The sequence below is a fragment of the Altererythrobacter ishigakiensis genome, from assembly GCF_001663155.1.
Classification (GTDB): domain Bacteria; phylum Pseudomonadota; class Alphaproteobacteria; order Sphingomonadales; family Sphingomonadaceae; genus Erythrobacter; species Erythrobacter ishigakiensis.
Genome location: NZ_CP015963.1, coordinates 1367595 through 1422991 on the forward strand (window position 1 = coordinate 1367595; position 55397 = coordinate 1422991).

Below are 55397 nucleotides of genomic sequence, written 5' to 3' on the forward strand. Positions count from 1 at the left end.
TGCTGGTGGAATCGGTCGCGGGTATGGAAACGCTCAAATCCATGACCGGCGAGCGGGCGATGATGGGGCGCTGGTACAATCTGGCGGACATCGGCAGCCATTCACAGCAACGGTTAAAGAAGATCAATTCGGTTGCGGTCGGCCTTGCCCAGACATTTCAGCAGGTCAGTTCAATCTCCTTGATCGTAGGCGGATACTACCTGTTTGACGCCGGCATCATCACCATGGGTGCGATCATCGCGATCGTGATGCTTTCCTCGCGCTCACTGGCACCAGCGGGCCAGATTGCCTTTCTGCTAACCCGAGCCCGTCAGGCGCGTGAGACACTGGAGTCGCTCGATAACCTGTTCGAGGTGCCCGATGAGCGTAAGCAAGGCGCATCGATGCAGCCTGCCACAGTGCGAAATGCCACTCTCAAGCTGGAAGATGTGCGATTCGCCTATCCGGAAGCGCCGGTTGCCGCGCTTGACGGGATTAACCTTACAATCAATCCCGGTGAAAGGATTTGCCTTATCGGGCGTGTCGCATCGGGAAAGTCGACTCTCGGAAGGTTAATTTGCGGACTTTATCAGCCAACTGAAGGCGCTTTCTTGGTAAATGGCGTCGACTCGCGCCAGTTCCGCCCGCAAGATCTGCGTTCTCAATTCCGCTTTGTTGGGCAGGACGCGACTTTGTTTACCGGTTCGATCAAGGACAATCTCGCTCTCGGCGCGCCCGAGGTGGATGACGAACGCCTGTTCGAAGCCATGCGGATGAGCGGCGCAGATGAATTCCTGGCCCGTGACGACAGCGGATATGACCGTGCCGTTGGCGAACAGGGGCGCCGTCTTTCCGGTGGTCAACGCAGTTTTCTGGCACTGGCGCGTGCCTTTGTAACGCCCAGCGAGCTGCTGTTCTTTGACGAGCCGACAGGTGCCATGGATTCGCAGACTGAGCGACAGTTTGTCGACCGGGTGAAAAAATCACTTAAACCGGGCCAGACACTGCTGATTTCCACGCATCGCCCTGCATTGTTCGAATTGTGCGAGCGGATCATTGTTCTCGACAAGGGCCGCGTCGTTGCTGATGGCAGCAAGGAAGAGATCCTCAAACGCGCTGCAGGGCAGGGCGGCATGGGTCAATCCACATGAGCAATAGACTTGCCTCTTGGGCCATGGCCTGGCGTGATAGCGGCGGCGCAACACCTAGCAGGATCGCCATTGCGGGCGGATTTGCGGCCGTAGTTGGCGTGGGGCTGGCGTTTGTCATTGGCAATCCCAATCCGGATCGCGCAGAGGCTGCCGTTACGATCCGCGCCAGCGAAGTCGCGGCGCTTCAAAAAATCGACAAGGGAGAGCAGGCAGAGCTTTTGCTTGAAGGCGACACGGCGCAGGCCCGCAATGCCCTGATCCCTGAGAGCGCGCTTCCGCTGGCTCGCGCCGCTAGCTTTAGCGAGATCGCAAAAGGCAGCCCGCAATATGCCAGCGCGCTTAAATGCATGACACAGGCGGTGTATTATGAAGCCGCCAATGAACCGGTGCAGGGCAAACGCGCCGTTGCTCAGGTCGTGATCAACCGGATGAAGCATCCGGCCTATCCCGGATCGGTCTGTGGCGTGGTATACGAAGGTGTTTACCAGCCCGTTTGCCAATTCAGTTTTACTTGCGACGGTGCACTGACCCGTCAGCCGCTTTCGCGCCAATGGCGGGAAAGCGAAGCAGTGGCGAAGGCAATGCTGGCTGGCGAGACTGAACCTTCGGTCGGCACAGCCACGCATTACCACGCGGACTATGTAGTCCCGCGCTGGGCATATACGCTGGCGAAGATTGAGCAGATCGGCACGCATATTTTCTATCGTTTCCCTGGCAGCGCAGGAAGCTCCGGTGCGTTCACCCGTAGGTGGGCTGGCCGCGAAAGTGTGCCCGCAATCGATTGGGACCGTATGCGCGGGTTATTGGCGGCAGATGTCGAGCCGGAACCTGAATTCGTCCCGGGACTCACCGTGACGCCGCATGTGACAGATCGCCATGCTCCCAATGATGTAGGCGGACGTATTGACACCACGAAGGCGTGGCGTCCCTCGATCCCCGATCCGGTCAATATCGGGGGCTCTTACGAAGATGCTGTTGTTCAGCAGGGCGAAACCACCGTTCCGGCAGAGATTGCTGTGGTTAGCAATGAAGAGGCAAGCCGTTGAAAAAATGGTTTGAAATCGTTTCCGAATGGGATCCCAATCGTAAGCTGATTGCAGCTTGCGCATTGACGCTGTTCGTCCTGATCGGCTGGTCGGCTGTCGCGCAAACCGAAGAGGTTACGCGCGGGTTGGGCAAAGTCATTCCGTCATCCAAGGCTCAATTGGTGCAACCGGCAGAACCTGCCGTGGTCGAGGAAATTCTGGTTCGGGCAGGGCAGAGCGTGAAGCAGGGCCAGCTGTTGGTGCGGCTTGATGATGACATTGCAGATTCCGAGCTCAGCCGGTTGCAGACGGAAAATGAGCGTCTGGCCGCCCGCGCGAACCGCCTTGAGGGCGAAGCGACAGGGTCCGAAATTGGCTGCGAAGAAGGTTCGTTGTGCGCGCAGGAACGGCGTTTGCAGGAAGTTCGCTTGGCAACGGCGCGCAGCCGCGAACAGTCGCTGGCTTCAGCAGTCGAGCAGCGTCGACGCGATCTGGCGGAAGCACAATCAACCGTTTCTACTCTCGAAAGCAGCGTTCGGCTGGCACAGGATCAGGTTGATATGCTGCGCCCGCTGGCAGCACAGGGGATCGTGCCGCGCACCGAATTGCTGACGGCAGAACGCGATCTGGTCGACACGCAGGGCCGCTTGTCGGCCGCACGTCAGTCTGCCGGCCGTGCGCGCGCTGCGATCAGCCAAGCGCAGGCAGATCTAAGTGCCGCGCGCAATGAATTCCGTCAGCAAGCGCTTAACGAACAATCGGAAATCAATACGCGCATTGCTGTGAATGAAGAGACTATTCGCGGGGCCGAAGCGCGTCGTAATCGCAATGAGCTGCGCTCTCCGGCAGACGGTATCGTCAACAATGTGCAGATCACCACGGTCGGCGGCTTTGTCGGTGCAGGCGAAGAGATAATGCAGATCGTGCCGGTAGGTGAAAAACTGCTGGTCGAAGCGCGTATCGACCCGAAGGACATCGCCTTTATTGCGGTCGGCGACCCGGCCAATGTGAAGATCACCGCGTATGACTTTGCGACTTATGGCGGGTTGGCCGGTGAGGTGCTGCAGGTGAGCGCGGACAGTGTCTATGATGAAGTCGAGCGCGAAACCTATTACACCGTATTGATTGAAACCAATCGCTCATACCTGGAGCGCGGCGGGCAGCGTCTGCCAATCGTTCCGGGCATGATCGGCGATGTTGAGATCATCACAGGGTCTAAGAGCGTGCTGAGCTATCTGATGAAGCCAGTCACCCGCGCGCTGAACGAAGCGATGACCGAGAGATAGTTCCGCGCAGGCGCGGCGGCGCCCAGGAAACTCAATTCATTACGAAACGAACAACCGGGCGCTGCTCAACCGCGGCTCCGTGCAGGAAACGCTCATTCGCGGCAAAGCTCATGACCGGGCGATAACCATAGCTGAGGCCGGCAGGCGCGATCCGATCGCTGGCCATGTCCAGCATGACCCATTCTGCCCCCGACTTCACCAAAAGTACCGCATGATCGGTGCGTGCAATGGTATCCCGCGCCAGCGTCAGCATCATGTCCTCACGGTCGATCCCGGCCGCGGCCAGCATCTGCATCTTGAGGATCGCATAGTCCTCGCAATCGCCAGCACGGCTGCGCAGCGTAGCGCGCGCATCGGCCCAATAGTCGCTTGAGCCAAATTGCGCGCGGTCATCACGATAGGTGATGTTGCGATTGACCCAGCTGTTCACTTCGGACAGCAGCTGAGCGTGTCCATCCGGAGTACGGCCAATCGCGCGGCGCAGATCGCGGCGCGAAAGCTTACGGTCAGAAACCCGGTCCCACGATGCGTCAAAGCGGGTGCGCCCGATGCGAACACGCTCTGTACCCAGGAACCGGCCAGTCGTGCGGACAACCTGCGGCATCACCGCAAAGCTTCCCGATTGACGCGCCCCAATCGCTTCACACGCACGCGCATTGGCGGGCGTGATCGCCTGCGCAGGCTGCGCGGCGGTAACAGCTGTAACAGTGGCGGCCGGCACGCTTTCACCGCGTTGCGCCATCTTCATACGTTCCAGCGCGCTCATCTGCCCGCCCAGAATCGCGGCAGACTTGGTCGCCTGCGCGGTCAGCGGCGCGCGATAGGCTGGCGCTGAAACCGGCGCGCACGCGGTTTGGGAAATGCCCACCGCTGCCAGCGGCATTGCGCTGGGCACAGTAACAGACAGCGGCGCAGACGCAGCGGCCGGCAAAGCGGCAACCCCGGCCAGCAACCCGCCTGTCAGCTTGGCGGCGCAAAGAGCATTCCTGTACATGAGGCCCGTTTTGACGCGGACCTCTGACCATTAGGTTCCAAGACAAGGTTACCAAAGCGTTTGTAAAGTTTGCCGCGCGGTAAACGCGCCGCTGCCCTGTCCCGCCAATCCCGCGGCCCCTGTGGGTTAACGCCGATGTGGCGAGGCGCGCCAATTGTGGTGAAAATGTAGTCAGCGGTGGCCGGATACCTATCCGTGGAAAGCGTCCGCGCCCTCATGCTGGCCCGCATCCATTTCGATCAGCCAGCGCGGCTCTGGCGGGCGACCTTCGCTAAGCGCGCTTTGCCAGCAACGCATACCCTTGACCATCATCTCCTCCCCCGCTAAAGGCGCGCAGTCTCTCGGCGGGTCTGACTCGTCGGCACACGAATTATTGAGCTGAACATTGGCGGGCTCGCTGCTCATCATTGAGTGACAACCGGCAAAGTAATCCGGCGGCTTTGGCCAAAGGGTGGAGCGTTTTCAGTCTCGTGGCATTTCTCGCGGCTCGCTAAAACAGCGGCGTACGCACTCAGCCACGGCACTGCATTCCCTTCATTCCGCAGGTTGGAAACGCCACACGAATGGCAAAGGGAATTTTATGCCAACGATCAACCAGCTGGTCCGCAAGGGCCGCACTCCGCAGAAGGCCAAGTCAAAGGTCCCTGCGATGGAGCAGAACCCGCAGAAGCGCGGTGTTTGCACGCGCGTCTACACTACGACGCCGAAAAAGCCGAACTCGGCACTGCGCAAGGTTGCCAAGGTGCGCCTTACCAACCAGCGTGAAGTCATCAGCTACATCCCGGGCGAAGGTCACAACCTGCAAGAGCACAGTGTTGTCCTGATCCGTGGTGGCCGTGTGCGCGACCTTCCCGGTGTGCGTTACCACGTGCTGCGCGGCGTGCTCGACACGCAGGGTGTGAAGGACCGCAAGCAGAGCCGTTCGAAGTACGGCGCTAAGCGTCCGAAGTAAGGATTAGGCGCGGCGACGGTCTTCTCCTCCGCCCTTCTGCCCATACGGATATAATTCCGGGTGGAAGGGCGGGGGAGAGGGCCGGTGCCGCAAGGGGCGGGCGGATGCCTGACCCGCACTCCAAAGGAGTTAAACGAAAATGTCACGTCGTCGTAGACCCGAAAAGCGGGTTATCCTGCCCGATCCCAAGTTTGGTGATCAGGTTCTGTCGAAGTTCATGAACAACCTGATGCTGGACGGTAAGAAGTCCACGGCTGAGCGGATTGTTTATGGTGCGCTGGACACAGTCGAAGCTAAGGCTAAGGCTGATCCGGTTCAGCTGTTCCACGAAGCTTTGAACAACGTAAAGCCGCAGGTTGAAGTGCGCAGCCGCCGTGTTGGTGGTGCGACTTATCAGGTGCCGGTTGAAGTTCGTCCCGAGCGTGCTCAGGCACTCGCGATCCGCTGGCTGATCGGTGCGGCTCGCGGCCGTCCGGAAACCACCATGGCGGCCCGCCTGTCGGGTGAGCTGATGGATGCTGCGAATAACCGCGGCAATGCTGTCAAGAAACGTGAAGATACGCACCGTATGGCTGACGCCAACCGCGCGTTCTCGCATTACCGCTGGTAACCTTAACTGGAGGGGCTGAGCCTCTCATGGAGATTTGAAAATGGCACGCGAGTATCCGCTAGAGCGTTACCGCAATATCGGCATCATGGCTCACATCGATGCTGGTAAAACCACGACTACCGAGCGTATCCTTTACTACACCGGCAAGTCCTACAAGATCGGCGAAGTGCACGATGGTGCAGCGACGATGGACTGGATGGAGCAGGAGCAGGAGCGCGGCATCACGATTACGTCTGCTGCGACGACCACTTTCTGGACCGCGGAAGATCCTACAATGGATCCGCGTTCGGCCCCGGAAGATTTGCGCGCAAATATGCCAAAGCATCGCATCAACATCATCGACACTCCCGGCCACGTTGACTTCACAATTGAAGTTGAACGTTCGCTCCGCGTCCTCGATGGTGCAGTCGCTGTGTTTGACGGTGTTGCAGGTGTTGAGCCGCAATCCGAGACCGTTTGGCGCCAGGCCGACAAGTACGGCGTACCCAGAATGTGCTTCATTAATAAGTTGGATCGCACCGGTGCGGACTTCTATTATTGTGTGCAGTCGATCGTTGATCGCCTTGGTGCGACGCCACTGGTGCTTTACCTCCCGATCGGTGCGGAAAGCGACCTGCAGGGCGTAGTCGACCTGGTGAACATGCGCGGCATCGTGTGGCAGAACGAAGATCTGGGCGCGAAGTATGAGTTCGTCGAGATTCCTGCTGATCTGGCTGATAAGGCAGCAGAGTACCGCGAAAAGCTCGTTGAAACTGCTGTTGAGCAAGACGACGATGTGATGGAAGCATACCTTGAAGGCAATGAGCCTGACGCGGCAACGCTGAAGCGCCTTATCCGCAAAGGCACGATGGAGCGTGCATTCGTTCCAGTTCTGTGTGGATCTGCGTTTAAGAACAAAGGCGTTCAGCCGCTGCTCGACGCGGTTGTTGACTACATGCCGTCGCCGCTCGACGTTCCAGCGATTAAGGGCGTTCTGCCTGATAGCGAAACCGAAGAGACACGTCCGTCATCAGACGACGAGCCGTTCTCTGCGCTTGCCTTCAAGATCATGAACGACCCGTTCGTGGGTTCGCTTACCTTTACCCGCATCTATTCGGGTCAGCTTCGCAAGGGTTCTGTCCTGAACTCCGTGAAGGACAAGAAGGAAAAAATCGGTCGTATGCTGCTGATGCACTCCAATAATCGTGAGGACATCGAAGAAGCATTCGCGGGCGACATCGTGGCTATCGCAGGCCTGAAGGAAACCACGACTGGTGATACGCTGTGCGATCCATCGAAGCCGATCATTCTCGAGCGGATGGAATTCCCAGACCCGGTTATCGAGCTTTCAGTCGAGCCGAAGACGAAGGCTGACCAGGAGAAGATGGGCGTTGCGCTCAATCGTCTGGCGGCTGAAGATCCATCATTCCGCGTATCGACTGATCACGAAAGCGGTCAGACGATCATCAAGGGAATGGGCGAGCTTCACCTCGACATCCTCGTTGACCGCATGAAGCGCGAATTCAAGGTGGAGGCTAACGTGGGTGCGCCGCAGGTGGCCTATCGTGAATCGCTCGCTCGCGAAGTCGAAGTGACTTACACCCACAAGAAACAGTCGGGTGGTTCAGGTCAGTTCGGTGAAGCCAAGGTTGTCGTCACTCCGGGTGAGCGCGGCCAGGGCATCATCTTCGAGGACGAGATCAAGGGCGGTAACATTCCGCGTGAATACATCCCGTCTGTTGAGAAGGGTATGCGCGAACAGGCTGAAAGTGGTTACCTGGTCGGCTTCCCGATCATCGACTTCACCATCCGCCTGATCGACGGCAAATACCACGACGTTGACTCAAGCACTGTGGCGTTTGAGATCACTGGCCGTGGCGCAATGCGCGAAGCGGCTGAACGTGGCGGCATCAAGCTGCTTGAGCCGATCATGAAGGTTGAAGTGGTAACGCCGGAAGATTACCTCGGTGACGTAATCGGCGACTTGAATAGCCGCCGTGGGCAGATCCAGGGCACAGACAGCCGCGGCAATGCCCAGGCAGTCGAAGCTTTCGTACCGCTTGCCAACATGTTCGGTTACGTCAACGAGTTGCGTTCGTTCACTCAGGGCCGTGCCCAGTACACGATGCAGTTCAGCCACTATGACGAAGTGCCGGCAAACGTTGCACAGGAAGTCAAGGAGAAGCTTGCGTAAGCGAGCGACACAGTCTAGGGGCGGCGCCTGATTCAGCGGGTGCCGTCCTCTCCCGCAGAGATTCAATTCAAACAGAGGTTTTTTGACAAATGGCTAAAGAAAAGTTTGAGCGTAATAAGCCGCACGTCAACGTTGGCACTATCGGTCACGTTGACCACGGCAAGACCACGCTGACTGCAGCGATCACCAAGGTTCTGGGTTCTGCTGTCGATTTCGCAAACATCGACAAGGCTCCTGAAGAGCGTGAGCGCGGCATCACCATCTCGACCGCACACGTTGAGTATGAAACCGACAACCGTCACTATGCACACGTCGACTGCCCGGGCCACGCTGACTATGTTAAGAACATGATCACCGGCGCGGCGCAGATGGACGGCGCGATCCTGGTCGTGAACGCAGCTGACGGCCCGATGCCACAGACTCGTGAGCACATCCTGCTTGCTCGTCAGGTCGGCGTTCCTGCCCTGGTTGTATACATGAACAAGGTTGACCAGGTTGACGATGAGGAAATCCTCGAGCTCGTTGAACTGGAAGTACGCGAACTGCTGAGCGAGTACGGCTTTGACGGTGACGAAATCCCCATCGTCAAGGGTTCGGCTCTGGCTGCTCTTGAAGGCCGCGATCCTGAAATCGGTGAAAACTCGATTAAGGAACTGATGGACGCTGTCGACAGCTACATCCCTCAGCCTGACCGCCCGGTCGACAAAGACTTCCTCATGCCGATCGAAGACGTGTTCTCGATTTCGGGTCGTGGTACGGTTGTTACCGGCCGTGTTGAAACCGGCGTTGTAAACGTTGGTGACGAAGTTGAAATCGTTGGCATCAAGGACACCGCCAAGACTACCGTTACCGGTGTTGAAATGTTCCGCAAGCTGCTTGATCGCGGTGAAGCTGGTGACAACATTGGCGCGCTGATCCGCGGTGTTGGCCGTGATGAAGTTGAGCGTGGCCAGGTTCTGGCAAAGCCGGGTTCTGTAACCCCGCACACCGAGTTCTCTGCAGAAGTTTACGTTCTGTCGAAGGACGAAGGTGGCCGTCACACGCCATTCTTCGCAAACTACCGTCCGCAGTTCTACTTCCGTACGACTGACGTGACTGGCGAAGTGATCCTGCCTGAAGGTACCGAAATGGTAATGCCGGGCGACAACGTAACTATCGACGTCAAGCTGATCGCTCCGATCGCTATGGACGAAGGTCTGCGTTTCGCGATCCGCGAAGGCGGCCGTACAGTTGGTTCGGGCGTTGTAGCCAAGATCACAAAGTAAGACCTACAGGTCACTAATTCGGGGCCCGGATCGCAATCGCGAGCCGGGCCCCAATTTATGGAAGACTTGTTTTACCGCCAATGGGGGTTAAGAGGTCTTACTGGCGAACGTATTTTTCAGGCTTTCGGGGTTGCCAGACTCCTACGCTCTCGATATACGCGCGCCAACTTCAACGGAGATTCGTTTCCGTTGTAACGAAATTCATGAGGTCGCCTGCGGAAGGGAACAGAAGCAGGGCTGGCCTTTTTTGTTTTGAGAGGCGGAAACGTCTCTTTGGCTCTTTCGCATTGGTATAGGTAATGGAAGCACAGAATATCCGTATTCGCCTTAAGGCGTTCGACCACCGCGTTCTTGACCAGGCAACTGGCGAGATCGCAGAAACAGCACGTCGTACGGGTGCACTTATCCGTGGTCCCATTCCCATGCCGACGCGTATCGAGAAGTTCACCGTGAACCGCGGCCCGCACATCGATAAGAAGTCGCGCGAGCAGTTCGAGGTGCGCACCTACAAGCGGTTGCTCGACATCGTGCAGCCTAACGCCCAGACTGTTGACGCGCTGATGAAGCTCGATCTGGCTGCTGGCGTAAACGTCGAAATCAAACTGGCCTAAAGCCTGTTTTGATCGGTCCGTCTGGTAGGACCTTAAGTGACCAGAGGATTTCGGGGCTCCAACGGCCCCGCTGATTGGCAACAATCGGCAAGACATTGGGATACCGCCGAGCATGCTCGGGTCTGCGTCCCCCGTCTAGCTTCCCAAGCCTACGCGGCGCGGGTGGCACTCAGCCCGGACGGGGCGACGCATCACAATTTGGGCTGGCAAGCACCTCGGGATGGGCCCGTTGTGCCTCTGTGTAGGAGTTTTGACGATGCGCACTGGCGTGATCGCAAAGAAAGTCGGGATGACCCGCCTGTTTCAGGAGGATGGACGTCACGTGCCTGTGACCGTTCTGTCGCTGGAAGATTGTCAGGTCGTCTCACACCGCACTGCTGAAACGGATGGCTATTTTGCTGTTCAGTTGGGTGCAGGTGAAGCGAAACAGAAAAACGTAGCAAAGCCGCAGCGCGAGCATTTCGCAAAGGCCGAAGTTGGTCTCAAGAAGCGCGTGGCTGAATTCCGTGTTGAGGGCGAAGACGGTCTTGTGCCGGTTGGTGCCACTATCAGCGCAGATCACTTTGTTGCCGGCCAGAAGGTCGACATCACCGGACACACGCAAGGTAAAGGTTTTGCTGGTGCGATGAAGCGTTGGGGCTTCGGTGGTCTTCGCGCGACACACGGTGTCTCGATCTCGCACCGCTCGCACGGTTCGACGGGTAACCGTCAGGATCCAGGCCGCGTGTTCAAGGGCAAGAAGATGGCTGGTCACATGGGCGACCGTCAGCGTACGCAGCAGAACCTCGAAGTAGTTCGCACCGACGCTGATCGCGGCCTGATCTTCGTCAAGGGTTCGGTCCCTGGTTCGAAGAACGGATGGCTTCTCGTGCGCGACGCGGTGAAGCTGGCCATGCCGGAAGATCTTCCGTTCCCGGGTGCAGTTGTCGACACCAATGCACCGGCTCCCGAAGCGGACGCTCCGGCAGCTGAAGAGCAGCAGGTCGACGCAGTAGCAGCAGAGGAAGCGTCGGTTCCGGCTGAAGCGCCTGCTGAAACCCCGGCAGCTGAAGGCGATGCGCCTTCCGCAGACGAAAATAAGGAGGGCTAAGCCATGAAGGTGAAGGTCCAGAAGATCGACGGCAAGGCGTCGGGTGACATCGAGTTGAGCAAGGACGTGTTCGGCGTAGAGCCGCGCGCAGACATCCTGCACCGCGTTGTTACCTGGCAGCTTGAGAACCGTCGTGCCACAGCACGTCCGACGCGTGAGCGTTCTGACGTTGCGCGCACCGGCAAGAAGTTCGGCCGTCAAAAGGGTTCGGGTGGCGCACGTCACGGTGACCGCGGCGCTCCGATCTTTATCGGCGGTGGTAAGGCTCACGGCGCCCGCAAGCGTGACTTCGAGCAGTCGCTCAACAAGAAGATGCGCGCGCTTGGCCTCAAAATGGCTCTCTCGAGCAAGGCGAAAGACGGCCTCGTGGTTGTCGACAGCCTCGCGCTCAAGGACGCCAAGACCAAGGTGCTCAAGGGTCACTTCGACAAAGCCGGTTTCACTGGCAAGGTCCTGGTGATTGACGGCGAAAGCGTAGACGAGGGCTTCAAGAAAGCTGCTGGCAATCTGCCGGGCGTCAACGTTCTCCCGGCGATGGGTGCCAATGTCTATGACATTCTCAACCACGACACGCTCGTCCTGACCAAGGACGCTGTCGCAAAGCTGGAGGCGCGCTTCAATGGCTAAGAAGCAAGAAATCGATGCGCGTCACTATGACGTGATCCTGGCTCCGCACATCACCGAGAAGTCAACGATGGCTTCTGAGAACAACGCTGTTGTTTTCAAGGTAGCTGGTGATGCGACGAAGCCGCAGATCAAGGAAGCGGTGGAAGCGATCTACGACAAGAAAGTTGTGAACGTGAATACCATCAACGTCAAAGGCAAGACCAAGCGCTGGCGGGGCAAGCCCTACAAGCGCAATGACGTGAAGAAAGCGGTCGTCACCCTCGCTGAGGGCGAAATGATCGACATCACTAGCGGTATCTGAGGGCAGGAACGATGGCACTCAAGAACTATAATCCGACGAGCCCCGCACGCCGCGGCCTCATTCTTGTCGACAAGTCTGGCCTGTACAAAGGCAAGCCGGTCAAGTCGCTCACGGAAGGCAAGCGCAAGACCGGTGGCCGGAACAACAAAGGCCATGTCACTTCGCGTGGCATCGGCGGTGGTCACAAGCAGAAGTACCGCTTCATCGACTTCAAGCGTCGTAAGTGGGACGTTGCTGCGACTGTCGAGCGGATCGAGTATGACCCGAACCGCACCGCATTCATCGCACTTCTGAAATATGAAGACGGTGAGCAGGCATATATCATCTGTCCGCAGCGTGTTGCCGTTGGTGACACCGTTGTAGCGGGTGAAAAGGTCGACACGAAGCCGGGTAACGCGATGCTTCTGGGCCAGATGCCGGTTGGCACAATCTGCCACAATGTGGAGATGAAGCCAGGCAAGGGTGGTCAGATCGCTCGCTCTGCCGGTGCATACGTTCAGATCGTGGGTCGTGACCGCGGTATGGTAATCGTTCGCCTCAACAGCGGTGAGCAGCGTTACCTGCGTGCGGATTGCATGGGTACGGTTGGCGCGGTTTCGAACCCCGACAATCAGAACCAGAACTTCGCGAAGGCTGGCCGCACTCGCTGGAAGGGCAAGCGCCCGCTGACCCGCGGTGTTGCAAAGAACCCTGTCGATCACCCGCACGGTGGTGGTGAAGGCCGCACCAGTGGTGGTCGTCACCCGGTTACTCCATGGGGTAAGCCGACCAAGGGTGCCCGCACTCGCAAGAACAAGCAGACGGACAAGATGATCATCCGTTCGCGCCACGCCAAGAAGAAGAGGTAAGGACACATGGCACGTTCCGTCTGGAAAGGTCCGTTTGTCGAACTCAGCCTTCTGAAGAAGGCGGAGGACGCACAGGAAGCGAGCAGCAACAAGCCGATCAAGACCTGGTCGCGTCGCTCGACTATTCTCCCGCAGTTCGTTGGTCTGACGTTCAACGTCTACAACGGGCAGAAGTTCATCCCCGTCTCTGTTTCCGAAGAGATGGTTGGCCACAAGCTTGGCGAGTTCGCTCCTACGCGCAACTTCCCGGGTCACGCTGCCGACAAGAAGGGTAAGCGCTAATGGGCAAGGCAAAATCACCGCGCCGTGTTGGCGATAACGAGGCTTTGGCAGTCGGTACCACGATCCGTGGTTCGGCGCAGAAGCTGAACCTCGTTGCTTCGTTGATCCGCGGCAAGAAGGCCGAAGAGGCCATGAATATCCTCTCCTTCTCCAAGAAGGCGATGGCGAAAGACGCCAGCAAAGTGCTCGCATCTGCGATCGCCAATGCGGAAAACAACCACAATCTCGACGTCGACGCGCTTGTCGTTGCCGAGGCTTCAGTGGGCAAGTCGATTACCATGAAGCGCTTCCACACTCGTGGCCGCGGCAAGTCGACCCGCATCCTGAAGCCATTCAGCAAGTTGCGCATTGTCGTTCGCGAAGAGGAAGAGGCGTAAGATGGGTCAGAAGAGCAATCCGATCGGTCTGCGCCTGCAGATCAACCGCACCTGGGACAGCCGCTGGTACGCTGAAGGGCGTGACTATGCCAAGCTGCTCAAGGAAGACATCGAGATCCGTAAATACATCCTCGAAACCGTGCCTCAGGCCGCGATTTCGAAGGTGGTGATCGAGCGTCCGGCAAAGCTTTGCCGCGTTTCCATCTATGCCGCACGCCCAGGCGTGATCATCGGCAAGAAGGGCGCTGACATCGAGAAGCTTCGCGCGAAGCTCGCTACGATGACGGAAAGCGAAGTGAAGCTGAACATTGTCGAGATCCGCAAGCCGGAAATCGACGCGAAACTCGTTGCGCAGGGTGTAGCTGATCAGCTCATCCGCCGTGTGGCTTTCCGCCGCGCAATGAAGCGTGCGGTTCAGTCAGCTCTGCGTCTTGGCGCAGAAGGCATCAAGATCACCTGTGGCGGCCGACTGGGCGGTGCAGAGATCGCACGTGTCGAATGGTATCGCGAAGGCCGTGTCCCGCTGCACACGCTGCGTGCCAACATCGACTATGCAGAAACCGAAGCGCTGACCGCATATGGCATCATCGGCATCAAGGTATGGATCTTCAAAGGCGAGATCCTGGCTCACGATCCGACAGCGCAAGACCGTTTGATGATGGAAGCTCAGACTTCCGGCGTCCGTCCGGCGCGCTGATTGGTTCATAGGTAAAAGACAATGTTGCAACCGAAGAAAACCAAATATCGCAAGGCCTTCAAAGGCAAGATCAAGGGTGATGCAAAGGGCGGCACTACGCTGAACTTTGGCGCCTATGGTCTGAAAGCACTTGAGCCAGAGCGTATTACTGCACGCCAGATCGAAGCTGCGCGTCGTGCGATCACCCGTGCGATGAAGCGTCAGGGCCGTCTGTGGATCCGTGTGTTTCCCGATGTGCCGGTTTCAAAGAAACCTGCTGAAGTCCGTCAGGGTAAAGGCAAGGGCTCGGTCGAGTACTGGGCAGCTCGCGTAAAGCCTGGCCGCATCCTGTTTGAACTTGATGGTGTGCCTGGTCCGCTGGCTGCACTCGCTTTTGAACGCGCAGCAATGAAACTGCCGATCAAGACCAAGGTCGTTGCTCGCTTTGGCGACACCTCACACTTGGGAGGCAGCAAATGAGCAAAGTAGAAGATCTTCGCACGAAGACCGACGACCAGCTGAGCGCTGAATTGACAGAGCTCAAGCGTGAGCAGTTCAACCTGCGTTTTCAGGCCGCTACAAACCAGCTCGAAGCTCCGGCTCGGGTTCGTGAAGTGCGCCGTACGATCGCCAAGATCAAGACGCTGCAAAATGAGCGTGCTGCCGCGGCAGCAAAGGCTTAAGGAGTAGACAATGCCGAAACGTATCCTGATCGGATCTGTCACCTCCGACAAGACCGACAAAACCGTGACCGTACTGGTCGAGCGTAAGGTGAAGCACCCCCTTTACGGGAAGATCATCCGTCGTTCGAAGAAGTATCACGCTCACGACGAAAATAACGAATACGCAATTGGTGACGTGGTCCGCATCGAAGAGACCAAACCAATTTCGAAGACGAAGACCTGGACTGTAAAGGATCGGGTCACCGCAGGTGGCACTCAGGCAGTGGAAGCTGACCTGGAAGTCGAAGCGGCAGGTAACTGAGTTAGACGAAGGAACTGCTGAGCCCCGGTTGGTATCGGGTGTCCCAGCAAGCCAAGAGAAGGAACCGGATCAATGATCCAGATGCAATCCAATCTCGACGTCGCAGACAACAGCGGCGCAAAGCGCGTCCAGTGCATCAAGGTACTGGGTGGCTCTAAGCGTCGTACTGCGAGCGTCGGTGACGTGATTGTGGTTTCCGTTAAGGAAGCCCAGCCACGTGCGAAGGTTAAGAAGGGCGACGTGCACCGTGCAGTGATCGTGCGCACAAAGAAGGAAGTGCGCCGGAAAGACGGTAGCGTGATCCGCTTTGACAGCAACGCTGCGGTACTCGTGAACAAGAGCGAGGAGCCGATCGGCACTCGTATTTTTGGCCCGGTTGTCCGTGAACTGCGTGGTCGCGGCTTCATGAAAATCATCTCGCTCGCTCCGGAGGTGCTCTAAGATGGGTGCTGCAAAGATCAAGAAGGGTGACAGCGTTGTCGTTCTGTCAGGTAAGGATAAGGGTAAAACCGGTACGGTAACCCAAGTCATGCCGAAGGAAGGCAAGGTCCTGGTTGAGGGCGTGAACGTCGCAACCCGTCACCGCAAGCCGAGCCAGGCAAACCCGCAGGGTGGCATTGAGCGCCGTGAAGCGCCGATGCACATCAGCAAGGTCGCTGTGGCTGATCCAAAAGACGGCAAGCCGACCCGTGTACGCTTCGATGTAAAGAAGGACGGTACGAAGGTTCGTGTTGCCGTGAAGAGTGGGGAGACCATCGATGGCTGATTACACTCCTCGTCTGAAGCAGAAGTTCGAAGACCAGATCGTCAAGGCGATGACCGAGAAGTTCGGTTACAAGAACCGTCTTGAAGTCCCCAAGCTTGAAAAGATCACGCTCAATATGGGCGTGGGCGAAGCAAGCCAGGACAAGAAGAAGGTTCAGACGGCTGCTGAAGAAATGGCGCTGATCGCCGGTCAAAAACCGGTAATCACCAAGGCGAAAAAGTCGATCGCACAGTTCAAGTTGCGCGAAGGCATGCCGATCGGTTGCAAGGTGACCTTGCGCCGTGACCGTATGTACGAATTTCTCGACCGTCTGGTGACTGTCGCAATGCCTCGCATCCGTGACTTCCGTGGTCTCAACCCGAAGTCGTTTGATGGTCGTGGTAACTACGCGATGGGCCTCAAGGAACAGATCGTGTTCCCTGAGATCAGCTACGACAAGATCGAAAAGGTGCGTGGCATGGATATCATCGTCACCACTACCGCGAAAACCGATGAGGAAGCACGCGAACTGCTCAAGCTGTTCGGCTTCCCGTTCCCGGCCGAAGCATCGGCTGAAGACAAGGAAGCGGCGTAAGCCGTTTTAGGAGAGCTTAAGTCCAATGGCGAAACTGAGTTCCATTAATAAGAACGAGAAGCGCAAGAAGCTCGTTCAGAAGTACGCAAACAAGTACGCCAAGCTTAAGGCGATTGCTGATGACGAATCTCTCGATGAGAGCGAGCGTCTGATCGCGCGCCTGAAGATGGCGGAAATCCCGCGCAATGCGAACCCCACCCGGGTCCGCAACCGCTGCGCAACCACCGGTCGCCCGCGCGGCTATTACCGCAAGTTCGGCATCAACCGTATCGAACTGCGTGAACTCGGCAACCGGGGCATGATCCCTGGTCTGACCAAGTCGAGCTGGTGAGGAATTAGATCATGGCAATGACCGATCCATTGGGTGATATGCTCACCCGCATCCGCAACGGCCAGCAGGCGAAGAAGGACTCTGTTCTTTCACCTGCATCAAAGCTGCGTGCGAACGTGCTCGAAGTGCTTCAGCGCGAAGGCTACATCCGTGGCTACAGCGAAGACAGCTCTGGCAAGCATCCTGCGCTGCGGATTGAACTGAAATATTTCGAGGGCGAACCGGCTATCAAGCACGTCGCTCGCGTCTCCAAGCCTGGCCGCCGCGTCTATTCGGGTTCGAAAGAGCTTCCGACGGTCCGCAATGGCCTTGGCATCACCATCGTCTCGACCCCTCGCGGTGTACTTTCCGATGCGGAAGCGCGCACCGAGAACGTTGGTGGCGAAGTGCTGGCGGAGGTGTTCTGATGAGCCGCATTGGTAAGAAGGCAGTTGCGATCCCAAGTGGCGTGACCGCTACGATCGACAACGGCACGCTGACCGTGAAGGGGCCAAAGGGCACCCTTTCGATGGGTCTCAGCGACCTGATCGACTACAAGGTCGAAGGCGAAGAGATTCAGGTCAACCCGGCTAACGATACCAAGCAGGCGCGCTCTTTCTGGGGCATGCAGCGCACGCTGGTCTCGAACCTGGTCGAAGGCGTGACCGAAGGCTTTTCGAAGACTTTGGAAATTTCAGGCGTTGGTTATCGTGCGCAGGCACAGGGCAGCAAGCTCAAGCTGCAGCTCGGCTTCAGCCACGATGTTGACATCGTTGTGCCTGAAGGCCTTGAAGTCAAAACACCTGATCAGACAACTGTGATCGTCAGCGGTATCGACAAGCAGGCCGTTGGCCAGCTCGCTGCTGAAATCCGCCGCTGGCGCAAGCCTGAGCCTTACAAGGGCAAGGGTATCAAGTACCAGGGCGAGTATGTCTTCCGTAAGGAAGGGAAGAAGAAGTAAGATGGCAAAGCTTTCTCTCTTTGAACGTCGCCGCCGCCGCGTGCGCACCGCGCTTCGCAGCCGTGCTGGTGGCAAGCCGCGCCTGTCGGTCCACCGTACCGGCAAGCACATTTACGCTCAGATCATCGACGATGCTGATGGCAAGACACTTGCTGCGGCTTCGACGCTGGGTGGCAAGGCTTCAGGCGCCAATGTCGATGCAGCCACCAAGGTTGGCAAGGACATCGCCGCTGCTGCCAAGAAGGCTGGCGTAACAACTGTCGTGTTTGATCGCGGCGGGTTCCTGTTTCACGGCCGCGTCAAGGCGCTGGCTGATGCCGCTCGCGAAGGCGGGCTGGAGTTCTGATGATGGCTGACGAAAAGAAAACACCAGAAGCGGAAGCTCAGGTCGAAGAGACCGCAGCGACCGAAACAACCGAAGCACCGGCTCAGGAAGCGGCAGCTGAAGAAGCTCCCGCGGAAGCCGAGGCTGCTCCTGCAGAAGAAGCACCGGCTGAAGAAGCTCCTAAGCAGGAACGTCAGGGCCGTGGTGGTCGTGGTGGTCGCGATGGTGGTGGGCGTGAAGGCGGTCGTGGCCGTGGTCGCGGTCGTGGCCGTGACAACCGCCGCGAAGAAGAAGATGACGGCATTATCGAGAAGCTGGTTCACATCAACCGCGTTTCAAAGACAGTGAAGGGCGGTAAGCGCTTCGGTTTTGCGGCATTGGTTGTTGTTGGCGATGGTTCAGGCCGCGTTGGCTTTGGCCATGGCAAGGCTCGCGAAGTGCCTGAAGCAATCTCGAAAGCTTCGGCTGCTGCGCGCAAGAAGATGATCCGCGTGCCTTTGAAGGAAGGCCGCACGCTGCACCATGACGGCAACGGCCGTTTCGGCGCCGGCAAGGTCACCGTTCGCACAGCGCCTCCGGGTACCGGTATCATTGCCGGTGGTCCGATGCGTGCCGTATTCGAAAGCCTCGGCGTCGCAGACGTTGTGACCAAATCGGTTGGTACGTCGAACCCTTACAACATGATCCGCGCTACTTTTGACGCTCTGACTGATCAGACTTCGCCGAAGTCGGTTGCTCAGCGTCGTGGCAAGAAGGTTGCAGACCTGCTTGGCCGTGGTGGCGCCAGCGAAGCTGAAGCGGAAGCTGACGCCGCTGCTATTGCGGAGTAATCACGATGGCCAAAGCAAGCACCATCAAGATCAAGCAGATCGGTTCGCCGATCCGTCGTCCAGAGAGCCAGCGCAAGATTCTGATCGGCCTGGGTCTCAACAAGATGCACAAAGTCGTCGAGCGTCGGGACACCCCTGAAGTTCGCGGCGCGATCGCCAAGATCCCGCATCTGGTTGAAGTGGTCGACTAACACAAATCGAGGCCTCGCATCTGCGGGGCCTCAAATTTTCAGCGCGAAACAAAGCGAAAGCGAGTGCAAACTATGAAACTCAACGATATCCGTGACAACGAAGGCGCCCGCAAGGGTCGCATGCGTGTTGGCCGAGGCATTGGTTCTGGCAAAGGCAAGACCGGCGGTCGTGGTCAAAAGGGTCAGAAGAGCCGTTCAGGCGTAGCCATCAAGGGCTTTGAAGGCGGCCAGATGCCGCTTCACATGCGTTTGCCAAAACGCGGGTTTAACAACCCCTTTGGCAAGGACTTTGCCGAAGTGAACATCGGCATGGTGCAGAAGTTCATCGATGCGAAGAAGCTAGACGGCAAAAAAGATATCACCGAAGAAGCACTTCGTGCCTGCGGCCTCGTACGTGGCGGCAAGGACGGTGTGCGTCTGCTGGGCAAGGGCGAAATCAAGGCCAAGGCCAAGTTCGTTGTTGCTGGCGCCACAAAGGGCGCGATCGCGGCGGTTGAAAAGGCTGGCGGCAGCGTCGAAGTTACCGCTCCAAAAGCCGAAAAAACTGCTGAAAAGGCAGACTGATAGATAAAAGTTAGGGTGCGGGGGTTCGACAACGGGCCATCCGCTCCCTATCTATCCGTTCTGAGCTTTCTGAGCCGGGGACGGGCCGGCGCAAGACCAGGATTGATCTGATACAATGGCATCACGCGCCGATAGCATTGCGAGTAATCTAAACCTCGCCAATTTCTCCAAAGCCACCGAGCTTCGCCAGCGCATCTGGTTTACGCTCGGCGCGCTGATTGTTTTCCGCTTTCTGAGCTTCGTCCCGCTGCCGGGTATCAACCCGCTGGCGTTGTCACAGCTGGCTGAGCAAACTCAGGGCGGTATTCTGGACATGTTCAACATGTTCACGGGCGGCAGCCTTGAGCGGATGAGCCTGATCGCCCTTGGTGTCATGCCGTATATTACGGCGTCTATCGTTGTGCAGATGGCGTCTGCACTGCACCCCACGCTGGCGGCACTCAAGAAAGAAGGCACAACCGGGCGGCAAAAGCTTAATCAGTACACGCGCTACGGTACGGTTTTCCTCTGTACTATCCAGGGCTGGTTTCTTGCTGCAGGTCTGGAAAGCTTCGCGAATTCGGCGGGGCTACAGGCAGTGGTCGATCCCGGCTACATGTTCCGCGTCGGCGCTGTGATCAGCCTCGTTGGCGGTACCATGTTCCTGCTGTGGTTAGGCGAGCAGATCACGGCTCGTGGTATCGGCAACGGCGTTTCGCTGATCATCATGGCCGGCATTGTGGCGCAGTTCCCGATGTTTACTTCCAACCTGTTCGAGGGCGGCCGCACCGGATCGATTGCGCCGGGAATTATCATCGGCTTTATCGCGATGGTTGTCGTGCTCATCTTGCTGATCAGTTTCATGGAGCGTGCCCAGCGCCGCTTGCTGATCCAATATCCGAAGCGGGCGACTCAGCGTGGAATGATGCAGGCGGATAGCTCACACCTACCGCTTAAGCTCAACACGGCAGGTGTTATTCCGCCAATTTTCGCCAGTTCACTGTTGTTGCTGCCGCTAACGATTACGCAGTTTGCGGGCAATTCGCTTGATCCGACGAGCACCGGTGGTCAGTCGATTCAGACGATCGTGCAATATCTGCAGCACGGTCAGCCGCTTTACATGACGCTCTACGCGATCCTGATTATGTTCTTCGCATTCTTCTACACTGCAGTTGTATTCAACCCGGAAGAAACCGCGGAGAACCTGAAGAAGAACGGCGGTTTTATTCCGGGAATCCGGCCGGGCAAGCGCACTGCTGACTATCTCGATTATGTGTTGACCCGTATCACTGTGGTTGGCGCGATCTATCTGACATTGGTTTGCGTCGTGCCGGAGTATATGATCGCGCAGACGGGCATTCCGCTGTTCCTTGGCGGCACGAGCTTGCTGATTGTGGTGAACGTGACCGTGGATACGATCAGCCAGGTTCAGTCCCATCTCTTGGCGCACCAGTATGGTGATCTTATCAAGAAAGCGAAGCTGAAGGGTCGCCGCAGCTAATCAGCGTTGTCATTCGGGGGTACGCGAGCAATGAACATCATTCTTCTTGGGCCGCCGGGTGCGGGTAAGGGAACGCAGAGTGCCAGCTTGGTCGAGCGTCACGGCATGAAGCAGCTTTCGACCGGTGACATGCTGCGTGCTGCAGTTAAGGCCCAAACCCCAGTAGGTCTTAAGGCCAAGGCAGTGATGGATGCGGGTGAACTCGTATCGGATGAAATCGTTTCCGATCTAATCGATGATGAGCTGGCAGCGCTGAATTCTGAGACCGGTGCAATTTTTGACGGCTATCCGCGCACAGAGGCGCAGGCGGAAATTCTGGATTCTCTTCTGAAGAAGCATGGCCGAACGCTGGATCATGTGATCGAGCTGGCTGTCGATGTCGATGCATTGGTAGAACGCATCACCGGTCGTTTCAGCTGCGCCAATTGTGGCGCCTTGTATCACGATACCGCCAATCCGACCTCGAAAGAGGGTGTGTGCGACACTTGCGGTTCGACCGAGTTCAAGCGCCGTCCCGACGATAACGAAGAAACTGTGCGGCACCGCATGGAAGTTTATCGTAGCGAAACCGCTCCCATCCTGCCGGGATACGAGGCTCGCGGTATTGTGACCCGCGTTGATGGCATGGACGGTATCGACGAAGTGGCTAGCGAGATCGACGCGATCCTTGGCTAAGCCGCAGGGCAGCTGATAAGCCTTTCTCTTCGCGCACCGGTCACCTAGACCATGTGCGTTAGGGAGACGACCACCGATGAAATTTCCAACCGCTATTACCGGCGCTCTGCTGATCGCATGTTCAGGCGCGGCTCAGGCTGAAATCGTTGCGAGCAGCGAGGATGGATTTGTAACCCGCGATACGGCTGTGGTTGATGCAACGCCGATGGAAGTTTGGTTGGCGCTGATCAGTCCGGGCAAGTGGTGGAATGATGCACACACCTGGTCAGGTGATGCCGCGAATATGTCACTGAAGCCGCAGGCAGGGGGGTGCTTTTGTGAGCGCATCCCTGAAGATTTGGATGCTGACCGTGTGACGCTGGAAGGTAGCGTCGAACATATGCGGGTTATTCAGGCATTTCCGGAGCGTGCCTTGCGGATGCGCGGTGGGCTGGGCCCGTTGCAGAGCGAGCCGGTGGGCGGCGTGCTGACAATTGTGATCAGCGATGCAGAGGAAGGCTCGCAGATCGTGTGGGAATATGTCGTTGGCGGCTACATGCGCTACGATGTGGATGTGATCGCGCCAGCAGTTGATGGCGTCATGACGCAGCAGCTTGACGGGTTGGCAAGCCTGTTGGGGCGCCTCGATACACCAGCGCCGCTTCCGGAAGTGGCTGTACCTGAAGTCGAAGATGCGCCAGTCGAGGAGGTGGACCCTGAAGCGGTTGAAGAGAAGCCCCGTTCTTCGGTCGACGAAGCCTTCAGCGATCTTAGCGACAACTAGTTTTCACCAAGCCTGTTGTTACAGCGGTTTTGACCTAGGCTTGAGTTTGGGTTAGCCTCCGCATAAATCGTGCACAGCCCATATTGGGCTGTGTATGGTGTTGTGCGCGCTTGCCTGTTGACGAAGGCCGAGAATCACATTAAGCGCGCTTGTCATTCGACATGTTCGAAACGAGTCCGGCAGGCGGCAGCGCTATGCGTCCCCTATCGGGCTTTTTGCCGTTTGAGCATCAGTTCATGCGGTGTCGGACGTAGAGAGTTGTAGCGATGAGATAGGGAATGGCGGCATAGCCGCTTTGGCCCTGTGGAGCATGGAGAAGTAAGTGGCTCGTATTGCCGGGGTAAACATCCCCACAAATAAGCGCGTTATTATCGCGCTCACCTATATTCACGGTATCGGCCGAACCACGGCCGTTCAGATTGCAGACAAGCTGGGCATCGATCACGCCCGCCGCGTGCAGGACCTCACCGATGAGGAAGTGTTGCGCATCCGCGAAACGATCGACGCCGATTTCACGGTCGAAGGTGACTTGCGTCGCCAGACAGCAATGAACATCAAGCGCCTGATGGACCTACGTTCGTATCGTGGTCTGCGTCACCGTAACCAGCTGCCCGTTCGCGGCCAGCGTACACACACCAACGCCCGTACCCGCAAGGGTAAGGCGAAGCCGATTGCCGGCAAGAAGAAGTAAGCTTCCAGGGCTTTGCCCAGGAGGCTTTTCCCTTCTTTGGACGAATGAAGAGGAATACGAGAGATGGCACGCGAACCCGCCAAGATTAGGCGCCGTGACAAGAAGAACATCACCAGCGGCGTTGCGCATATCAACGCCAGCTTCAATAACACCATGATCACTATCACTGATGCTCAGGGCAATGCTATTAGCTGGTCCAGTGCAGGCATGATGGGCTTCAAGGGTAGCCGCAAGTCGACCCCGTATGCCGCACAGGTTGCAGCAGACGATGCCGGCAAGAAAGCTGCCGAGCACGGTGTTCGTACACTGGAAGTCGAAGTGAAAGGCCCGGGTTCGGGTCGTGAGAGCGCGCTGCGCGGTCTCGCCGCTGTTGGCTTTAACATCACATCGATCAGAGATGTGACGCCGATCCCGCACAATGGCGTGCGGCCGTCGAAGCGTCGCCGCGTCTGATCCGTTGCTGATTGGTGGTTTTCGGACCGCCCAATTTGAGTTTCGGACCGGACGCGCTCTTATCGGCGCTCCGGTCCAGTCCGCATTGTAAACGCTGCCAAGCGAATTAGGGGAAATCCATGTCCGTCAATATGAAGAACTGGCAGGAACTAAAGAAGCCCAACACTCTCGAGATCAAGGATAACGGCGACAAAGAGCGCAAGGCTACTTTTGTTGCTGAGCCGCTTGAGCGCGGCTTTGGTCTTACACTCGGAAACGCGCTGCGCCGCGTTCTGCTTAGCTCGCTTCAGGGCGCCGCTATCACGTCAATCAAGATCGAAAACGTTCTTCACGAGTTCAGCTCACTGGCTGGTGTTCGCGAAGACGTGACTGACATCGTTCTGAACGTAAAGCAGATTGCGCTCAAGATGGAAGGCGAAGGCGCCAAACGGCTCCAGCTTTCTGCAACTGGCCCGGCTGAGGTGAAGGCTGGCGATATCGCTGTTTCAGGCGACATCGAAGTCATGAACAAGGATCTGGTGATCTGTCACCTTGACGAAGGTGCGACGCTCAACATGGAGCTGACCGCTGACGTGGGTAAGGGTTATGCGCCTGCGGTTCAGAACCGTCCCGCAGATGCACCAATCGGCCTGATCCCGGTTGATAGCCTGTACTCGCCGGTCCGTCAGGTGAGCTACAAGGTTGAGAACGCTCGCGTTGGCCAGGAGCTTGACTATGACAAGCTGAGCCTCACCATCGAAACCGACGGCACTGTCACCCCGGAAGACGCGATCGCTTATGCGGCGCGCATTCTGCAGGACCAGTTGACGCTGTTCGTGCACTTCGAAGACGGTATTCCGCAGCCGCAGTCAGCCATGATCGGCCAGGCTGCAACGCCGCAGGAAGACGACGCCAATCAGCTCAACCGTTACCTTCTCAAGAAGGTCGACGAGCTCGAGCTTTCGGTGCGTTCGGCAAACTGCCTCAAGAACGACAACATCATCTACATCGGCGATCTGGTTCAGAAGACCGAAGCAGAGATGCTGCGCACGCCGAACTTCGGCCGCAAGTCGCTTAACGAAATCAAAGAAGTTCTCTCCAGCATGGGTCTGCGCCTCGGCATGGATATCCCTGGCTGGCCGCCTGAGAACATCGAAGAAATGGCCAAGAAGCTCGAACAGGAACTTCTCGGCTGATCGGGTTCCGGCGGCGCACCTTAAGCGCCGCCAGTACCGGGCTACCTCACACGGGCCCCTTACAAACGAAGGAAGAAGATAATGCGTCACGGAATTTCACAGCGTAAGCTGAGCCGTAAATCGGGCCACCGCGCGGCTCTGTTCCGCAATATGGCAGCTGCCCTGATCAAGCACGAGCAGATCCAGACAACTTTGCCCAAGGCGAAGGAACTGCGCCCTTATGTCGAAAAACTGATCACGCTGGCAAAGCGTGGCGGTCTTTCCAATCGCCGTCTGGCGATGAGCCGTCTGCAGGACGAAACACAGCTGAAGAAGCTGTTTGACGTCCTGGCAGAGCGTTACTCGGACCGTGATGGCGGCTACACCCGCATCATCAAGGCCGGCTATCGTGCTTCGGACGCCTCGCAGATGGCGATCATCGAGTTCGTCGAGCGTGATGAAGAGGCGAAGGGCCAGGATTCAGGTCCTGTCATGAACGATGAGGACATGGAAGAAGCGTAAGCTTCTCGATCACAAGACAAACGGGGGCTGGAAGGGTGACCTTCCGGCCCCTTTTTTGTTGTGTTTGACACACTTTGACCTTTCCCATAACAGGCGCGCAAGGCCGAGAGGGGCCTGCCGTCCGCGGGCGCAAGCCAAGGTGAATTCTCTCACGGCATAACCGAACATCTCCAGACACGCCGAGATGGCAATGCGGACCCCATCAGTATCGGCATGATGATCAGGAGATCGTTATGTATTCAAAACACCTACCAAATCTGGCCAATATGAAGGCACTGGTGCGGCGGTATCGGTCCATCAAGCAAGCGCAGGGGCGCCAGGTTTCGCATTCACGGGCGCTGGAATTGATCGCGCGTCGCTATGGTTTCTTCGATTGGAACACTGCAGCTGCACAGGCCAGAAATCTGCATGCACCCGACCGGTTTCAGGCCGGACAACATGTCTCCGGCAGATATATGGGGCACGAGTTTCAGGGGCGCGTTGTCGCATCAACCCTATTGTCGCAAGAAGAGGTGCTGATCTCCCTCGAGTTTTGGGAGCCTGTTGACGTAGTCACGTCCAAGCATTTTTCGAACAAACGCACACGCGTTTCGGTCAAGATCGGGATTGATGGCCGGTCTCAGGAGTGCTTGTCCGGCGGCATTCCCCACCTTGAGGTTGTAGAAGAACTAAAAATGGCGCGGCCTTAGTTGATCCGTTGCAATAAATCGGGCCGGTGGAGCGATCCATCGGCCCCTTTTCTTTTGTGTACTCCGGGCTAGGGTGAGGCGCATGATCCGCACATCTTTCGGCGCGCTTGCGCTACTCGCCGCCATTCCATTCGTAGCGCCAGCCAATGCGCAAAGCGCGCAGGAGCAACTGGACGCACGCTATGACCGGGCGCTGGCCGCAGGCTACAAGGCCCTGTTCTTGTGCAGCGCGATTGCCAACGCGGAAGCCAATGGAGCCACGCGGACACCCGAGAGTGTCCACGAATGGGAGTTGACGGGGATTCAGAGCCCTCTGAATGAAATTGTGAAAGAATTGCCATACGAGATTCTTCGCGCGCAAGAAGCGGGAACCATTGATCAGGTTCGTGTTTCATGGGCGGATGACATGCCGCCACGCTTGGCGCGCTACCAGCCGAAATTTGGTTGCGATCTTCTGCCAATCGGATCGCCGCTGTTGGATCCACGTGAGCCTCTCGAAGTCATTGTGGCAAGAGACACACGGGAAATCACAACCGACGAAGCTGCGCTGGATGAAGCGGTGTCCCGCAGGCTTTCTTCCATGGCATTTGCAGGCGGCTATGGAGAAGGCAGCCGGACTACATCGATCCTGGTAGCCAAAGGCGATCAGATAGTTCTTGAGGACTATGTTGAAGGGTTTGACCCGTCCACTCCGCAGCGGACTTGGTCCGTTGCGAAGTCGATAGCAGCTACGCTTGTTGGGTGGGCCGTACAGGCGGGAGAGGTCACTGTAGATCAGCCCGTGGCCTTGGGTTACTGGCGGACGCAAGATGATCCGCGCCGGTCGATCACAGTCGATCATATGCTCAGGATGGCATCAGGTCGCTATTCAGACACGCCCGGGAATCGTACTGACCCACTTTATTGGGGAGGGGCTACGGTCGATGAGAGCGCGACGGCCTGGCCGATCATTTTTCAGCCCGGCAGTGTCTATCGCTATGCCAACAATGATACGCTGATGGCGGTGAAGGCGATCCAGTCATACCTTTCTTATTATCGTCCAATGGACTTCTTCGAAAAGCTTGGAATGAATCACACTGTGGCCGAGACGGACCATCGGGGTGGCTACATCCTCTCTAGCCAAGCTTGGACGACCGCGCGCGATCTCGCAAAACTGGGCCAATTGTACCTGAATGACGGCGTTTCGCCGGATGGTGAACGCTTACTTCCTGAAGAATGGCGTAATTATGTGTCCGACCCGAGCGGTCCTCAGCCCGAAGGTACAGATTGGGGGTATGGTGCAGGATGGTGGACATTCCGCCGCCCCGAAGGCAATGCGTTCGAGGGCATCCCTGACGATGCATTCGCAGCGCGTGGCAACCGCGGGCAATATCTCGTTGTCGTACCCAGTCGCAATGTCGTGATCGTAAGGCGCGGAGAAGACATGGTCGGAACCCGCTTCGATATCGCCGCGTTTACAAGGGACGTGCTAGCTGCGCTTGATTAGGTACACGTTGAATTGATTTGCCATACAAGTTTGGTCGCTTTTTCGGAGAGAACTCTAGATGATCCGCTTATTGCTGCTGGCTGCAACAACCAGCCTTATTGCGTCGCCACTCGTTGCCGCCGATGAAGCGCTCAATGCTCCCGAGTACCCGGAAACCTATACGCAAGACCTGACCGAGACGATCTTCGGGGAGGAAGTCGCAGACCCGTATCGTTGGCTTGAAAATGATGTGCGTAATGATCCCGAAGTCGCAAATTGGGTCGCAGCACAGAACCAGACAACCGATGCTTTCATGGAACAGCTCGAGAGCCGCGAATGGTTTGCCGAACGGATCGCGAGCCTCCTGAATTTTGAACGCTTCGGTATCCCTCAGAAGGCAGGCGAGAACTATTTCTACACCCGTAATTCGGGCCTGCAGAACCAGTCACAGCTCTATGTCCAGACAGGCATCGATGGTGAACGGCGGCTGCTGATCGATCCCAATGTCTGGGCTGATGATGGCGCCACAGCGCTGGCAGGGTGGGAGCCGTCGCCCGACGGATCGCTTCTCGCCTACAGTGTACAGGACGGCGGGACCGACTGGCGTATTATCCGGGTAATAGATGTCTCGACCGGCCAGCAACTGGGCGATGAGATACGCTGGGCCAAGTTCACGGGTATAGCGTGGGTCGGAAATGAAGGTTTCCTCTATTCGCGCTTCCCGGAGCCGGAGGAGGGGCTGGACTTTCAGGCGCTGAACTACAATCAGGCGGTCTACTTCCACGAAATCGGAACAGATCAGAGCGAGGACAGGCAAGTTTTCGCGACACCCGATCATCCTGAGCGTGGGCACTCTGCGCGCACTACACATGACGGACGCTGGGCGGCGATCACCAGTTCGATCGGGACGGACGATGTCTACGAAGTGCATTTGATGGACCTGAAGAGACGCGGGCGCGATCGCTGGAAGGCGATGCCATTGGTGACCGGTTTCGAGAACAGCTGGACTCTGATCGCGTCGCTCGATGGCACGCTCTATTTTCGCACCAATCATGACGCGCCAAAGTTCCGCATCGTTTCGATCAATCTGGATGATCGCGAACCTGAATGGCGATTGGTTGTACCCGAAACGGACAAGCCGATTTCGGGCGCGTCGATCGTTGGTGGCAAGCTGGTGGTCGAATATTTGCGAGACGCCGCGAGCCGCGCAATCGTGCTCGATTTGAAAGGCGAGGGGGCAAGCGCGATTGAATTGGCCGGCCTTGGCACAGCAAGCGGGTTCGGCGGTTCGCCTGGCGATCCGGAGACATTCTATAGCTTTGAAAGTTTCAACCGCCCGGATTCGATCTATCGCTTGAATTTGGAGACCGGGGAGACCGATGTCTTCGCCAGCCCAGAGCTGACCTTTGACCCAGATGATTTCGCCATTGAGCAAACGTTCTATCCGTCAAAGGACGGCACGAAGATCCCTATGTTCATCGTGCGCCAAAAAGCGCTGGCTGAAAGCGGAGAGGCCGCGCCCACGCTGCTATATGGCTATGGCGGGTTCGATATTTCGATTACGCCCGGTTTCAACGCTACGCGTATGGCTTGGATGGAGGCGGGTGGCGTTTTTGCTCTCGCCAACATCCGCGGGGGCGGTGAATACGGCAAGGAATGGCACGATGCCGGACGTCGTGCGAACAAGCAGAACGTATTCGACGATTTCATCGCCGCAGGTGAATTCCTGAAGGCCAATGGCTACACTACCGAAGACGGTCTGGCGATCGAAGGAAGGTCCAACGGGGGCTTGCTCGTCGGTGCAGTAACAAACCAGCGTCCTGATCTGATCGACGCCTCGCATGCGGCGGTCGGCGTCATGGACATGCTCCGCTTCGATCGTTTTACGGCCGGACGGTATTGGGTGGACGACTATGGCTACCCAGACCGCGAAGAAGATTGGCGGATACTGCGCAGCTATTCCCCCTACCATAACGTGCGTGATGGGGTCGACTATCCTGCAGTTCTGGTGACGACTGCCGACACCGATGATCGCGTAGTCCCGGGGCACAGCTTCAAATACACCGCCGCGCTGCAAGCTGCCAATCTTGGAGATAAGCCGCAGTTGATCCGGATTGAAACGCGGGCTGGGCACGGATCAGGAAAACCCACTGATAAAGTGATCGCTGAAGGCGCGGATGTTCTTGCTTTCCTTGCACATTTCACCGGACTAGCTGACGTTCAGAAAAAATAGTACTTTTCTGAACGATTGCTGTCACGGGAGTTCAGCGAGGCATAAGCGCGAATCATCTAGTTCTCTCATCACAGCCGAGGCAATCCCGCCACGGCCCAGATGAGGAGAACCTCAAATGAGCACTATTACCAAGGCTTTCGCGAAAGGTGGGATCGCTACTGCAGCTGTGGGTGCACTGGCTTTGGCCGGCGCTACTCCGGCGCAGGCGAAGCACCGCGATGATAAAATCGATGCGGGCGATGTGATCGCCGGCGCGCTGATCATTGGCGGTATTGCAGCTGTCGCTGGCGCATTCGACAAGGATCGCAAGTATCGGGGCGATCACTATGCATATCGTGACCGAGATTATCGCCCGCGCGCCAACCCAGAGCGTGCGATCCAGAAATGTGTCCGTGCTGTTGAGCGTGACGCGCGCCGCGCCGGATACCGCTTCGCCGATGTAACCGAGATCCGTGATGTTGATCGTGAACGGCGCGGATGGGAAGTTCGCGGGCGTCTGGTAGTTGGCGAAGGCCGTGGCGGATATCGCGGCGATCGCTATCGGGATCGCAACCGATATGATGATCGTGCCTATTACCATCGTGGGCGTGGTTTCGATCGCGGTCGTTTCAAATGTGAAATCCGTCGCGGACAGGTCGTTGATATTGATTATGGCGGCCTCCGCTACCTCGATTGAACAATTCACTACCTCTCTCTCCACCAATGGGCGGTTCAGGCTTGGCTAAGCCTGGGCCGCCTAGCCGTTAGATATCGAATCGCGTGTGGTGGGCGCACAAAACAGGAGGGACCATAATGGCCCAATTTAGCAAGTTGAGCGCCCTGTCGGTCGCGCTTGCTGCCGGAACGTTGTCGACGGCGCCTGCGGCTGCCGCAGAACTGTCAGACCAAGCGTCGATGGCTGCTAGTACATTGCCTCAAGTCGAAATCTTCAGCGCTGACGAAATGGCAGCAGAACATCATCGTCGTTGGCGCGGTTATCGTTATCGTGGCTACCGCCACCGCCGCCATCGGATTGATGCAAGTGACGTAATCGCAGGGGCCCTGGTCATCGGTGGGATTGCGGCCATCGCAAGTGCGGCGTCAAATTCGGAACGCCGCGAACGCCGTTATCGAGACGAACGCTTCCGTGATGATTATCTGCGTGATCGACGTGATACACGCCGCTCCTCGACCAGCGGGCGCGGTATCGATGGCGCGGTCGATCAATGCCTAAATGAGATCGAGCGTGATGTGCGCGTTGACGAGGTTCAAAGCGTCGACCGCACAGCTGAAGGTTGGCGGGTTACTGGCACGATCTTCAACGGTGACCGTTTCAATTGTACGATCGGGTCTGACGGACGCATCGAGAGTGTGAATTACGGCGATAGCTTCTCTGCGCTGACACCTTCGTCCGATCGTCCCGTCCAGGACAACCAGTATAGCGATGATCGCTATCGATCTGCTTGGGCGCAAGTAGAACGGGAAGAGCAGGTTGATCCGGAAGCGGAACGCCGCTCTCAGCAAGTTTCTTCCTACCCTGGTGGCCCGATTGATGGCGACCTGGAGGAAGGTTCGGCGGAAGATCGCTATTCGATGGCGGATGCGTCGGCAAACTGACCAGGCTTAGTTCTTCGCGCGCTCGGCCTCGTCATAGGAAGGGAGTGCGATTTGCCATTTGATCGCAGCGCTGCGTAGCGCAAAGCCCGCAAGCCATGCTGTGCCCCAGACGATTGGATCGTCCAGACCCAAAGTCATCCCGCCTACTGTCAGAGTCGCGGTTGCCGCAGCTGCAGTAACATAGAGTTCTGGCCGCATGATGATCGATGGTCTGCCTGCAACAACGTCGCGGATAATGCCGCCTACGCAGCCGGTAATGATTCCCATCAGTGCGGCAGGGACCGGCGGAATACCGTAAGAAAGCGCCTTCGCGCTGCCCAGCACGGCATAGGCCGTAAGCCCCGCACCATCGGCATAGTCTAGCAATTTTCCTTCCCACCAACGGGTCGGCGTGAACCACGCGACCAGCGCAGTGCCGAAGCAAATCGGGGCTACCCAGGGGTCAGTCATCCAGAACACCGGAGCACCGATAAGCAAATCACGCACAGTGCCTCCGCCCACCCCGGTCACCAGCGCGAAGAAGGCCAGCGTCACGAATGTCTGCTTGAGCTTGGCGGCAACCAATGCGCCCGTCAGCGCGAATATTGCCAACCCCAGAATGTCCAGCGCGTCGAGCACCGGGGTCAAAACTTCGGTGCCATTCATTTGGCGGTGACGCGCACTTTGCGGCGGCGGAACATCAGGATGCAACCGAGCATAGCGCCTAGCACTCCCAGAATCGCGAAAAGGATCAGTATCGGATGGCTGGTATCTTCGCGAGTCCTCAAATCCATGATGTGCAGGCCCCACATGAAATCGAAACCGCGCCACCAGCGCGTGCGTACAGCCTCTATCTGGCCAGTGTCGCGCCCAACATAGATATGCGCCCCATCTTCCAGCGCGACCTGCCAGACAGGCATGGAGCGACGGAAATCGAAGGGAACATTGTCGGCATCAAACGCAGTTACGGTGCGAACCTTTTCGCCCCCCTTGATCTGTTCTGCCACGATCCGTCTTGCATCGTTTGCCGATAGAGCAGGCAGGGCTGTACCGCTCTGCATATCGATGCGCCGGATGCTACCGTCCATACCGGTTAGAATGGCTACTGCGCGGCCATCCTGCATCACGGCGCGCATATCGCGGATCGGAAATTCTGCGCCGGCTAGCGCACTACCGGGTAGCACCAGGGGCTGCACAGACTGCTCTACCCTTAAATGATTACCGCGAACTTCCTCGATTGGCTTGGCCGCCATGTAGAGCCCGGTCACCATCCACATCAACGTTGGAAAGCCAACCAGCCAGCCAAGCCAGATATGCCATTTGGCAAACTTAAGCATCGTCAGTTTGGCCATCTGTTATCCGTTCACGATTGCATCAATTTCGCGCGCAGCGGCGACGCAGTCGAGATCGCTCCAACGCCGTCCCATTACCTGCAGTCCGCAGGGCAGCTCCGTGCCCAGGTAGTTGCCCGAGCCAATCGGAAGCACGGTCGAAGGCAAATTGGGGAAAGTGGCGAGGCCGGCCCATGCCAACCCGCCCGATGCCGGGGACGCAGTGCCATTTATATCAATGTCGCCGCGGAACACCGCCTCATCGCGATGCGGAACCGCCAGCACAGGCGCAGGCGGCGCGAGCACAAAGTCATATGTCTCGAACAGATGCGCCCAGGCGATCTCGTTGCGCGCTTGCAGGTCGAGCAGATTGAACCAGTCTGTCGCGGTCGCACGTTTGCCATCGGGCGAGGGGGCACCGCGCGCCATCGCGACATTGAGCATGCGCAGGTAGTCGGCTTGCTGTGCTGCGAGGTCGGGGATGAGATCGCTCTTCCGGTCGATCTGCACGCCTGCCGCTTCGAGAGCGCTCAGCGCCGCTTCCATCGGTGCGCGCACGCTGTCATCAAGCGGGCTGTCCGGGTGATCAAGGATCGCGAGTATACGACAAGATCTAAGCGGTCTCTCTCGCTCGAATAACGGAAATTCCGACGTCAGCCGCAGCAGGATCTCTATGTCATCAGCGTTGCGGGCCAGCGGCCCGGCGATCGAAAGAGCGCCATCATGCGCATCCTTGCCCGCCATTGCCGGATGATCGTGTCCGTGCTTGCTGACCAGGCCCCAGCTCGTTTTGTGGCCCCAGACACCGCAAAAATGGGCCGGCACGCGCACTGAGCCGCCTATGTCCGTTCCATATTCGATTGGCACCATCCCGCTGGCGACCGCTGCCGCTGAACCGCCCGAAGATCCGCCTGGCGAGCGATCATGATTGTGCGGATTATTGGTGCGGCCATAGACTTCGTTGAAGCTTTGCCAATCACTGAGATCAATCGGTACGTTGGACTTGCCCAGGAAGACCACGCCCGCCGCCTTAAGCTGGCGCACGATCTTCGCATCGCGCCGGGCAACATAACTCTTGTGCGCTTTATGGCCCCACGTCGTTGGAAGGCCAGCGATATCAAAACTTTCCTTGATCGTCATAGGGACGCCGAACAATGGTTGATGCGCACCGGGCAGCTCTTTATCCATTCCTTTTGCGGTCTCAATCGCGCGCTCGAAATCGCACACCGCAACCGCGTTCACGTGGACATCGAGGTGCTCAATCCGCGCAATGGCATCTTCCACGGCTTCATGCGGTGAAAATTCGCCCCTGCGGATGCGTGCCGCTGTTTCAATTGCTCCAGCCTGATCGGTCAGTTTTGGATAGGCCACATTATCCTCCCTCTCCAACAGCGTGTCTTAGGGAGAGGGGGGAACGCGATCAAACGGAAATGAGCATTGGCTCTGATCAAATGTGGATCGGCTTGCCCTGCACACCCATCGCCGCTTCCTTCATCGCTTCAGCATGGGTCGGGTGCGCGTGACAGGTGTAGGCAATGTCTTCGGACGTTGCGCCAAACTCCATCGCGATGCCAGCTTCGGCAATCATCGTGCCCGCGACGCTGGCGATACACCATACGCCCAGAACGCGGTCGGTTTCCGCGTCGGCGATGACCTTCACAAAACCGTCAGGCTCATGATTGGTCTTGGCGCGGCTGTTCGCCATCATCGGGAATTTTCCGACCTTAACCGCTTTCTTGTCGCCGCCTGTTTTTTCGATCGCTTGCTCGGTTGTCAGGCCAACACCGGCGATCTCGGGCCAGGTGTAGACAACACTCGGGATCACATCGTGGTTCACAATGCCGGTTTCGCCCGCGATGTTCTCCGCAACCGCGATGCCTTCATCCTCGGCCTTGTGCGCCAGCATGGGGCCGGGGATTACGTCACCGATTGCCCATATGCCGTCGATCGATGTGCGGAAGGAATGATCGGTTTCGATCTGGCCGCGCTGGTTGGTTTCGAGGCCGATATTCTCAAGACCCAAACCATCGGTATTGGGCTTCCGGCCAATCGATACGAGGACGCAATCGGCCTCCAGCGTTTCTTCTTCGCCACCTGCGGCTGGCTCCAGTGTCAGCGTGGCTTTCTTACCTTTGACGGTCACACCGGTGACCTTGGTCGACAGCTTGAACTCGATTCCCTGCTTCTTGAAGATCTTGTTCGCTTCCTTGCGAATATCGCCGTCCATACCGGGCAGGATCTGGTCAAGGAATTCGACACAGATGACTTCCGCGCCCAGGCGGCGCCAGACAGAGCCGAGCTCCAGCCCGATCACGCCGCCACCGATGACGACCATCTTCTTCGGCACCTTCTTGAGTTCAAGCGCACCGGTGGAATCGACCACCACCTGCTTGTCATTGTCGACCTCGACGCCGGGCAGGGGAGTGACCGAAGAGCCGGTCGCGATCACGATATCCTTTGCAGTGACGGTCTCTTCGCCGACCTTTACCGTGTGCGCATCCTGGAAAGTCGCATAACCCTTTTTCCAGTCGACCTTGTTCTTCTTGAACAGGAATTCGATGCCCTTGGTCAGGCCATCGACCGCATCGACCCGCTGGCCATGCATCTTTTCGAGGTTCAGCTTGGGCTTCACTTCGATGCCCATGCTTTCCATTGTGCCATTGCTTGCTGCGTCGAAATATTCCGACGCATGCAGCATTGCCTTGGACGGGATACAGCCAACGTTGAGGCAGGTTCCGCCCAGTGTTGCGCGGCCTTCTGCGCAAGCCACCTTCAATCCCAGCTGCGCCGCGCGAATAGCCGCGACATAGCCGCCAGGGCCAGCGCCGATAACCAGAACGTCATAATCGTAAGAATGGTCAGCCATTGGGGTATTCCTTAAAGGTCGATCAGCATCCGTGTCGGATCTTCGATCGCTTCCTTGATGATTTTGAGCGCGGTCACCGCTTCGCGGCCGTCGATCAGGCGGTGGTCGTAGCTCAGCGCGATATACATCATCGGCCTGATCACGACTTCGCCATTCACCGCAACCGGGCGGTCTTCGATCCGGTGAAGACCCAGAACCGCGCTTTGCGGCGGATTGATGATCGGGGTCGACATAAGCGATCCGAATACACCGCCGTTCGAGATGGTGAATGTGCCTCCTGACATGTCTTCCATTGTCAGCGTGCCTTCCTTGGCGCGCTTGCCGAAGTCTGCGATGTCCTTTTCGATCTGAGCAAAGCCTTTGGCATCGCAATCGCGCACGACCGGGACAACCAGACCATTGGGCGCAGAGACCGCGACAGAGATATCGACATAGTCGTGATAGACGATCTCATCGCCTTCGATATAAGCATTGACTGATGGGACGTCCTTCAGCGCCAGACAAGCAGCCTTCGCGAAAAAGCCCATGAATCCCAAGCGGATATCGTGCTTCTTCGCGAACAGATCCTTGTACTTGGTGCGCGCTTCGATCACGGCCGACATATCGACATCGTTGAACGTCGTGAGCAGCGCGGCGTTCTCTTGCGCACCCTTCAGCCGCTTGGCGATGGTCTGACGCATACGCGTCATCTTGACCCGCTCGGTATTGCGATCGCCGCCAGTCGCGGCAGTTGCCGGTGCAGGTGTTGGTGCGGGTGCAGGAGCCGGGCTGTCCCCCTTCGCCTTGGCGGCGGCAAGCACGTCTTCCTTGGTCAAGCGGCCATCTTTGCCTGTGCCCTTGATCGTCGTCGGATCGACTCCGTGTTCCAGCACAGCGCGTCGCACGGCTGGTGACATAGTCACGGTATCGCTTCCGCCAGAGGTGTCATCCTTTGCTGCGGCAGGAGCAGGCTTTTCTTCTTTCGCTTCAGGCTTCTTGGCCGGAGCGCCAGCGCCTTCTTCAATCGTCGCGATTACCGCGCCCACTTCAACCGTGTCACCCACGGCAACCTTGTGCTCGCCAATCACGCCAGCGACGGGCGAGGGCACATCCACCGCGACCTTGTCAGTCTCAAGGCTGACAATCGGCTCGTCAGCCGCGACTGCATCGCCTGGCTGCTTGAGCCATTCGCCCACACTTGCTTCGGTTACCGATTCACCGAGGGTTGGAACTGTTACTTCTGTGGCCATTGTCTTGGTCCTCAGCCCTTCTTCTTGCGGGAGGTGGTGGATTTGGATGCGTCTGTCAGACCCAGCGCGTCAGCGACAAGCGCTTCCTGTTGTTCCTGGTGGCGACTGGCGAAGCCGGTGGCTGGCGATGCCGATGCATCACGTCCAGCATAGATCGGACGCATACCATCGTGCCCGGCGTTGCGCAGCGACTCTTCGATCAGCCGATCAACGAAGAACCATGAACCATTGTTTTTTGGCTCTTCCTGGCACCAGACGACTTCCTCAATGTTTTTCATGCGCTTAAGGCGAACCGTCAGTGGCTCTCCCGGGAACGGGAAAAGCTGCTCGATACGAACGATAGAAACATCTTCGAGACCTTCCTCATCACGCTTTTGCATCAGATCATAGGCGACCTTGCCGCTACACAGCACCAGGCGCCTGACCTTTTCGTCTGCGATCTCGGTCATGTCGGACTTGATCCGCATGAAGTGATGGTCGCCCATGAACTCTTCCGCGTCGCTCTTTGCCAGCGGATGGCGCAGCAGCGATTTGGGAGTCATTATGATCAGCGGTTTGCGGAAAGAACGCAGCATCTGGCGACGTAGAACGTGGAAATAGTTCGCAGGCGTCGTAATGTTGCACACCTGAATATTGTCATTCGCGCAAAGCTGAAGAAAACGCTCAAGACGCGCAGAGCTGTGCTCAGGCCCCTGGCCCTCATAACCATGTGGCAATAGCATCACCAAACCGTTGGCGCGCAGCCATTTGGCTTCGCCCGCGGCAATATACTGGTCAATCATGATTTGCGCGCCATTGGCGAAGTCACCAAACTGCGCTTCCCAAAGTACCAGTGTCTTTGGGTCGGCCATCGCGAAGCCATATTCAAAGCCCAGAACCCCGTATTCGCTCAGCGGACTGTCATAGACTTCGAATTTGCCGTGCGGCAGCTGGCACAGTGGCAGGTATTTCTCTTCAGTCTTTTGATCCACCCACACCGCGTGGCGCTGACTAAAAGTACCGCGGCCTGAGTCCTGACCGGAAAGGCGCACGCCGTATCCCTCGGTTACAAGGCTTCCGAAGGCGAGCGCTTCCGCCGTGGCCCAGTCAAAGCCCTCTCCCTTTTCGAACATATCCGCACGGCCCTTGATAACGCGGGTCAGCGTACGGTGCGCATTCAAATCTTCGGGAATTGTGGTCAGCGTGCGGCCCAAGCTATCGAACAGCTTCTTGTCGATCGCTGTTTCGATATTGCGGCGCGCGCTTTCAGGGTCAGCAGGTTTGTTGAGACCGGCCCAGCGTCCGCCAAACCAGTCGGCCTCATTGGCCTTGTAGCTTTTGGCCGCCTCGAACTCTTTATCAAGCTGTGCTGTGAAATCCTCACGCAGTTTGGGGGCGTAGCCTTTTTCGATTACACCCTCTGCGATCAAACGTTCGGCGTAGATGAAGCTGACCTTCTCGTGCTTGCCGATCGCGTCATACATCAGAGGCTGAGTGAACTTGGGTTCGTCACCTTCATTGTGGCCGAAACGGCGATAACACCACATGTCGATCACGATATCGCGCTTGAATTTCTGGCGGTAATCAACCGCTAGCTTGCAAGCGAACGTCACTGCTTCGGGATCGTCACCATTGACGTGAAGAATCGGAGCCTGAACGCCCTTTGCCACATCGCTGGGGTATGGCGACCCGCGCGAGAATTTGGGCGCCGTCGTAAAGCCGATCTGGTTGTTGATTATGAAGTGGATGCAGCCGCCGGTGTTGTAGCCGTTGATGCCTGTCAGGCTTAGGCTTTCCCAAACAACACCCTGACCAGCAAAAGCGGCATCTCCGTGGATCAGCACGGGTAGGACCTGCTCGTGCTTGTCCAGATCATCGCGGATCGCCTGCTGGGCACGTGCCTTGCCAAGCACAACCGGATCGACTGTTTCCAAGTGCGATGGATTGGGGACGAGCGACATGTGCACTTCGATATCGTCGAACGCGCGGTCTGTGCTTGTACCGAGGTGGTATTTCACATCGCCGGAACCACCCACGTCTTCGGGATTGGAAGACCCGCCCGAAAATTCGTGAAAGATGACCTTGTATGGCTTTGCCATAACATTCGCGAGCACGTTCAACCGGCCGCGGTGCGCCATGCCGTAGATAATTTCTCGCACGCCGGCCTGCCCGCCATGCTTGATGACCGCTTCCAGCGCCGGGATCATGGCTTCGCCGCCGTCCAGCCCGAACCGCTTGGTACCGACATACTTCTTGCCGAGGAAATTCTCATATTCCTCGCCGCGAACGACAGCTGCCAGAATTGCGCGTTTGCCTTCGGGGGTGAACTGGATCGTCTCGCCGGGGCTTTCGAACTTGTCCTGCAGGAAGCGCCGCTCTTCAGTGTCGGCGATGTGCATGTATTCCAGACCCACCTTGCCGCAATAGGTTGCGCGCAAAGTGTTGTAGAGCTCGCGCACGGTCGTCCATTCGAGACCCAATACGCCGCCAACATAAACTTCCTGATCTTCCTTGCCTGCGAGTCCATGGAATTCGAGCGTCAGATCGCTCGGCGTATCATGGCTGTGCAGTCCCAGCGGGTCCAAATCTGCCGCCATATGGCCGCGCACGCGATAGAGCCGCACGAGAGTCATCGCCGAGATTGAGAGGTTCGCGGCGTTCTCGATCGCCTTGGGGTCGGTTGGTTTGCCCGCCTTGGCGGAAGCATCCTTCACCGCTTCCTTCAAAGTCGTCGGATCAAGCGCAGACGTCAGGTCCGCAGCAGAATCCGCCACCGTTTCCAGCCAGCGCGGATTGCCCCAGCTAGGCCCGGCTTGCGGTCCTTCCTGATCGCCCAGTTCGGGCAGGAAATCTTGGTTCTCTTTACCCATCTTCGGTCTCCGGGGAGGAGGAGTTTAAGCGAGTTCTTTCAGCAATGCGTCAAGCGTCGTGCCAAGCTCTGATGGCGAAGGCGATACGCGGATGCCCGCAGCTTCCATTGCTGCAATCTTGTCATCCGCGCCGCCCTGACCGCCCGAAACGATCGCGCCCGCGTGACCCATGCGGCGACCCGGAGGCGCCGTGCGGCCTGCGATGAAGCCAACGGTTGGCTTGCTGCGGCCTTTCTTGGCTTCATTGGCGAGGAACTCTGCGGCTTCTTCTTCCGCGCTGCCGCCAATCTCGCCGATCATGATCATCGACTTGGTTTCGTCATCGTCCAGAAACATGTCCAGCACGTCGATGAAGTTGGTGCCGTTGACCGGGTCACCGCCGATACCGACAGCCGTGGTCTGGCCAAGGCCAACCATGGTGGTCTGGTGCACCGCTTCGTAAGTCAGCGTGCCAGAGCGTGACACAACGCCAACGCTGCCCTTCTTGAAGATGCTACCCGGCATAATGCCGATCTTGCATTCGCCCGGTGTGAGAACGCCGGGACAGTTCGGGCCGATCAGGCGCGATTTGGAGCCTTGCAGCGCGCGCTTCACGCGGACCATGTCCAGCACGGGAATGCCTTCGGTGATGGCAACGATCAGCTCGATCTCGGCATCGATCGCTTCAAGGATCGCGTCCGCTGCGAACGGAGGCGGCACGTAAATGCAAGAGGCCGTTGCGCCAGTCGCGGCCTTTGCATCGCCTACGGTGTTATACTGCGGAATACCGATATGTTCGGTGCCGCCCTTACCCGGCGTTACACCAGCCACCATCTGCGTGCCGTAAGCGACAGCTTGCTCTGTATGGAACGTACCTGTGTTACCGGTCATGCCTTGCGTGATGACCTTGGTGTCCTTGTTGACGAGGATAGACATTCACAAAACTCCGTCTTTGTAATTCGGTTCAGCCAAGCCACACGCCACGTTCGTAGACGCGCAGAGAGTATTCACTGGTGCGCATCATTGCGCGGTTAGCGGCGCACAGCGTAAATTCCGTCCGTGCGCCATCGATAAAAGTGCTGGCATCAAAAGTTGTTCGATAGGGATCATTCTGGCTGGCAACGGCGAGATCAAAACATGTTCGTGCGATCTCAAGATTTGCATCCGTATCAGTGTCTGGGCCTTCAAGCGCAGCATAGGTGCGGATAAGGCGAGAACGGCTTTGCGCGCGCCAGTTCACGCAGGCACGGTATTCGTTGCCGTCAGTCAAGGTAACCATCTGCGTGTCCGCGCAATAGACGCGGCGCTCTGGTGCGACATTCGGCGCAAAGGCCTCCGCAACTTCCGCACGGTCGACCTCGCGAGCGCCGGCAGGCACGGCAATTGCAGCCAGAAGGAGAAGGGAGGCGAATGCCTTAAGCAAGACTGCCGTCGAGTCCCTTACACGCTTCAAGCAGCTCTTCGACCGCGTCGGTGCTGACCTTGAGGTTGGCTTTCTCTTCGTCGCTGAGTTCGATCTCGATCACTTCTTCAGTGCCACCTGCGCCGATCACTGTCGGGACGCCGACATAGAGCCCGTCTAGGCCGTACTTGCCTTCGACATAGCTGGCACATGGCAGGATGCGCTTCTGGTCGCCAAGATATGCTTCTGCCATTGCAATCGCGCTGGTGGCCGGGGCGTAGTAGGCCGAGCCGTTGCCGAGCAGGCCGACGATCTCGCCACCACCCTTGCGGGTGCGGTCAACGATAGCGTCAATCCGGTCTTCGCTCACGCCCTTGATCTTGGCGTAGTCATTCACCGGAATGCCGTTGATCGTAGTGTAGCTGGTGACCGGCACCATGGTATCGCCATGGCCGCCAAGCACGAACGCATTCACGTCCTTTACGGAGCAGCCAAATTCCCACGCCAAGAATGTAGCGAAGCGCGCGCTGTCGAGTACGCCAGCCATACCCACAACCTTGTTGTGCGGCAGGCCGGAAAATTCGCGCAGCGCCCAGACCATCGCGTCGAGCGGGTTGGTGATGCAGATCACGAATGCGTCGGGGCAATTGTTCTTGATGCCTTCGCCCACGGCTTTCATCACCTTGAGGTTGATGCCGAGCAAATCGTCACGGCTCATGCCGGGCTTGCGTGGGACACCGGCAGTCACGATCACTACATCCGCACCAGCAATGTCGGCATAATCGTTCGATCCGGTGATCTTTGCGTCGAAACCTTCGATCGGGCCGCACTGACTGATGTCCAGCGCTTTGCCTTGCGGCATGCCTTCAGCGATATCGAACAGAACGATGTCGCCCATTTCCTTCTTCGCGGCCAGGTGGGCGAGGGTGCCGCCAATCATGCCTGAGCCAATGAGAGCGATCTTCTTGCGTGCCATAGTGGGGGGAATGTCCTTTCCGCGAAAATTGCACCGGACGCGATTTCACCAAGCCAAGATTGCGCTTTCCCCTGCGTCCTGGGGGTGTAGCGCGCTGGACTCCGTCAAGTGGGCCTAGGCCCGCAGTTGCGCGAAAGCAACCGCGAATCGACCAGTTTGACTAGGAATTTTTGCTAATTATTCGCAATAGCGATAAGGCTAATCAAAAATGAGAGTTTTTGCCGGAAATGGTGCTTTCGCCGCCTCGATAATCATGCGAATTCAGGCCTGCAAGCGGGTTGGGCCGTCTTCTTCATGCTCCTGCGCCAGCAGCATGGCGGCGAGATAATCCGGGACTGCCCGGCTGAAGTAGTAGCCCTGTCCCAGGGTACAACCCGCTTCGCGCACCGCGTGGACCTGATCGATTGTCTCGATACCCTCGGCAACGATCTCCATGTCCAGCTGCGTGCCAAGCTCTGCAACGGCGCGAATGATCGCGTCGGTCTTCCTGCCCACATTTGGACCGGACACAAAGCTTCGATCAACCTTGATCTTGGAGAAGGGGAAGCTGTTGATGTATCCCAGCGAGGAATATCCGGTTCCAAAGTCATCAAGCGCGAAGCGTACGCCGCGATCCGAGAGTTCCTGGATGAAGGCCGACGTCGCGTGATTGTCGTCTACAAAAAGGCTCTCTGTCACCTCAAGCTCGAGCCGCTTGGGGTCAAGGCCAGCTTCGCGCAGCGCATTGAGTATTCCAAGTGCTGCTCCGGGTGCGCGAATCTGCATTGGAGAGAGATTCACCGCTACGCTGACATGCTCTGGCCATTGCGCACATGCCTTGGCTGCTTGCGCAGTGATCCAATTGCCGAGCGTCACAATGACGCCGGTCTCCTCTGCGACCGGAATAAACTCGTCAGGGCGCAGCTCGCCTTTTTCCGGATGGAACCAGCGCACCAGCGCTTCAAACGTGTGGATCTTGCCGGTTTCGAGATCGATGATCGGCTGAAAATAGATCGACAACTGATCCCGCATAATGGCGCTACGAAGTTCGTCTTCGATCTCCCGGCGACGTACAAGATCGCGCGTCATATCGGGATTAAAGAAGCTGGTCTGGGAGCGCCCGGCGACCTTGGCGTGATACAAGGCCAGATCAGAACGCTGCATCAATGCGTCTATGTCCTTCGCATCATCAGGCATCAATGCGACGCCAAGCGAAACGCGGACGTCCAGTGATCGTCCTTCAATTCGCAGAGGACGCATGATCTCAATGTGAATCTCGCTGGCGAGACGTTCGGCTTCCTTGCGGTCTCCGATCGGGCCGTAGAGCACGAACTCATCACCACCAAAGCGAGCGACAGTAGATCCTTCTGGTGCTACCTCCCGCAGGCGGTTTGCGACTTCAGCCAGAACCTTGTCACCGATCGGATGGCCGAGCAAATCGTTCACTTCCTTGAAGCGATCGAGATCGATCCAGATCAAGACCATTTGCTGATCTTCAAGCAGGTCCATCATGCTCTCAACCATGGCATGGTTCAGGCCGGCGCGGTTTGCGAGTCCTGTGACAACGTCAGTTCGAGCCAGAATCTGCATCTTGTCGGCCATACGCGCACTGGTGTCGGCAGCTGCAATTGAATCACGCAGTACCTTGAACACATTCATTGTGATCGAAGCCATCGCCGGGATCAGGAGGAACATGTTCACAAACAGTGCGATGAAGGCAAGCGAACCAATGTAAAGCGCCGCTGCCATGATCGGCAGGCAAACGAGAAAGAGCTGGCCCATAGCGATCGTTGGCCGACCTGCGTTGCGGGCACATATTCCCACGCCATAGCAGGTGGCGTTCGCGATCATCAGGACCTCTACAGAGGCGGGGGCTTGCATAGCAATCGTAAGAGCTGCGATCCCGCCTAGCGCAAAAGCATAACTGAAGGCGCCGATCTCATAAATCAGCTCAAGTTTGCGAGTGCTCGTGTTACTTTCATGGGGCGACAGACCGAGTGAAGCGACAATGCGCGCCACTGCGATCACAGTAAGAATAATGCACCCAACGTAGAGGATTTGATAACCTGACACCCAGGCTGCGATTGCTGTCGAGGCGATCCCGTTAAACGCTCCGATAGCGAGGCTGCCGGGCTGCGTGTATAGCGTGGATACGAGTGTTCGCCGCACTCGCGCGGACAGATTGTCCTTTCGAGTCCGGATCGAGAAGCGCTTTGCCAGCGTCGCCAAGGGACGTGTTTTGCCCATACACATGGAGGTCTACAGCCAGAGTGTCACCGTCTGGTTAACGTCTCGCTTACCAATACAACGCAGTTATTCTGCGGGTTTCTTAACCTTTTGGAGGTGGCGAACCGATGCGGCAAAGAAGCCGCAGGTTACCTATCTAGCTGTGTTCCAAACCAAATTCGCGCGAAGCGATCACAGCCATACGGCGGTCGAGTTGGCGGCAGACTTCCAGCCACCAACGATATTGAACGCGATCATCGGCAAAGAACGCCTGTTCGGCCTTGTGGCGGGCAGCCCGCGCCGCGCCCAGTCCATGCTCCGCAAAATAACGCAAGGCTGCTTCGACAATCGCGGGGTCTGTCGATTTGCCGCCGCCATTGTCGTTCGCTGCTGGGCCAGTTGCCGGGGCGACCAGCCGGCGGACCAATGGGCCAGCTGGACGTGAATAGGTAAAGTCTGAAAGTGTTAGCATGGTGCGACCCCGGCTTTAGCGTTGACACTGGTTTTAAGTTGCAGGGTGCTAAGGCCGCGTTCCGCAACAGGGTTAATTTTGTCCTGATTACAAAATTGTGCATCTGTGGTTGCGATGCTTGCCGCGAAGCTGACGGCCTCCTATCGCTGCTGGCAAAGGAGGGCTTCCACGCGGTGATTGCAGTTTGGGATCGGATCGGGTTGGCCGTTGCAGTCGCGCTTGGTCTGGCAGGTTGTACCCCTGCCGATTTGGACAGCGACAATGCATCGAGTGGAGGTCCACGCATTGTCAGCTTGAACCCGTGTCTGGATGCAATCTTGGTCGAAGTAGCGGAGCCTGCGCAGATCCTTGCACTTTCGCATTACAGCGCGGATCCCCAGTCTAGCTCGATCTCTCGGGATGTCGCGCGGCGCTATGATTTCACGGGTGACACAGTTGAAGAAATGCTCGCGTTAAAGCCCGATTTGGTGCTTGCGAGTACCTTTATGGCACCCGCGACCCGTGCGGCGCTCGATGATCTGGGCGTGCGCGTCGAGAGTTTTGGCAGCCCTGGCTCAGTCGATGAGAGCGTGATGCAGGTCAACCGTTTGGCGACATTGGTTGAACAGCGGCGCAACGGCGAGATGCTCGCCGAGAAAATCGAGCGGTCAGTGCGTCAAAGTAACGCGGTCAAACCGGTTTCCGCTGTTCTATGGCAACCGGGAGGTATCGTGCCGGGCGAGCAGCAATTGATCAGCGAGCTGCTGCGCGCAGCAGGTTTTTCCAGCCATTCTGCGGCGCTCGGCATGGGGCAGGCGGATTACCTCTCGCTTGAGCAAGTTCTGGTCGACCCGCCCGACGTCCTTCTTGTTGCGGGTAAGTCACGTCCTCAGCAGCACCCCGCACTCAATGAGGCGGAGATAAAGGTCGCTCAGTTTGACCCGAATCTGGTCTATTGCGGCGGACCCACGATACCGCGCGCAATGGAGCGGTTGCGCGAAATTCGTGAGGTAGTCTCATGAATCGCGCCACGTTGATATTCTCTGCTCTCTTGCTTGTTCTCCTGCCATTGTCCTTGCTTGCGGGGCGCGTTTGGCTCGATCCTTTCAGCGATCCACGGGCCGCGTTGATCCTGATGGAGTTGCGGCTTCCCCGCGCATTGCTTGCCGTCGCGGTTGGCGCTGGGCTGGGTGCTGCTGGTGCCGCAATGCAAGGCTATCTTCGCAATCCGCTGGCTGATCCGGGCCTGTTCGGCATCGCACCAATGGCAGCATTGGGTGCAGTTACAGGCATGTGGTTTGGAATTGCCGTGAACCCCTGGTTATTGCCATTGATGGCATTGGCCGGAGCGGCGCTTGGAATGACTTTGCTCGCGCTGATCGCCGGGCGAACAGGGGGAATCGCGCTTTTCACTCTGGCTGGTCTGATGATCGCTAGCCTTGCGGGAGCATTGACGGCGCTGGCCATCACAATGGCACCCAGCGCATTTGCTATGAGCGAGATCGTGATTTGGCTGAACGGTGCGTTGACCGACCGCAGCTGGCGCGAAGTCTACCTCGCCGCTCCGCTTGTCGCAGCAGGCATTGGACTGCTTCTTGTTGCTGCCAAGCCGCTCGATGCGTTGACTTTGGGTGATGCCGCAGCACGCTCGCTTGGAGTACGCACTGACGTGCTTCTTTTCCTGTTGGTATCGGGCGTGGGCCTAACTGTGGGCGCAGGGGTCGCGGTGGCCGGGATCATCGGCTTTGTTGGGCTGATCGTGCCGCACCTGGTGCGCCCGTTCACTGATCGGCTGCCCTCCAGCCTGATCATGCCCAGCGCGCTGGCGGGTGCTTGCCTCGTGCTGGCCGCCGACAGCGTGGTGCGTATTTTGCCGTTAATGACAGAGCTGAGACTTGGCATCGCTTTAAGCCTGCTCGGTGCGCCGTTCTTCCTCTGGTTGCTGCTGCGCATGCGAAGGGGTCGGCTATGATCCTTGTCGCTGAAAATGTTTCTCTCATGCGTGGCGGAAATCTGGTTCTGGAGCGTGTCTCTGCGGCGCTCGAAACAGGTCAGATCACTGCGATCTGCGGTCCCAATGGAGCGGGAAAATCCAGCCTGCTTATGGCGCTTGCCGGCCTTATCAAACCAAGCGACGGAATGGTCGTTCTGGATAGCCAGCGGCTTGAAATTTATACACCGCAAGAACGCGCGCAGCGGATAGGATATCTTCCGCAAGAGGCCGAGGTGGCGTGGGATGTCGCGGTTGAGAACCTCGTACGGTTGGGACGCATGCCCTATCGTGATCGCGGCGATCATGCCGTCGAAGCCGCGATTGCAGCGCTTGATCTCGAGGCCTTGCGGCTCCGTCCGGCCTCTCAGCTGTCAGGTGGAGAAAAGGCGAGGGCTTTGCTTGCGCGCGTGCTGGCGGGCGAACCGCGATGGATTTTGGCTGACGAGCCGCTCGCCGCGCTTGATTTGGCGCATCAGCAAACCTTGCTGCGCCATCTGCGCAAGGCAGCGGAAGGCGGAGCTGGCGTAGTGATAGTAGTCCATGATCTTGCCACCGCGATGAACCATGCGGACCGGGTGATCGTCTTGGGCCAAGATGAAGACTCTGGATGCGTCGCGGCCGATGGCGCGCCTGAGGAAGCGCTATCAATCGAAAATATCAAGCGGGTGTGGGGCGTGGATGCGCGCTGGATCGGTGAATCCGAATCCATGGCGCTGATCCTCTAGCGAAAAAGGGGCAACCCGTCTGGGCTGCCCTTTCGTGTATTGTACTGGCAGAAAAGCTTACTCTTCAACCAACCCGCGGCTGACCAGCATTGGTTTTACATCGGGCTGACGACCCGCGAAATTTTCGAACATCTGGAAATAGTCCATCGTACCGCCGCGGCTCAACACAGTCTGACGATAGTGATCGCCGTTTTCGCGCGTGAGACCACCGTTTTCACGGAACCACTTGCGCGAATCCTTGTCGAGCATCTCAGTCCACAAATAGCTGTAATAGCCGGCCGAATAACCCGCCGGTGAACTGAAGATGTGATTGAAATAGTTCGAGCGATAGCGTGGCGGCACCAGATCGATTTCCAGCCCCAGAGCCAGTAGCGAATTGCGTTCAAACGCATCAACTTTTTCGGGTGTATCGATCGCTGCAGCTTCTTTAGGCGAAAGTGCGTGCCATTTCATGTCGAGCAATGCGGCTGTCACGGTTTCACCAAAGTCATAGCCCTGGTTGAACTTGGACGCGGCCTGGATCTTCTCGACCAGTTCCATCGGGATTGTTTCGCCAGTCTCGTAGTGCTTGGCATAGTTTTGTAGCACCTCCGGGTAGGTCACCCACATCTCGTGTACCTGACTCGGATATTCCACAAAGTCGCGTGCTGTAGCGGTGCCAGACAATGTCTCGTACTTCTGGTCGGCAAAGAACCCGTGCAGCGCGTGACCGAATTCGTGGAAGGTTGTTTCTACCCAGTCAAAGCTGACCAACTGCGGCTCGCCTTCGGCTGCTTTCGGAATATTGAGCACGTTATAGATGACCGGCTTGTTACCAGTCTCATAGCTTTGATCGACAAAATTGCTCATCCAAGCGCCACCGCGCTTTGACGGACGCTGGAACGGGTCAAAATAGAACAGGCCCAGCTCGCTGCCGTCAGCGTCGAACACGGTGTAGACCCAAACGTCTGGATGATAGACCGGGATGTCGTCTCGCTTTTCGAAGGTGAGGCCGTAGAGCTTCTCGGCCATGAAGAACACTCCGTCCTCAAGCACAGGCTGGAGCTCGAAATACTCCATCACTTCACCTTCATCGAAAGCGTATTTTTCGGCCTTTACCTTTTCGGAGAAGCGGTACCAATCCCACGGTTGTACCTTGAAATCCAGCCCGTCTGTGGCAATCCGCGCATTAAGGAGTTCAGCATCGCTGCGCTGTGTAGCAGCGAGGGCAGGGACCATGTCTTCCATAAATCCTAGAGCTGTCGCGGGGTCTTTCGCCATGCGGTCGTACATGGTGTAGGTCGCCCAGTCGGGCTTGCCGAATATCTCAGCCTTCTCGGCGCGCAATGTCGCAATCTGCGCGAGCAGGGCGCGAGTGTCATTGGCACCACCCTGATCCGCACGATAAGCGCTGGCCTTGAACAGACGCTCACGCACGTCGCGGTTCTCCAGAGCGGGCAGCAGTGGCTGCTGTGTGGTGTTCTGCAAAGCGAGCGCAAACTTGCCTTCCATACCCTTTTCCGTTGCCAGGGTCGCCGCCGCTTCGATATCTGAATCGGACAATCCGGCCAGTTCTTCGCGCGTATCGACTATCACTGCTCCATCGACGGTCGCTTGGCGTACCTTCTGACTGAACTCCGTGGTCAGCGTAGAGAGCTTGCTGTTGATTTCCTTTACCCGCTCGCGCTGCTCGTCATCCAGCAACGCCCCTGCTTGCACCATGTCGGCATAGGTTTTTTCCAGCAGAACGGAGTCTTCCGGTTCCATCGTCATGGCGGCACGGTTGTCATAGATCGCCTTAACACGGGCGAAGAGACCCGGATCTAGATTGATCGTGTCGTAGTGCGCGGTCAGCAACGGGCTGATTTCGGTGTCGATTTGATCCAGGCGGTCATTAGTATTCGCGCCGGTCAGGGCTGAAAAAACATAGCTGACCCTGCCCAGCATGAGGCCAGACTTCTCCAGCGCCACGATGGTGTTCTCGAAAGTCGGTTCTTCCGGATTATTCACGATCGAAGCGACTTCAGCCTTCTGGATTGCCATGCCCTGTTCGAAAGCGGGCATGTAATCATGTTCGCTGATCGCGTCGAAATCGGGCGCGTGGAACGGCAGTGTGCTTTCAGATGCGAAGTAACCGGTCCCTTGCGGGATGGTTTCATTGCCAGCGAAAATCTCGTCACTGCTGTAAATCTCTACGGGGGTCATATTACATCCACCTAAAACGGCAGCAGCCAATGCGATAGGCGCAACGCGGGCCAAAATTCGGGCCTTCATTCGTAACTCTCCAGTCCAATAAATATCGCCGGGCGTGCGTTTGCGCGTATCCGGCATGCGACCAAGCGGCATCTCCAATGCCGCGCGCTGCTTGAACCTGAGATTGATATCATTGGCAACCAGTGTGCAGTCGCCGATCGATTGCATATGTCGCTGGTCGAGAAGCGCAAAAAAGGGGCGGACCCGAAGGCCCGCCCGATTGCGTCAAGTCTTGATATATTCATTGGTGTTTGGTTGGCGGTTTATGCGTTTGCCGTGACCTTGTTTTCGGAGCGTTTACTCTGCGTCTTCAGGGCAATGCGGCGACCCGTTTGCTTGGCTTCGACGCGTGGTAGTTCGATCATCAACACGCCATCGATAAACTCGGCTTCAATTTGATCTTCGTTTACGTCTTGCGGCAATTGGATTTGGCGCTGGAACAAACCAAAACTACGTTCTGACCAGCCTGTATCCTTTACCTTTGGCGCACGTTTCTTCTCGCCAGTTATGGTGAGCACGCCTTCGCCCACGCTCAGTTCGATATCTTCTTCCTGTACTCCGGGCAGTTCAGCGGAGATCAGATAATTGTTGTCCGTATGCGATACTTCGATCGCCGGGGTCACACTCGCCAGACGCGACATTGCACGCTGGTCGACGTTGTCGTCATTATCGAAATCAAACACGTCATCGAACAGGTCGTTGATCTGACGGTTCAGATCGCTCAGCATCTCCGAACCTTGGTTGCGGAAGCGTTTCCATGAAAGGGGGCGACGATAGGGGGTTACATAACCATAGGTCATATAAAGTCTCCTGTTGTCTGCGGCGCTGTTCATTTCCAGATGTCTGGGCGATCCCAGTTTTCCGGGCGGCTCGACGCCGAATGCGGAGCCGGCGGAAAAGCGCCTCGTTTACATACACTTAATTAACGGGCAGAGTGGGAATTCGATCCACGACTCAGCGCACCTAAGGCACGGGTGAGAGAGATTGGGCGATTGCAGCATGAACCGGACAGGTGGAGAGACAACCTGCCCGGTTCGCCGTGCGGCCCTTTGGGGGACTTTCCTGAGAACAAACCCTTGGTGCGACCCGAGGGGCTTGGGGATAGACTCGCAAAGAGGGGTTCATAGTCGCTGCAAAATCCGGCCTTTTCGACCTGATGATTCCTATACCCCTCCCTCGGGAGTGCGGGTTTTAGAAGCTAAAGCCGTGTCGAGTTATTACGGCGTCGCATTGAGCCAATTGCAAAAGAACAGTTGGTTCTCGCAAGAGCTGGGAAACTGCATTGCGATCCGCGCGTTTGCTCCCACATGGAAACCATCGCTGTGGGCCGCATAAGACTGGCTCTTGACTAGATAGAACATTTGCGGAACACGCACATTCATGTCCCTCACCAAAATCTCCGTACGCGGCGCGCGTGAACACAACCTCAAAGGCATCGACATCGATCTGCCGCGCGATAGCCTGATCGTGGTGACGGGGCTTTCGGGGAGCGGAAAGTCCTCGCTCGCGTTCGATACGATTTATGCAGAAGGGCAGCGGCGCTACGTTGAGTCGCTCAGCGCTTATGCACGCCAGTTTCTGGAAATGATGCAGAAGCCCGATGTCGAGCATATTGACGGGCTCTCACCCGCGATCTCGATCGAACAGAAGACCACCAGTCGCAACCCGCGCTCTACCGTGGCGACGGTGACTGAGATCTATGACTACATGCGGCTGCTGTGGGCGAGGGTGGGCGTGCCCTATTCGCCGGCGACTGGCGAACCGATCAGCGCGCAGACCGTCAGCCAGATGGTCGACCGGGTGATGGAGCTGCCCGAAGGAACGCGGCTCTACCTGCTTGCACCAGTCGTTCGCGGCCGTAAGGGTGAATACCGCAAGGAGCTGGCCGAATGGCAGAAGGCAGGCTTTACACGCGTGCGGATCGATGGCGAGATGTACGCAATCGAGGACGCGCCAGCTCTAGACAAGAAATACAAGCATGACATCGAAGTGGTGGTCGACCGGCTGGCGGTGAAAGAGGGCCTCGAAACGCGCCTTGCCGACAGTTTCGAAACCGCGCTGAAGCTGGCCGAAGGGTTGGCCTATGTCGACCTGGCGGATGGCGTTGTGCCGGGCCGCGAGGATGAAGGGCAATCTGGAGGTGCGATGAAGGGTGCCGGTATCCCCGCCAACCGCATCGTTTTCAGCGAGAAGTTTGCCTGCCCGGTCAGCGGCTTCACTATCGAGGAAGTCGAGCCGCGCTTGTTCAGCTTCAACGCGCCACAGGGTGCCTGCGCCACGTGTGACGGGATTGGCGAGAAGCTGTTGTTCGATCCGCAGCTGGTCGTACCCAACGAAGCGCTGACGCTGAAACAGGGCGCGGTGGTTCCCTGGGCGAAGAGCAATCCGCCGTCACCGTACTACATGCAAGTGCTGACCAGCCTTGCGAAAGCGTATGATTTCGACATCAATACGCCGTGGAATGAGCTGGAGCCGGATCAGCGGATGATCATCCTGCACGGCACAGGTGGCATGCCGGTCGAGCTGACCTTCAAGGATGGGCGCAAGGAATACACCGTGCGTAAGCCGTTCGAAGGGGTGATCGGCAATCTCAACCGCCGCCTGTTGCAGACCGAAAGTGCGTGGATGCGCGAGGAGTTGAGCAAGTTCCAGACTGCGCAGCCGTGCGAGACCTGTGGCGGCAAGCGCCTGAATGAGAAAGCGTTGAGCGTGAAGGTTGCAGGCACTGACATTGCCGAACCGGTCAAAATGAGCGTTTCCGATGCCAAGGAGTGGTTCCTGAGCCTCGACGCGAAACTCAACGAAACGCAGCAACAGATTGCCAAAGCGATCCTGAAAGAGATCAACGAGCGGCTGGGTTTCCTCGACAATGTCGGCCTCGATTACCTCAATCTCGATCGTACGTCTGGCACGCTGTCAGGCGGGGAGAGCCAACGCATCCGGCTCGCCAGCCAGATCGGCAGTGGTCTTTCCGGCGTGCTCTACGTGCTCGACGAGCCCAGCATCGGCTTGCACCAGCGCGACAATGACCGATTGCTGGAAACGCTCAAGCGGCTGCGCGATCTCGGCAACACAGTGATCGTGGTCGAGCACGATGAGGATGCAATCCGTCAGGCGGATCATGTCGTCGATCTTGGGCCCGGCGCAGGCGTGCGCGGCGGCGAGGTTGTGGCGCAAGGCACGCTGAAGCAGATCATGCGCGCGAAGAATTCGATGACCGCCGATTACCTTACCGGGCGGCGCGAAATCGCGGTTCCGGCGACGCGGCGCAAGGGCAACGGGCATGACCTTACGGTCCATGGCGCGAAGGCGAACAATCTGAAGGATGTGACTGCCAGTATCCCGCTCGGCACCTTTACCTGCATCACCGGCGTGTCCGGCTCGGGCAAGTCCAGCTTCACGATCGACACGCTTTACGCCGCGGCGGCGCGCACGCTCAACGGGGCAAGGGTGGTCGCGGGCGCGCATGACAAGGTCACCGGCCTCGAGTTTTGCGACAAGGTGATCGAGATTGACCAATCTCCCATCGGCCGCACGCCGCGTTCCAACCCCGCGACCTACACCGGCGCCTTCACCAATATCCGCGATTGGTTTGCCGGCCTGCCAGAGGCGCAGGCGCGCGGCTACAAACCGGGGCGCTTTTCGTTCAACGTCAAGGGTGGCCGGTGCGAGGCGTGCACCGGTGACGGCCTGATCAAGATCGAAATGCACTTCCTGCCCGATGTCTATGTGACGTGCGAGGAATGCGGCGGCAAACGCTACAACCGCGAAACGCTGGAGGTGAAGTTCAAGGGGCTTTCCATCGCTGACGTGCTCGACATGACGATCGAGGATGCGGAGGAGTTCTTCAAGGCCGTGCCCCCCATCCGCGACAAGATGCATATGCTGAATGAGGTCGGGCTGGGCTACGTCAAGGTGGGCCAACAGGCGACCACGCTGTCAGGGGGTGAGGCGCAGCGTGTGAAGCTGGCGAAGGAGCTGTCGAAGCGCAGCACCGGGCAAACGCTCTATATCCTGGATGAGCCGACCACAGGTCTGCATTTTGAGGACGTGCGCAAGCTGCTGGAAGTGCTGCACCGCTTGGTCGATCAGGGCAATTCCGTGGTGGTGATTGAGCACAATCTGGATGTGATCAAGACCGCCGACCATATTCTCGACCTCGGCCCGGACGGCGGCGTGCGCGGCGGCGAAGTTGTTGCGCAGGGTACGCCGGAAGAAGTGGCGGAGGAGCCGCGGAGCTTTACGGGCCAGTACTTGAAGTCGATGCTGGAGCGCGGGGCTAAAGAAGCGGCGGAGTAGGCTAATTCCCTAAGTCCTTGAGGAGGACATCGAAGAAGGGCGCATTGCGCTTGCGAGCATCCTCCAACAACTTATTGTATCCGAAGATTTCCGTATAGATTTTATATCCCTTATGATAATGGAAAAGAGACTTCTCATCCCAAGAAGTTTGGAAATCGTGATACTTCGCAACCTCCCTTAGTGAAGGCTCCAAATCTGCAATAATATAGGCGGTAATTTGGGTGGTAGAAGGAATCTCAATTGTTGCCCCTTCCTTGCTTATGAATGATCCTCTCGCTCTGATTTGCTCAATCGTCTCACGAATTTGCTTGATAGGGTCACGTCCGTCTACACTCGATTTATAGTCATCCCGTCCGGGTCGTTTAAACTCAACGGCCATGACGGCTGATGTGCCGTCGCCACCTGCCACATAAACTTCGTCATAGAATCCGATATCTACTACGCGGTCGCCAGCCTTCCTTCTCCCTCCATGGAGGGTTCGGTCGCTGGAAGCATAAGAAACAAATGAAAGTCTTTCATCGAGCAACCACAGATTGTGGCGATAATATTTGGGTTCGTAGTATCCGAATAACGAGGAAAGATCAGATCGTGCTCAGCATCCTCAGGATGCATTTTCGAAGCGTCATCAAACCTTCGAAGCGCGTCGGCAACTTCCAGGACTGCGCGCCGATGCACAACGTACTCGCTTAGCGCGTCGCGGTATGTATCGGTGACTTGCTCAAGAATTTCGTCCTTTCGGGCCCGGAATTTCTCTTCGTCGGCGAACGTGTCTTTTAGGTACTTCGACCAACGACGTTCCGCGCGAAGCCGTTGTAGAGAAAGATCTGCAACAAGAACGGCACGAACAGGCCGCTCTACTTCGAAATTGCGATCGGTGAGACGGTTACGTCCGGTTCGATGCGCGCGCCTGGAGCGAAATCCTGTTACTACATTCCCGATCTGTGGGAAGTGCGCGTTAGCTACGAGCGCAAAGGCGAGGTGCTCTGCCGGATTGGCGTGCAGTACCGACAGCAGGTCGAGCTGACTTCACTCAGCAATTGCGGCTGGCGCAGGACCGCCGTTGCTGACTAGCGCCGCGCAACGGGAATTTCGGCTTGAAGATGTGACAGTGGCCAGCTGCGCGACAGAAGAAGTGACCTTCAACTATAAGAAGATCCGATCGTAGGCTGCTCTTCTTCTGGCGCTTTATATCTGCTTTCGCGACTCACCCGACACGCGTAAAATGGGATTCTTGGGGCGGATGTGCCCCGGTGGAGACTAAACATGAAGTTCGGGACTGGATTGATTGGTGCAGTTTTTTTGGCGGCTGGAATGAATGCTGCTGCAGGCGCGCAAGACGATGGTGAGTTCACCTATGTGGGTGCCAGCCTGTTTGGTGAAAACGAGGTTGGCCACAAAGGCGCGGGCG

62 protein-coding genes (2 of these 62 cut by a window edge) are annotated in these 55397 nt (G+C 57.5%); 46 read left to right on the top strand and 16 right to left on the bottom strand.

Going from position 1 to position 55397, the window contains the following annotated elements; genetic code table 11:
* The 3 genes in view from A6F69_RS06425 to A6F69_RS06435 are tightly spaced (at most 23 nt apart) and all read left to right on the top strand, a layout consistent with a single transcriptional unit that may run on beyond the window.
* Positions 1–1130, top strand: partial view of a type I secretion system permease/ATPase gene (locus tag A6F69_RS06425; protein WP_245638198.1) — the 3' portion only. It extends 934 nt beyond the left edge of the window; only the last 1130 of its 2064 coding nucleotides appear in the window; the start codon falls outside the window, past its left edge; its stop codon occupies positions 1128–1130.
* 23 nt (positions 1131–1153) lie between these two features.
* The gene (locus A6F69_RS06430; RefSeq protein WP_067598838.1) at positions 1154–2176 is read left to right on the top strand and encodes a cell wall hydrolase; all 1023 of its coding nucleotides are present in this window, start codon (positions 1154–1156) and stop codon (positions 2174–2176) included.
* The gene (locus A6F69_RS06435) at positions 2173–3441 is read left to right on the top strand and encodes an HlyD family type I secretion periplasmic adaptor subunit (protein ID WP_067598841.1); all 1269 of its coding nucleotides are present in this window, start codon (positions 2173–2175) and stop codon (positions 3439–3441) included. Before A6F69_RS06430 ends, A6F69_RS06435 begins: the two co-directional genes overlap by 4 nt.
* Positions 3442–3472: 31 nt before the next feature.
* Here the strand turns inward: A6F69_RS06435 and A6F69_RS06440 are convergent, their stop codons facing one another.
* Positions 3473–4435: a transglutaminase-like cysteine peptidase gene (locus tag A6F69_RS06440; RefSeq protein ID WP_083984721.1), complete on the bottom strand. Its 963-nt coding sequence runs from the start codon at positions 4433–4435 to the stop codon at positions 3473–3475.
* 189 nt (positions 4436–4624) lie between these two features.
* Positions 4625–4843 (bottom strand): hypothetical protein, encoded by a 219-nt coding sequence (locus A6F69_RS06445; RefSeq protein ID WP_067598844.1) that lies wholly within the window; start codon positions 4841–4843, stop codon positions 4625–4627.
* 172 nt (positions 4844–5015) lie between these two features.
* Here A6F69_RS06445 and rpsL point away from each other — a divergent pair, with 172 nt between their 5' ends.
* The 37 genes from rpsL to A6F69_RS06630 all read left to right on the top strand — a co-directional run bounded on the left by rpsL (position 5016) and on the right by A6F69_RS06630 (position 31473).
* Entirely contained in the window at positions 5016–5387 is a 372-nt protein-coding gene (gene rpsL, locus A6F69_RS06450; protein ID WP_007164630.1) for a 30S ribosomal protein S12, read from the top strand.
* 139 nt (positions 5388–5526) lie between these two features.
* Positions 5527–5997 carry a 30S ribosomal protein S7 gene (rpsG, locus tag A6F69_RS06455; protein WP_067598848.1) on the top strand — a complete coding sequence of 157 codons (471 nt, stop codon included), beginning with the start codon at positions 5527–5529 and terminating at the stop codon, positions 5995–5997.
* 40 nt (positions 5998–6037) lie between these two features.
* Positions 6038–8170 carry an elongation factor G gene (gene fusA / locus A6F69_RS06460; protein ID WP_067598850.1) on the top strand — a complete coding sequence of 711 codons (2133 nt, stop codon included), beginning with the start codon at positions 6038–6040 and terminating at the stop codon, positions 8168–8170.
* 89 nt (positions 8171–8259) lie between these two features.
* Positions 8260–9435: an elongation factor Tu gene (tuf, locus tag A6F69_RS06465; protein ID WP_067598853.1), complete on the top strand. Its 1176-nt coding sequence runs from the start codon at positions 8260–8262 to the stop codon at positions 9433–9435.
* Positions 9436–9734: 299 nt separating this feature from the next.
* Positions 9735–10046, top strand: coding sequence for a 30S ribosomal protein S10 (rpsJ, locus tag A6F69_RS06470; protein WP_061924928.1), 312 nt, complete (start codon positions 9735–9737; stop codon positions 10044–10046).
* Between the two features lie 256 nt (positions 10047–10302).
* The gene (rplC, locus tag A6F69_RS06475) at positions 10303–11136 is read left to right on the top strand and encodes a 50S ribosomal protein L3 (protein WP_067598856.1); all 834 of its coding nucleotides are present in this window, start codon (positions 10303–10305) and stop codon (positions 11134–11136) included.
* 3 nt (positions 11137–11139) lie between these two features.
* Positions 11140–11763, top strand: coding sequence for a 50S ribosomal protein L4 (gene rplD / locus A6F69_RS06480; RefSeq protein ID WP_067598859.1), 624 nt, complete (start codon positions 11140–11142; stop codon positions 11761–11763).
* The gene (locus tag A6F69_RS06485) at positions 11756–12064 is read left to right on the top strand and encodes a 50S ribosomal protein L23 (protein WP_067598861.1); all 309 of its coding nucleotides are present in this window, start codon (positions 11756–11758) and stop codon (positions 12062–12064) included. The genes rplD and A6F69_RS06485 overlap by 8 nt, the downstream gene beginning before the upstream one ends.
* An 11-nt stretch (positions 12065–12075) precedes the next feature.
* A complete protein-coding gene (gene rplB, locus A6F69_RS06490; RefSeq protein ID WP_067598863.1) occupies positions 12076–12912 on the top strand; it encodes a 50S ribosomal protein L2 in 837 nt (278 codons plus the stop codon).
* 6 nt (positions 12913–12918) lie between these two features.
* Positions 12919–13194 carry a 30S ribosomal protein S19 gene (rpsS, locus tag A6F69_RS06495; RefSeq protein ID WP_007164620.1) on the top strand — a complete coding sequence of 92 codons (276 nt, stop codon included), beginning with the start codon at positions 12919–12921 and terminating at the stop codon, positions 13192–13194.
* Entirely contained in the window at positions 13194–13571 is a 378-nt protein-coding gene (gene rplV / locus A6F69_RS06500; protein WP_067598866.1) for a 50S ribosomal protein L22, read from the top strand. The genes rpsS and rplV overlap by 1 nt, the downstream gene beginning before the upstream one ends.
* A gap of 1 nt (position 13572) precedes the next feature.
* The gene (gene rpsC / locus A6F69_RS06505; RefSeq protein WP_067598869.1) at positions 13573–14268 is read left to right on the top strand and encodes a 30S ribosomal protein S3; all 696 of its coding nucleotides are present in this window, start codon (positions 13573–13575) and stop codon (positions 14266–14268) included.
* A 21-nt stretch (positions 14269–14289) separates the two neighbouring features.
* Positions 14290–14727 (top strand): 50S ribosomal protein L16, encoded by a 438-nt coding sequence (rplP, locus tag A6F69_RS06510; protein ID WP_067598872.1) that lies wholly within the window; start codon positions 14290–14292, stop codon positions 14725–14727.
* The gene (rpmC, locus tag A6F69_RS06515; RefSeq protein ID WP_067598875.1) at positions 14724–14930 is read left to right on the top strand and encodes a 50S ribosomal protein L29; all 207 of its coding nucleotides are present in this window, start codon (positions 14724–14726) and stop codon (positions 14928–14930) included. Before rplP ends, rpmC begins: the two co-directional genes overlap by 4 nt.
* A gap of 10 nt (positions 14931–14940) precedes the next feature.
* Positions 14941–15231 (top strand): 30S ribosomal protein S17, encoded by a 291-nt coding sequence (gene rpsQ / locus A6F69_RS06520; RefSeq protein ID WP_067598878.1) that lies wholly within the window; start codon positions 14941–14943, stop codon positions 15229–15231.
* A 72-nt stretch (positions 15232–15303) separates the two neighbouring features.
* Positions 15304–15672, top strand: a complete 369-nt coding sequence (gene rplN / locus A6F69_RS06525) for a 50S ribosomal protein L14 (protein WP_067598881.1) — start codon at positions 15304–15306, stop codon at positions 15670–15672.
* 1 nt (position 15673) lies between these two features.
* Positions 15674–15997: a 50S ribosomal protein L24 gene (gene rplX, locus A6F69_RS06530; protein ID WP_067598884.1), complete on the top strand. Its 324-nt coding sequence runs from the start codon at positions 15674–15676 to the stop codon at positions 15995–15997.
* Positions 15990–16571, top strand: coding sequence for a 50S ribosomal protein L5 (gene rplE, locus A6F69_RS06535; protein WP_067598887.1), 582 nt, complete (start codon positions 15990–15992; stop codon positions 16569–16571). Before rplX ends, rplE begins: the two co-directional genes overlap by 8 nt.
* A 25-nt stretch (positions 16572–16596) precedes the next feature.
* Positions 16597–16902, top strand: a complete 306-nt coding sequence (rpsN, locus tag A6F69_RS06540) for a 30S ribosomal protein S14 (RefSeq protein WP_067598890.1) — start codon at positions 16597–16599, stop codon at positions 16900–16902.
* A gap of 11 nt (positions 16903–16913) precedes the next feature.
* Complete coding sequence (rpsH, locus tag A6F69_RS06545; protein ID WP_067598893.1) at positions 16914–17309, top strand: 30S ribosomal protein S8; 396 nt, start codon at positions 16914–16916, stop codon at positions 17307–17309.
* On the top strand, positions 17309–17842 hold the full coding sequence (gene rplF / locus A6F69_RS06550) for a 50S ribosomal protein L6 (RefSeq protein ID WP_067598897.1): 534 nt from the start codon (positions 17309–17311) through the stop codon (positions 17840–17842). Before rpsH ends, rplF begins: the two co-directional genes overlap by 1 nt.
* Position 17843: 1 nt before the next feature.
* Entirely contained in the window at positions 17844–18188 is a 345-nt protein-coding gene (gene rplR / locus A6F69_RS06555) for a 50S ribosomal protein L18 (RefSeq protein WP_067598900.1), read from the top strand.
* Complete coding sequence (rpsE, locus tag A6F69_RS06560) at positions 18188–18997, top strand: 30S ribosomal protein S5 (protein WP_083984722.1); 810 nt, start codon at positions 18188–18190, stop codon at positions 18995–18997. The genes rplR and rpsE overlap by 1 nt, the downstream gene beginning before the upstream one ends.
* A gap of 5 nt (positions 18998–19002) precedes the next feature.
* The gene (rpmD, locus tag A6F69_RS06565) at positions 19003–19188 is read left to right on the top strand and encodes a 50S ribosomal protein L30 (protein WP_067598903.1); all 186 of its coding nucleotides are present in this window, start codon (positions 19003–19005) and stop codon (positions 19186–19188) included.
* 72 nt (positions 19189–19260) lie between these two features.
* A complete protein-coding gene (rplO, locus tag A6F69_RS06570; protein WP_067598906.1) occupies positions 19261–19752 on the top strand; it encodes a 50S ribosomal protein L15 in 492 nt (163 codons plus the stop codon).
* A 115-nt stretch (positions 19753–19867) separates the two neighbouring features.
* The gene (gene secY, locus A6F69_RS06575) at positions 19868–21232 is read left to right on the top strand and encodes a preprotein translocase subunit SecY (protein ID WP_067598909.1); all 1365 of its coding nucleotides are present in this window, start codon (positions 19868–19870) and stop codon (positions 21230–21232) included.
* A 30-nt stretch (positions 21233–21262) separates the two neighbouring features.
* Positions 21263–21907, top strand: coding sequence for an adenylate kinase (locus tag A6F69_RS06580; RefSeq protein ID WP_067598912.1), 645 nt, complete (start codon positions 21263–21265; stop codon positions 21905–21907).
* 76 nt (positions 21908–21983) lie between these two features.
* Entirely contained in the window at positions 21984–22670 is a 687-nt protein-coding gene (locus tag A6F69_RS06585) for an SRPBCC family protein (protein WP_067598915.1), read from the top strand.
* A gap of 322 nt (positions 22671–22992) precedes the next feature.
* Entirely contained in the window at positions 22993–23361 is a 369-nt protein-coding gene (gene rpsM, locus A6F69_RS06590; RefSeq protein ID WP_067598918.1) for a 30S ribosomal protein S13, read from the top strand.
* A 63-nt stretch (positions 23362–23424) separates the two neighbouring features.
* Positions 23425–23814 (top strand): 30S ribosomal protein S11, encoded by a 390-nt coding sequence (gene rpsK / locus A6F69_RS06595; protein WP_067598921.1) that lies wholly within the window; start codon positions 23425–23427, stop codon positions 23812–23814.
* Between the two features lie 119 nt (positions 23815–23933).
* Positions 23934–24989, top strand: a complete 1056-nt coding sequence (locus tag A6F69_RS06600) for a DNA-directed RNA polymerase subunit alpha (protein ID WP_067598924.1) — start codon at positions 23934–23936, stop codon at positions 24987–24989.
* 81 nt (positions 24990–25070) lie between these two features.
* A complete protein-coding gene (rplQ, locus tag A6F69_RS06605; RefSeq protein ID WP_067598927.1) occupies positions 25071–25490 on the top strand; it encodes a 50S ribosomal protein L17 in 420 nt (139 codons plus the stop codon).
* 233 nt (positions 25491–25723) lie between these two features.
* On the top strand, positions 25724–26179 hold the full coding sequence (locus A6F69_RS06610) for a glyoxalase superfamily protein (RefSeq protein WP_067598930.1): 456 nt from the start codon (positions 25724–25726) through the stop codon (positions 26177–26179).
* Between the two features lie 82 nt (positions 26180–26261).
* The gene (locus A6F69_RS06615) at positions 26262–27665 is read left to right on the top strand and encodes a serine hydrolase domain-containing protein (protein ID WP_067598933.1); all 1404 of its coding nucleotides are present in this window, start codon (positions 26262–26264) and stop codon (positions 27663–27665) included.
* A 58-nt stretch (positions 27666–27723) separates the two neighbouring features.
* Positions 27724–29877, top strand: a complete 2154-nt coding sequence (locus tag A6F69_RS06620; RefSeq protein ID WP_067598937.1) for a prolyl oligopeptidase family serine peptidase — start codon at positions 27724–27726, stop codon at positions 29875–29877.
* Between the two features lie 115 nt (positions 29878–29992).
* Positions 29993–30553 (top strand): hypothetical protein, encoded by a 561-nt coding sequence (locus tag A6F69_RS06625; RefSeq protein WP_067598940.1) that lies wholly within the window; start codon positions 29993–29995, stop codon positions 30551–30553.
* A 116-nt stretch (positions 30554–30669) separates the two neighbouring features.
* Positions 30670–31473 (top strand): hypothetical protein, encoded by an 804-nt coding sequence (locus tag A6F69_RS06630; RefSeq protein ID WP_067598943.1) that lies wholly within the window; start codon positions 30670–30672, stop codon positions 31471–31473.
* A gap of 6 nt (positions 31474–31479) precedes the next feature.
* On the opposite strand, the gene A6F69_RS06635 is transcribed toward A6F69_RS06630, so the two are convergent.
* The 11 genes from A6F69_RS06635 to A6F69_RS06685 form a co-directional block, all read right to left on the bottom strand.
* Positions 31480–32118, bottom strand: coding sequence for a trimeric intracellular cation channel family protein (locus A6F69_RS06635; RefSeq protein WP_067598946.1), 639 nt, complete (start codon positions 32116–32118; stop codon positions 31480–31482).
* Positions 32115–32804 (bottom strand): PepSY domain-containing protein, encoded by a 690-nt coding sequence (locus A6F69_RS06640; protein WP_067598949.1) that lies wholly within the window; start codon positions 32802–32804, stop codon positions 32115–32117. Before A6F69_RS06640 ends, A6F69_RS06635 begins: the two co-directional genes overlap by 4 nt.
* Before the next feature lie 3 nt (positions 32805–32807).
* A complete protein-coding gene (locus A6F69_RS06645) occupies positions 32808–34154 on the bottom strand; it encodes an amidase family protein (protein WP_067598952.1) in 1347 nt (448 codons plus the stop codon).
* A gap of 76 nt (positions 34155–34230) precedes the next feature.
* Complete coding sequence (gene lpdA / locus A6F69_RS06650; protein ID WP_067598955.1) at positions 34231–35649, bottom strand: dihydrolipoyl dehydrogenase; 1419 nt, start codon at positions 35647–35649, stop codon at positions 34231–34233.
* Between the two features lie 11 nt (positions 35650–35660).
* On the bottom strand, positions 35661–36878 hold the full coding sequence (gene odhB, locus A6F69_RS06655; protein ID WP_067598958.1) for a 2-oxoglutarate dehydrogenase complex dihydrolipoyllysine-residue succinyltransferase: 1218 nt from the start codon (positions 36876–36878) through the stop codon (positions 35661–35663).
* Between the two features lie 11 nt (positions 36879–36889).
* Positions 36890–39727: a 2-oxoglutarate dehydrogenase E1 component gene (locus tag A6F69_RS06660; protein WP_067598960.1), complete on the bottom strand. Its 2838-nt coding sequence runs from the start codon at positions 39725–39727 to the stop codon at positions 36890–36892.
* Positions 39728–39751: 24 nt separating this feature from the next.
* Complete coding sequence (gene sucD, locus A6F69_RS06665; RefSeq protein WP_067598963.1) at positions 39752–40642, bottom strand: succinate--CoA ligase subunit alpha; 891 nt, start codon at positions 40640–40642, stop codon at positions 39752–39754.
* A 28-nt stretch (positions 40643–40670) separates the two neighbouring features.
* On the bottom strand, positions 40671–41129 hold the full coding sequence (locus A6F69_RS06670; protein WP_067598966.1) for a hypothetical protein: 459 nt from the start codon (positions 41127–41129) through the stop codon (positions 40671–40673).
* Positions 41122–42084: a malate dehydrogenase gene (mdh, locus tag A6F69_RS06675; protein ID WP_067598969.1), complete on the bottom strand. Its 963-nt coding sequence runs from the start codon at positions 42082–42084 to the stop codon at positions 41122–41124. The genes A6F69_RS06670 and mdh overlap by 8 nt, the downstream gene beginning before the upstream one ends.
* A gap of 261 nt (positions 42085–42345) precedes the next feature.
* Entirely contained in the window at positions 42346–44310 is a 1965-nt protein-coding gene (locus A6F69_RS06680; protein ID WP_083984724.1) for a putative bifunctional diguanylate cyclase/phosphodiesterase, read from the bottom strand.
* Positions 44311–44446: 136 nt separating this feature from the next.
* Positions 44447–44761 (bottom strand): hypothetical protein, encoded by a 315-nt coding sequence (locus tag A6F69_RS06685; RefSeq protein WP_144573652.1) that lies wholly within the window; start codon positions 44759–44761, stop codon positions 44447–44449.
* A 173-nt stretch (positions 44762–44934) separates the two neighbouring features.
* On the opposite strand from A6F69_RS06685, the gene A6F69_RS06690 reads away from it, so the two are divergent.
* Genes A6F69_RS06690 through A6F69_RS06700 form a run of 3 tightly spaced genes read left to right on the top strand, consistent with a single transcriptional unit; the run spans position 44935 to position 47458 of the window.
* On the top strand, positions 44935–45762 hold the full coding sequence (locus A6F69_RS06690) for an ABC transporter substrate-binding protein (RefSeq protein WP_245638199.1): 828 nt from the start codon (positions 44935–44937) through the stop codon (positions 45760–45762).
* Entirely contained in the window at positions 45759–46712 is a 954-nt protein-coding gene (locus tag A6F69_RS06695; RefSeq protein WP_067598971.1) for a FecCD family ABC transporter permease, read from the top strand. Before A6F69_RS06690 ends, A6F69_RS06695 begins: the two co-directional genes overlap by 4 nt.
* On the top strand, positions 46709–47458 hold the full coding sequence (locus A6F69_RS06700; protein ID WP_067598974.1) for an ABC transporter ATP-binding protein: 750 nt from the start codon (positions 46709–46711) through the stop codon (positions 47456–47458). The genes A6F69_RS06695 and A6F69_RS06700 overlap by 4 nt, the downstream gene beginning before the upstream one ends.
* 57 nt (positions 47459–47515) lie before the next feature.
* Here A6F69_RS06700 and A6F69_RS06705 read toward each other — a convergent pair whose 3' ends face one another.
* A complete protein-coding gene (locus A6F69_RS06705; RefSeq protein WP_245638200.1) occupies positions 47516–49858 on the bottom strand; it encodes a M3 family metallopeptidase in 2343 nt (780 codons plus the stop codon).
* A 95-nt stretch (positions 49859–49953) separates the two neighbouring features.
* Positions 49954–50490, bottom strand: a complete 537-nt coding sequence (locus A6F69_RS06710; protein ID WP_169816557.1) for an Hsp20/alpha crystallin family protein — start codon at positions 50488–50490, stop codon at positions 49954–49956.
* A 580-nt stretch (positions 50491–51070) separates the two neighbouring features.
* Here A6F69_RS06710 and uvrA point away from each other — a divergent pair.
* Positions 51071–53989, top strand: coding sequence for an excinuclease ABC subunit UvrA (uvrA, locus tag A6F69_RS06715; protein ID WP_067598976.1), 2919 nt, complete (start codon positions 51071–51073; stop codon positions 53987–53989).
* A 1-nt stretch (position 53990) separates the two neighbouring features.
* Here uvrA and A6F69_RS06720 read toward each other — a convergent pair whose 3' ends face one another.
* Complete coding sequence (locus A6F69_RS06720) at positions 53991–54515, bottom strand: hypothetical protein (protein ID WP_144573650.1); 525 nt, start codon at positions 54513–54515, stop codon at positions 53991–53993.
* 371 nt (positions 54516–54886) lie between these two features.
* Here A6F69_RS06720 and A6F69_RS13065 point away from each other — a divergent pair, with 371 nt between their 5' ends.
* Entirely contained in the window at positions 54887–55060 is a 174-nt protein-coding gene (locus A6F69_RS13065; RefSeq protein WP_157092822.1) for a hypothetical protein, read from the top strand.
* Between the two features lie 192 nt (positions 55061–55252).
* Positions 55253–55397, top strand: partial view of a CHRD domain-containing protein gene (locus tag A6F69_RS06730; protein ID WP_067598987.1) — the beginning only. It continues 299 nt past the right edge of the window; only the first 145 of its 444 coding nucleotides appear in the window; the start codon lies at positions 55253–55255; the stop codon falls past the right edge of the window.

Excerpts from the sequence above, each read along its gene's own strand:
- A6F69_RS06430 (WP_067598838.1), top strand. The coding sequence starts at position 1,154 with ATGGCCTGGCGTGATAGCGGCGGCGCAACACCTAGCAGGATCGCCATT.
- A6F69_RS06440 (WP_083984721.1), bottom strand. The coding sequence starts at position 4,435 with ATGTACAGGAATGCTCTTTGCGCCGCCAAGCTGACAGGCGGGTTGCTG.
- A6F69_RS06445 (WP_067598844.1), bottom strand. The coding sequence starts at position 4,843 with ATGATGAGCAGCGAGCCCGCCAATGTTCAGCTCAATAATTCGTGTGCC.
- rpsL (WP_007164630.1), top strand. The coding sequence starts at position 5,016 with ATGCCAACGATCAACCAGCTGGTCCGCAAGGGCCGCACTCCGCAGAAG.
- rpsG (WP_067598848.1), top strand. The coding sequence starts at position 5,527 with ATGTCACGTCGTCGTAGACCCGAAAAGCGGGTTATCCTGCCCGATCCC.
- fusA (WP_067598850.1), top strand. The coding sequence starts at position 6,038 with ATGGCACGCGAGTATCCGCTAGAGCGTTACCGCAATATCGGCATCATG.
- tuf (WP_067598853.1), top strand. The coding sequence starts at position 8,260 with ATGGCTAAAGAAAAGTTTGAGCGTAATAAGCCGCACGTCAACGTTGGC.
- rpsJ (WP_061924928.1), top strand. The coding sequence starts at position 9,735 with ATGGAAGCACAGAATATCCGTATTCGCCTTAAGGCGTTCGACCACCGC.
- rplC (WP_067598856.1), top strand. The coding sequence starts at position 10,303 with ATGCGCACTGGCGTGATCGCAAAGAAAGTCGGGATGACCCGCCTGTTT.
- rplD (WP_067598859.1), top strand. The coding sequence starts at position 11,140 with ATGAAGGTGAAGGTCCAGAAGATCGACGGCAAGGCGTCGGGTGACATC.
- A6F69_RS06485 (WP_067598861.1), top strand. The coding sequence starts at position 11,756 with ATGGCTAAGAAGCAAGAAATCGATGCGCGTCACTATGACGTGATCCTG.
- rplB (WP_067598863.1), top strand. The coding sequence starts at position 12,076 with ATGGCACTCAAGAACTATAATCCGACGAGCCCCGCACGCCGCGGCCTC.
- rpsS (WP_007164620.1), top strand. The coding sequence starts at position 12,919 with ATGGCACGTTCCGTCTGGAAAGGTCCGTTTGTCGAACTCAGCCTTCTG.
- rplV (WP_067598866.1), top strand. The coding sequence starts at position 13,194 with ATGGGCAAGGCAAAATCACCGCGCCGTGTTGGCGATAACGAGGCTTTG.
- rpsC (WP_067598869.1), top strand. The coding sequence starts at position 13,573 with ATGGGTCAGAAGAGCAATCCGATCGGTCTGCGCCTGCAGATCAACCGC.
- rplP (WP_067598872.1), top strand. The coding sequence starts at position 14,290 with ATGTTGCAACCGAAGAAAACCAAATATCGCAAGGCCTTCAAAGGCAAG.
- rpmC (WP_067598875.1), top strand. The coding sequence starts at position 14,724 with ATGAGCAAAGTAGAAGATCTTCGCACGAAGACCGACGACCAGCTGAGC.
- rpsQ (WP_067598878.1), top strand. The coding sequence starts at position 14,941 with ATGCCGAAACGTATCCTGATCGGATCTGTCACCTCCGACAAGACCGAC.
- rplN (WP_067598881.1), top strand. The coding sequence starts at position 15,304 with ATGATCCAGATGCAATCCAATCTCGACGTCGCAGACAACAGCGGCGCA.
- rplX (WP_067598884.1), top strand. The coding sequence starts at position 15,674 with ATGGGTGCTGCAAAGATCAAGAAGGGTGACAGCGTTGTCGTTCTGTCA.
- rplE (WP_067598887.1), top strand. The coding sequence starts at position 15,990 with ATGGCTGATTACACTCCTCGTCTGAAGCAGAAGTTCGAAGACCAGATC.
- rpsN (WP_067598890.1), top strand. The coding sequence starts at position 16,597 with ATGGCGAAACTGAGTTCCATTAATAAGAACGAGAAGCGCAAGAAGCTC.
- rpsH (WP_067598893.1), top strand. The coding sequence starts at position 16,914 with ATGGCAATGACCGATCCATTGGGTGATATGCTCACCCGCATCCGCAAC.
- rplF (WP_067598897.1), top strand. The coding sequence starts at position 17,309 with ATGAGCCGCATTGGTAAGAAGGCAGTTGCGATCCCAAGTGGCGTGACC.
- rplR (WP_067598900.1), top strand. The coding sequence starts at position 17,844 with ATGGCAAAGCTTTCTCTCTTTGAACGTCGCCGCCGCCGCGTGCGCACC.
- rpsE (WP_083984722.1), top strand. The coding sequence starts at position 18,188 with ATGATGGCTGACGAAAAGAAAACACCAGAAGCGGAAGCTCAGGTCGAA.
- rpmD (WP_067598903.1), top strand. The coding sequence starts at position 19,003 with ATGGCCAAAGCAAGCACCATCAAGATCAAGCAGATCGGTTCGCCGATC.
- rplO (WP_067598906.1), top strand. The coding sequence starts at position 19,261 with ATGAAACTCAACGATATCCGTGACAACGAAGGCGCCCGCAAGGGTCGC.
- secY (WP_067598909.1), top strand. The coding sequence starts at position 19,868 with ATGGCATCACGCGCCGATAGCATTGCGAGTAATCTAAACCTCGCCAAT.
- A6F69_RS06580 (WP_067598912.1), top strand. The coding sequence starts at position 21,263 with ATGAACATCATTCTTCTTGGGCCGCCGGGTGCGGGTAAGGGAACGCAG.
- A6F69_RS06585 (WP_067598915.1), top strand. The coding sequence starts at position 21,984 with ATGAAATTTCCAACCGCTATTACCGGCGCTCTGCTGATCGCATGTTCA.
- rpsK (WP_067598921.1), top strand. The coding sequence starts at position 23,425 with ATGGCACGCGAACCCGCCAAGATTAGGCGCCGTGACAAGAAGAACATC.
- A6F69_RS06600 (WP_067598924.1), top strand. The coding sequence starts at position 23,934 with ATGTCCGTCAATATGAAGAACTGGCAGGAACTAAAGAAGCCCAACACT.
- rplQ (WP_067598927.1), top strand. The coding sequence starts at position 25,071 with ATGCGTCACGGAATTTCACAGCGTAAGCTGAGCCGTAAATCGGGCCAC.
- A6F69_RS06610 (WP_067598930.1), top strand. The coding sequence starts at position 25,724 with ATGTATTCAAAACACCTACCAAATCTGGCCAATATGAAGGCACTGGTG.
- A6F69_RS06615 (WP_067598933.1), top strand. The coding sequence starts at position 26,262 with ATGATCCGCACATCTTTCGGCGCGCTTGCGCTACTCGCCGCCATTCCA.
- A6F69_RS06620 (WP_067598937.1), top strand. The coding sequence starts at position 27,724 with ATGATCCGCTTATTGCTGCTGGCTGCAACAACCAGCCTTATTGCGTCG.
- A6F69_RS06625 (WP_067598940.1), top strand. The coding sequence starts at position 29,993 with ATGAGCACTATTACCAAGGCTTTCGCGAAAGGTGGGATCGCTACTGCA.
- A6F69_RS06630 (WP_067598943.1), top strand. The coding sequence starts at position 30,670 with ATGGCCCAATTTAGCAAGTTGAGCGCCCTGTCGGTCGCGCTTGCTGCC.
- A6F69_RS06635 (WP_067598946.1), bottom strand. The coding sequence starts at position 32,118 with ATGAATGGCACCGAAGTTTTGACCCCGGTGCTCGACGCGCTGGACATT.
- A6F69_RS06640 (WP_067598949.1), bottom strand. The coding sequence starts at position 32,804 with ATGGCCAAACTGACGATGCTTAAGTTTGCCAAATGGCATATCTGGCTT.
- lpdA (WP_067598955.1), bottom strand. The coding sequence starts at position 35,649 with ATGGCTGACCATTCTTACGATTATGACGTTCTGGTTATCGGCGCTGGC.
- odhB (WP_067598958.1), bottom strand. The coding sequence starts at position 36,878 with ATGGCCACAGAAGTAACAGTTCCAACCCTCGGTGAATCGGTAACCGAA.
- A6F69_RS06660 (WP_067598960.1), bottom strand. The coding sequence starts at position 39,727 with ATGGGTAAAGAGAACCAAGATTTCCTGCCCGAACTGGGCGATCAGGAA.
- sucD (WP_067598963.1), bottom strand. The coding sequence starts at position 40,642 with ATGTCTATCCTCGTCAACAAGGACACCAAGGTCATCACGCAAGGCATG.
- mdh (WP_067598969.1), bottom strand. The coding sequence starts at position 42,084 with ATGGCACGCAAGAAGATCGCTCTCATTGGCTCAGGCATGATTGGCGGC.
- A6F69_RS06680 (WP_083984724.1), bottom strand. The coding sequence starts at position 44,310 with ATGGGCAAAACACGTCCCTTGGCGACGCTGGCAAAGCGCTTCTCGATC.
- A6F69_RS06685 (WP_144573652.1), bottom strand. The coding sequence starts at position 44,761 with ATGCTAACACTTTCAGACTTTACCTATTCACGTCCAGCTGGCCCATTG.
- A6F69_RS06695 (WP_067598971.1), top strand. The coding sequence starts at position 45,759 with ATGAATCGCGCCACGTTGATATTCTCTGCTCTCTTGCTTGTTCTCCTG.
- A6F69_RS06700 (WP_067598974.1), top strand. The coding sequence starts at position 46,709 with ATGATCCTTGTCGCTGAAAATGTTTCTCTCATGCGTGGCGGAAATCTG.
- A6F69_RS06705 (WP_245638200.1), bottom strand. The coding sequence starts at position 49,858 with ATGCAATCGATCGGCGACTGCACACTGGTTGCCAATGATATCAATCTC.
- A6F69_RS06710 (WP_169816557.1), bottom strand. The coding sequence starts at position 50,490 with ATGACCTATGGTTATGTAACCCCCTATCGTCGCCCCCTTTCATGGAAA.
- uvrA (WP_067598976.1), top strand. The coding sequence starts at position 51,071 with ATGTCCCTCACCAAAATCTCCGTACGCGGCGCGCGTGAACACAACCTC.
- A6F69_RS13065 (WP_157092822.1), top strand. The coding sequence starts at position 54,887 with ATGCGCGCGCCTGGAGCGAAATCCTGTTACTACATTCCCGATCTGTGG.